This window comes from Thalassoglobus sp. JC818, from assembly GCF_040717535.1.
Classification (GTDB): domain Bacteria; phylum Planctomycetota; class Planctomycetia; order Planctomycetales; family Planctomycetaceae; genus Thalassoglobus.
In genome coordinates this window covers 115,344-172,225 of the sequence record NZ_JBFEFI010000008.1, presented here as the reverse complement: position 1 = coordinate 172,225, position 56,882 = coordinate 115,344, and the positions used below count along the sequence as shown (strand labels likewise).

The following is a 56,882-nucleotide window of genomic DNA, read 5'->3' as shown; positions in this document are numbered from 1 at the left end:
ACTTGGATTCACAGCGTTCCGCATACGAGGTTCGAATACCATGACACGAAGCAACTTTCGTGTCATTACCATCGAGTCCATGAAGATGGACTACGGTTGGCGCCGTCCTCGCCGGGTTCGTGAGACTCCAGCAACTGCTGACCCGATCAAGAGAAGTGCCAGACTACCAGGCTCAGGAACGGGAGTGACCGATGAAACGTCGATACTGTCGATCGCGAAGTAAGCTGGTGTGTTCATGCCGTAAGGTCCTGAATCGCTTGAACTCAAATTGAAAGCGATCGTTTGCGCACCAGCCAGACTGGACAGGTCCATCAATGTCCATTCGTCCACAATATAATCTTGTGTGTTATCGGTGAACCGATAGTCGGCCAGATAAAACTCAACTGTCGCGCCGAGCGCCTGACCGAATTCATCGATTCCGTATGCACTTAGTTTAAGCCAGTCGGCGTCGTTACCTGTGTCCCCGCCGAACTTCTTGGCGAATCCATCTCCATTTGTCATCGACAATGCTGCGTAAGTTGTGTTTGTGACGTAAGCGCTGGTGACAGCAACTCCAGTCGCGACGGTAAAGTGAGGCAACGCCAGCAGGTGAGCGGTGTTCGTTGGATCGAAGGCGATCGGATCAAGTTGGTTCGCATTGACATCATCGTATCCGAATCCGATTCCGAAGTTCGATCCGCTTTGCGCCGCTCCGGCAAAGGTGCTGAACTGGTTCGTGAATCCGGCGATTGAGGTGTTTGTTTCGTTGGAGTATGCGAAACCGCTCCAACTGCCATAAAAGTCTTCGTAGTTGTTTGCAAACTGTGCTGAACCGCTTGTGAAACTTCCGTTGTAAAGTGTCCCGCCGTACGGACCTGGGCTTTGTGCACCAGTGAGATCTGGACCGTTCCAGTGTGAATCTGGCGAGAGCGGCAGGTCGTCAAAGTCGACCATTTCAGCTTGAACGAGCTGGGGAATGAGCAGCGCAATTGCGCATGCGAATCTTAAAGCCATGAAAGTGCCTTCCAGAGGAGAACCCCAGACTTTCTCCGCGAAGTTACCTGTTGCGGGAGTAGGGGCGATCGAGATGAACTGCAGTTTCCGTTCTCACGCGGACACCTGCTGTCAAACGCTGGTAGGTCTTCTGGCTTCCAGGCCATTTTCGTTCACCCTTCTCACCTGTACAGGTAATGGGCAGTTGCACGACGAAAATGAATATGCCTGGTTACAGCGGCGTGGACCGCTCCAGTTTTTCACTGGATTCCCTGTTTGCTGATTTTTTTAAGATTAAAAATTCAGCCACCAACGTAACTGCGGAGCAGGCTAACTACGTGCTATGAACAATGTCAAGCTGGGTAAACTCAATTTAAGGCTTGATTGCAGAAGATGGGTCGGTTACAAGACCTCCCGTCAGTCGAGAGTTCGATCGACGAGAGTTTCGTCCTGAAATTGGCTTTCAGTCAGTCGGTGTTTACGGAAAACACTCGGTTTGCAGGATTTGAAATCATCTCGTGAACGATCGATCAGGAAGCCGGTGTGAATCCGGCACGGGACCGCCGCTGTGTGCGAGAAGGTCTCCAGACACGATGCCACTGTGAGTCTAATCTCATGGGAAGGCGTTTGGAGCCCGTTTGACTCGTGAGTCAGAATACAGCTCGACGTGACAACCATGTGATGCTTCGGCCCTAAGCATCCTGGATGGCATGATTGACAGGTTCGGTGTCGGCCTGGATGTCCGTCCGCGCGGTCGAAGCGTGCTTGATCGGATTCGTCGACGTGAACAAGCCTTCTTCGCTTTCTCTCCGCTTTCGCGCATTTACGCTCATCGAACTGCTCGTGGTGATTGCCATCATTGCGGTTCTCATCGCTCTCCTGCTGCCGGCAGTGCAGCAAGCTCGAGAAGCAGCTCGCCGCTTGCAATGTAAGAGCAATCTGAAGCAGATCGGAATTGCACTCCACAACTACCACGACGTCCATAATGCCTTTCCGAAGGGAGGTTTCGGGGGGGCGATGACCCCGGCGAACGTCGCCAATCCAGCGATGAAGCAGACTGCTCTGACATTGAGTTGGGGAGCGGCCATTCTGCCGGGTTTAGATCAGGCAAATCTGTTTCATCAGATCAATCAAAACGAGTGGTACGTTCACCCGGACAATGTCCCGGTCGGACAGACGATCCTGCCGGTCTATCTCTGTCCATCTGTTCCGGCACCTGAAATGCTGAAGCCGAATGGTGATCAGACATCGGCACCGGAAAGGTTTGCGCGGACCGACTACGGAGGAAACTGGGGCGAACGTGGGCTTCGCTGTTATCCTTCCACCAATTGTCAGAACAACTATGGTGGAACAGGATCGGATTCTTACCGTGGGATGTTTCCATTGCTGGGAGCGCCTGTGGCTCGCATTCGAGATGTCACTGATGGAACGACGAATACAGTCTTCGTGGGTGAGGCTCCCAACGGATTACATTCCATCTGGATCGGACATAAGAATGTGTTCGATCAAAGCTCGCCCATCAACGGTCGCTATGCATCTCCCGGGGATACGCAATGGCAGTCTTGTATTACGTTCGGTGGCACTGCCAATCCTCCGGGAAAACTGGGCTGCGACTTCGGCCAGGAGTTTCATAGCTTCCATACTGGAGGCTCACAATTCCTGTTAGTTGATGGCTCTGTGAGATTTATTTCGGATTCGATCGACATCGTCACCTTTGCAGCGACACTCTCAAGGAAGGGCAAAGAAATTGTCGGCGAATTTTAATTCAACCTTCTCGAGCACGGATTGGCCGTGATCGGGAAAATTTATCGTGACAGAATATTTTTAATCACCTGCTGGCGATGCTGTGTGTCTGACCAGCATGGGACGAAGGATTAAGGACAAATCGGATTTCTACATTCGACGGGGAAGCTGCAAGCGCATGCGGCTTCTTCTAAGGAAGCATCCTGAACTGCTCAAGTCAGACGAAGCGATGCTGATCTTCACAGCGATTTGGGAAAATCGTTCGATGCTTCGCTGGCTGCTTGAACGAGGTGTTTCCCCTGACTGCCGATTGGGAAAAGTCGGCAACACACCGCTGATGCAAGCAGCTGCAGAAGGCGATCTTGAGGCGATGGTGTTGCTGTTGGATTTCGGCGCAGATCCCAACGCTCTCAACGAGGAATCAGAAAATCCACTCGGTTTTGCGGTTGCCTGGAAACAACTCGAACCGATCCGAGTCCTTGTCGCTGCAGGCGCTGATATCAACGACACAGCCGATTCTGGGCCTGAACGGACTCAACTCGATATCGCTGAGTTCTCCGGCTGGACCGAGGTCGCCGCACTCTTGCGATCCCTTGGAGCGAAACGTTTCAGTGAGTTGTGAGTTCTGAACTTTCTTTGAGTTTAATTGCTCCGGTTGTCGCATTGATCCCAGTGGAGATCGAAGAATGGGATGTGAGTCAGACCGAGATTCTCCATCTTACCGCAACCGCATTTGAAGAGAGTCAATTCGGCAGACAATGCCGATGAACTCGGGCGGACTGGCGACTGATGTGAATCTTGAGCTGATGATCTCACTGGAGGGCTCAGATCGGGGTATCATGCGTTTCGATTCGCACCGAATCGTCTCTAACAGCCGGTGCGACGATGGACAGACGACCAGCTAAGTTCGTCCACTAAACATCTCTTTTAAGTGGTTCAACGCATGATGCCGCGACTCATTCTTTCTCCAGTGGTTGCACTTCTCTTTTTCACTCTGGCAGATACCGCAAATGCCGACTTCATCCTCTTCTCGGTCCCGCATCCGAGGTGGGATGCAGACGAGTCGGAGCCTGTTGAGCATCCGTTGTTGCGTCCCGATTTGCGTGAGCTGAGTTTCGAGACTTCTCAAGGGGGCTCTTCGCGAGCAAAGAAATCCTCCAATTCGGGTTCCCTGAAGAGCTACTTGCAATCACTTTTTGCGGGGCTCGCATTACCGGAGCCGGTTCTGCCCGGAACCAATCCGGATGGATCTCCCCGCTACGTTCCGTATATCACGGTGGAAGATTTTCGCGAACGACTCGGAGACAATCGATACGCCAAGCGGTTGCTAAATCGTTTCGTGAAATCGGACAGGTTGCTGTTCTTCCCTGGACGAAGTCATGTCGATCCAGAACCCGTTCCAGAGCCTACTTCGATTGTTCTCTGGGGGATCGCTCTGATGGTGATGGTCACAGGACATCGCCTGCGAACTCGGATGGCTTAACAACACGGTGTCATCGCTCATCTATGTCACTCAAATAAAACAGGCTCGACGACGAAGTGTTGCCGGGCCTGTTTCGAAGACTGTAATTCGCTCCTGAACTCGTCTCATAGTCCTGGCAGAATGATACATTCAGAGAATTGAAACGAGTCAGATGCTTTGGGAATACATATCTAAAGTAAACCTTCGCCCCATGGACCAGTGATGGCGAATGTAATTCCGGGGCTTTGCGAGTTCACGAACAGCCATTTGCCGTCGCTGCTGAAAGTGGCTCCGGCCCATTCTGAGCCGCGGAAGTCGCCGGTCCAGTTATTGCGTTCCCCGCGGAGCTGCACGTTGTTTTTAGCGAAAGTGAAGAGTTCTCCGTCGACTGTTAAACCGTGGAGTCGTTGGGGAGCGAGGTCTCCATCTTCGCAGAGAATAATTCCTCCACGTGGGCTGACAGCGAGGTTGTCAGGGGAGTCAAGAACTTCGTTCGATGGGGATGAGAAGAGAAGTGTCAGGGTTTCGGCCCGAGGGTCATACTTCCAGATCTGGCCAGCCCCGGCTGAGCCTCCACTCGTTGCGTCGAAGTAAACTGCGTCGTTGCCGAACCAGCAACCTTCAAGCCGGGCGAATGTGGTCGCTCCCTGAGCTTTCCCCTGAGAGAAGCATCCATGTTTGTCACCTTCTTGTTCTCCGACAGGACCTTGGTCGTGAGGTTTGTGAGGATCTTCGATCGAGACCCAGCGACAATCATAAGTCTTGCTAACCTGATCAGTCGTTCGCAGGTCTAATTCCCCGACGACCTTCAACATCTCGAGTCGACCGCCGTTGGCGAGATTCCCGGGTTTGTTCGGAATGAAGCGATAGAAGCCGGCGGTTCCGTTGTCTTCGGTCTGATAGACGAAACCCGTTTCCGGATCGACAGCCACAGCTTCGTGAACGAATCGACCCATATCTTTGATCGGGTTTGCAGTCGCGGATTCACCGACGGGAACTTCGAAGACCCATCCATGCGACTCGCGAAAATCCATCTGCTCGCCGTCATCGTAATCTCCAGGCCCGAGAACTGTCTCTTCGCATGACAGCCAGCTTCCCCAGGGAGTTGGTCCCCCAGCACAGTTCTTGACCGTTCCGGACAGACTCGGAGTTGCTGACAGCCACTCGCTTTTCTTTGCATCGAACTTGAGTGTTGAGCATCCGCCAGCTGCGTTGGAATCGTAGGTGATTCCTTCTTTCCCGAACGCCGGGAGAGCACTGGAGAGTTCGTGATTTCGGCACAGGGTAATAACGCCGTCTTCATCTTCCGAGATGACAGCCATTCCGTCGTGTGCGCCCGGGACGACTGTTCCGTCACTCATGTGGTCGCCGGTCCAACTGAATGACCAGTAAGTGAATCCCTCAGGAAGTTGAAGCAGCGGCAAGCCGGTCGATTGATCGATGGTTGGCGCCAAAGCTCCATAGCTGCGGGTAGAGCGTCGATAAGGCTCGCTGGCAATCAGGCTTTGAAAAGCGGTTCCGAGTGAATGACAACCGAGGCTGAAGGCGCTGGCTTTCAAGAAGAGTCGACGAGGAACCTGTTGAGAAGATGACATACAAAGAACTCCGGGAAATGAACTTGAGCAGCACCGAAAGCAACGGCGTTGACTCTCTGATGAACGAGACCTCGATGCTCACTCTGCTGTGGTGGTCGCTGTTTCTCAAGCTTCCGAAGGTCGGCTTCACATCGAATTCACGAGCTTGATTCAAAGTTCACAGCGGGCAATTCCAATGCGTTAGTTTCTCCGATGGATTGCAATGATCGGTCGACCTGTTAGATGCTTGTTCAGCCAGACTGGCGATTCAATTTCTGCGTTCAATTGGTGACGGAGTTTCGAAGTGCAACCAAGAATCAGCATGATCACGCTCGGCGTCCGAGACTTGCAACGGTCCATTGAGTTTTACGGGAAGGGACTGGGCTTCCCGAAAATTGATTCACCGCCGACAGTCGCGTTCTTCAATCTCTCCGGAACGTGGCTCGGTCTTTATGGTCGAGAGGCCCTTGCGGAAGATGCTCAAGTTTCAGCGGACGGTCACGGGTTTCCTGGATTCTCGCTCGCTCACAATGTTTCCTCTGAGGAGGAAGTGGATGCCGTTTTAGAAGAAGCTGTGCGTGTCGGTGCGAAACTCGTAAAGCCGGGGCAGAAGGTTTTTTGGGGCGGCTACTCGGGGTACTTTGAAGATCCGGATGGCTATCTGTGGGAAGTCGCTCACAATCCGTTCGAGTGGATCGGGCCTCCGGATCTCAATCAGTCCAATCCATCGGATGGTTAGATTGTAGAAGGTTTTACGGAGTTGATTCAGTTTTCATTTTGGCGATCGTTGGCTGGCTTCAAGCGGTCGTTTTTCGTGATGATTTGGCAGCGACAGAGCATGCTGAATCACGATTGCATCTTGACGAAAGCCTCAGAATACATTTCAATAGTTGTTGATGGGACTGCTGTTTCGTTCGTGTTGTGAGAATACCCGCTCTCTTAACTGGAGGGTGCTGATGAGTTCTCGAGTGGCGAATGTGGTTCATAGGAAAACTTTGAATCAGTCGGCAGTCCTTCTGTTGACTCTTAGCCGTGGCAATCGGTGCGACTTCGATAGATATCGAGTGTCGCACATGCAACAGGATCGCCTCTTTTCGATTTTGTACCCGTCCCTTCCTATGGATGAGGACTGGTCTCGAATGGCCCGATGGCGATTGCTCCACTCTCACGGTGTCGCTTTCCCCGGTCACGTTTTCGAAATCGGAGCGATCTCATGAATCTCGTCGAAGTGATTCAAAGCCAAATGACTTCTGTGTTGACCAGCAAGCTTTCGGCAATGCTCGATGTCGATGAAAAGAAGGCCGAAGCTGCGTCAAAGGCGGCGATTCCGGCGTTGTTTTCCGTTTTCTCCGGGTTCGTGTCGCACCGGTCAGGAGCAGAATTGCTGACTGATAAGCTGAACCAGTTTGAACGTGACGACCGTGAACGAGTCGCAGGATTCATGGACAGTCGTCCAACGGAAGCTGCGCGTTGTGGTTATCAGTTTCTCGTTGATCTGCTCGGTCAGAGCACTGTTACCTCTCTGACCTGCGCTCTCGTTCGTTATCTGGGAAGCAGTACCGACGCTGTCAAAAAGCTTGTCGGGTATCTCGCACCCGTCATCTTAGGGCAGGTGTCCAAACAATTTCATGGGGAGGAGATCACCACTCAGGGATTGGCAAACCTCTTTGAGAATCAGAGGTCTCACGTCGCTCATGCACTGCCGAAAGGGCTCTCGCTGGACGAAATTCCGGGTCCATCGTCTCTCGGTCGTTCACGTCGAAAGTCTGACGACGTCAGACAGGACGTCGAGCCGTCTCCAGTTCGCACCTGGGCACCGGTCGCTGCACTCGTCCTTCTGGCACTGCTGGCGTGGAATTTCTTTCAGGCGCCTCAATTGGCTGATTCGGACGTCGTCAGCCAAAAATCGCTCGCCGGTCCCGTCCAGTATGAAGCCATGAAACCGGTATCCCCGGTGGAAGAGAGTGATTCCCCAGCAAGTTTGACTCAATTCTCTGACGAACTTGAGCAAGTCATGGCGACGTTACGAGATCAGTTGAGCAGCATTTCAAACGTGGAAGAGGCCGAGGAGGCACTGCCGAAGTTTAGGGAAATCAGCGAACAGCTTGGCGACCTGGTCGAACGCAGGTCGGAGCTGCCGAAACCTGAGTTGAACTCAGCGGTCGGCCAGGCGCGAACTGAACTTGAGTCGGTGAGTGAGCCGATTGCCACTTTGGAGGCCAACTCGGAAGTCAAGAACGTGCTTGAAGACGTGTTGAGTGAGATCCAGGAAAAGCTTAGAACGCTCGGGAATTGAATCTGGGTTGTTACATTCATCTCCAACTGGTCTGATCGGTACTTTCCGGATTCATATCACGCCGCTTCTGCGACTCGAGGTGCGCTTGGCGAGAACGATTTCTGGCTGTTCGAGAGTGCGAATCGGCTGTTGAGCACTCAGGAAATCGCAAAACCGTGTTGCGAAAAAGCATCAGCGCGCTCTGAAACGTTGCGTACTCGCACCACCGCTGTTTTGGGCATTTTGAGGTCCGCAGATTCTGCGGGATTGTGTCTTTCGTTGTAATTGGCTCGCTTTCAATAACTTAGGACGGATGGGCGTGCGAGTTTCGGGGGATTCCGACGTTCTCCCGAAAACTTTGGCACCTGACCTGCAAAGAATTCGTTTAACGCAACGAATGCTCTCACAGTCTCTCTCACTAAGACTCTCACAAAATTGGTTGCGTTCTCTCTCACACAGGCGACGCTCGAAATCGAGCGTCGCCTGTCTTCGTTGGGACTTTGCAAAGTTTCTGCTACATTGGAAGGCTCGACTCATTCACTCTGAATCACGAGTTTTGAAGCTTCTATGTTCGAATCGATAACACAAAACCTCACTGAAGCACTCGGAAATTTCACGCGCGGAAAGTTGTCGGAAGGCAATATCCGCGACGGAATGGCGCAAGTTCGGAAAGCGCTCCTCGAAGCTGACGTAAACTATGATGTCGCAAAGTCTTTCTGTGACAACGTCACCCAACAAGCGGTCGGTGACCAGGTTCTGAAGTCGTTGAAGCCCGGCGAACAGATCGTCGGGATCGTGTACAACGAACTCGTCAACCTGATGGGGCCAGTTGACCACTCGATTGCCATCCGCCGCGGTGAAATGGCCATCATCATGATGTGTGGTCTTCAGGGGGCGGGAAAAACGACCACATGCGGAAAACTGGCGACAATGCTGAAAGAGCAGGGGAACACTCCCATGCTCGTCGCTGCCGACCTTCAACGACCCGCCGCCATCGAGCAGCTGCGGGTGATTGGTGAACAGGTCGGCGTACCGGTTTACTGGGAAGAAGCTGGTTCGAGTACGCCCGTCAAAGTCTGTCAGAACGCTCAGAAAGCGGCCAAGAAAGAGGGATGCAATGTCCTGATTCTGGATACAGCTGGACGTTTGCACATTGACGATTCCTTGATGAAGGAACTCATCCAGATCGATAACAAACTGATGCCTCATCAGGCTTTGTTGGTTTGCGATGCGATGACCGGGCAGGACGCCGTTAACAGTGCGAAAGCGTTTAATGAGGCTCTCGAACTCGATGGAGTGATCCTCACAAAGCTGGACGGTGACACTCGCGGTGGAGCTGCGTTGTCGGTGAAAGCGGTGACCGGCGTTCCGATCAAGTTCATCGGGGTCGGCGAGCAACTCGACAAGCTCGAGCCATTTCATCCCGAGCGAATGGCGCAGCGAATTCTGGGGCAGGGGGACGTCGCGACCCTCCTCGAGACAGCTCAGCGCGTCCTTGACGCTGAGGAGATGGAGAACCAGCAGCAGAAGATGCTGGAAGGGAAGTTCACGCTCGATGACTTCCTGAAAGCGATGTCCCAGATTCAGCGGATGGGCTCGATGAAGTCCCTGATGAAGCTGATTCCGGGAATGGGGCAAATGGCTCAAGCCATGGATGCGATGGATGGCATGGACCCCGACAAGGATGTGAAACGCGTCAAAGCGATGATTTCCTCGATGACGGTCGAGGAACGGAGACATCCCGATCGAATCGATCGTTCTCGGCGAAATCGGATCGCGATTGGTAGCGGGACCGACCCTGCTGAAGTCAACGACCTCCTCAAGCAGTTCAAGGGGATGTCCGGGATGATGCAGCAGATGGCCGGCATGAGCATGGGAGATCGCATGAAAGCCGTTCGGGAACTTCAATCAGAAGCGATGAATCCGAACAGTCGAGGAGTCACCCAGGGCAAGCAGCGCAGTAAACGAGGCGATTTGACCAAAGACGCGTTGCGAGAAAAGAAAAAGAAGGAACGGCAACGTCAAAAGAAGGCCAGAAAACGGAAGAAGTAGTCTCTCAGATTCACAGAAATGCCAAGCATCTGAGAGTGAAAGTTGGGAGGTCGAAGACGCAATTTTGGCCCTGTTGACGTGACAGTACGCGTCAAATTGTGTATGAAACCACGTTCCCCAAAGTTCCGTCAGAGGTTCAGGTGCACGCATTTTGCTGTAACTGTAGACTCTTTCTATGGTTAAGCCTTGATGGGAACGGGTGCGGAGCTGAAAGCTGTATTGTCGTTCATCGGATATTGGTCCGATTATTGATGAGAAACCATTTTTCAGCACTCACTTATCAGCACTTTGTGGAATTGCAGAATTCGCATCGTGGGTCAGCGACTCATCACGAAAGTGAGTGCTGCCGGACGTGTCAACGAACAGGTTGTTGTGGCACGAAGTTGTAGAAACATGATTTGAGCTGATTTCAGCTGGTCTGAATTGGCAAACGTTTGAGTCTCAGAGGAGACAAGTGTGGCGGTTCGTATTCGAATGAAGCGGATGGGGCGAACACATCGCCCGTTTTATCGCATCTGTGTCATGGATGCTCGGCGTCCCCGTGACGGTGCAGCGATTGAAGAAGTCGGTACCTACGATCCAATGAAGACTGAAAAGTCGGATCGAGTGACTTTGAAGATTGATCGTGTCGAACACTGGCTTTCTGTTGGCGCTCAGCCGACTGAAAAAGTTGCAGTGCTGATTCGAAAGTTCAAAGAGAACGATTGGGGAACTGCGAAGACTCCGCCTCCGACGGCTGCTCCTCAGGTCAAACAAGCTCCTGCAGCAGAAGAAGCTTCCGCCGATGCTCCGGCTGAAGAAGGAGCCGAAGCTGCTGAGTCCACTGAAGGCTAAAGCATTTCGAATGCTTTTCCGGACCGTAGATGACGATCTGTCGAGACATCACCTAATTGTCTCCGGGGCAGGTGGTCGAACGGTTGCGGGATTGAACCAATCATAGTGGTTGTTGCCATTGTGATTGGTGGATCGCCCAGCGAGTATTACGAAAACCACTCGAATCTTCGTTCGTGAGATCACCTCAGGAGCGGATCGGGTGGTTTAAAATTGGTAGACGGATGCGTTTCGACGTTCTCACCCTGTTTCCAGGACTTTTTGAGGGGTTCTTGCAACAGAGCCTGCTCAAAAAGGCGATCGACGCGCAACTGATCGATGTCGCATTGTGGAACTTCCGCGACTGGACAACTGATCGTCACCAATCGGTTGACGATACTCCGTACGGCGGAGGTCCAGGGATGTTGATTCGTTGTGAACCAGTTTTCGAGTGCGTCGAAGCAGTTCAGGCGGAGTGTGAACAGCCAGGACGTTTGGTGATGTTGACGCCCCAAGGGCGGCGGCTCGATCAGAGACTGGTTGAAGAGTTGGCTGAAGAGCAACGACTCCTCCTTCTCTGCGGGCGGTATGAAGGATTCGACGAGCGAATCAGCGAAGGCCTTCGTCCTCTCGAAGTTTCCATTGGAGATTTCGTCTGCAATGGAGGCGAAGTCCCGGCGATGCTGATCATTGAGAGTGTGATGCGGCTCATCCCGGGAGTTCTCGGCGACGAAGCGAGTGCGAAGCTCGATTCGTTTTCCGAATTAGGACATTTGGAATACCCTCAATACACACGACCACGAGAGTTTCGCGGGATGTCAGTCCCCGAAATCCTCTTGAGCGGAAATCATCAGGCGATCGCCGAGTGGCGGTCGGCTCAAAGTCAGGCCCGCACAGAAGAGCGACGCCAAGACCTTTTTAGCGGCGACGGTAGAGAAGATTAATCTTACTCATCGAACTCGCTGCGTCGTCAGGTACGGACGATTCAGACAATACGATGTTCCTCGTCCCTCGTCAGGAACCGCTCGTGACAATCAGGAATTTCAGAAATGCGACACAAACTTCTCGATCTCGCAGAGCAGTCGAGCCTGCGTGAGAACAAGCTGAACTTCGCGGTGGGTGACACTGTCGACGTTCACACCCGAATTCTGGAAGGTAACAAAGAGCGAATCCAGATTTTCGGCGGTGTTGTGATTGCCAAACGCGGCCAAGGCATGAACGAAAACTTCACTGTTCGCAGAATTGTTGCCGGAGAAGGTGTCGAGCGAACATTCCCAGTGAACTCCCCCAAAGTCGCTGACGTCGTTGTGAAGCGACATGCTCGCGTTCGCCGCGCGAAACTGTTCTACCTCCGCGATCGCGTCGGAAAAGCAACCCGACTCCGAGAGCGTCGAGCTCGAGCAGGCGAAGCAGAAACCAACACATAATGCTGCTTTGTCGTTCCTCTGCCGCCGTCTGAAATTGCCGCACTCAATGAATGCTGCTTTGACGATGCGGATCGCCGTCTGATTCAGCGAACGGCAGAGTGGCTGCAGAGTATCGATGAAAATGAAAAACGACGTGACCGAGTTGTTCAGTCACGTCGTTCTTTTTTGGATGCTCTTAATCAGCAGCTTGCGAGCCTGTTCCACTCTTCGACAGGTGAGAGCTGCGTCGAGGCTCTCTATCGGAAAATGACAGGTTGACCGTCTCGCGGGTCGATCAGCTTTCGAAACTCAGCTGGGTCCAAGGATTTCGAAATATCTGCAATCGATCCATCGCATAGGAGAGCGATGAACGTCTCACCGACGTTTCCGAGTGGGGCGAATGGGTCGTCTTCGTTGTATTCCAGTCCGCCAGGTTTGGTCCAGATTTCAGCGGTGTCGTCCCCCGCTCGAACGGCGAGGATCGTGTTGGAGCTTCCGTCAGTGATGTTTCTTAGCCCCGGTCCAGGCTCGCCTTCCTGGAAGAGTCCTTTCTCTCCTGTGAAGACATGAATCGAGGTCTTGCCTTCAGGATTCGTTCCAAAGACCTCAGGCATCTCCTCAATCAGCGCTTTATTGGTCTCGCTGTCCCATGGTTCGTCGAGGTTAAACTGCTCGTACAGAGGTGCTTGTTCGAGAAACGGCAGCAGGTGGACTCGCCAGCTGAGCCCTTTTCCCTGTAGTTTTTCTGCGACACCGTTTGAGTCTGCAGCCGGGAACGACTTGTATACGTCGTGATAGTTGTGAAAGGCCAGACCGATCTGCTTCATGTTGTTGCGCGGGACGTAAATCTCCTGGGCTTTCTTACGCTCCATTTCAGCGACCTGCTGAATGACGTCCGGAAGATTTTCAAAGCCCTCGGGGCGCGGAACGTTGACGGTGATCAGATTTCCTTCTGTGGAGATTGCAGCATTGTTCACCAGAGCGCTCACAAGTGTTCGGAATTCATCGTGTTCTGGCATTTGCGATTTGGATTTCTCGAACTGCTGCTTTCCCATTGCGAGATAGCTGTTGAGCATCGATTGAAGACCCTGGGCGGAGTCTGGATTCGTTGCGTCAATTTTGGCCTGCAAGAGCTGCGTGTCTTCAAGGTCGCTGGCGATCGACGCTGTTCGCACCTGCTGCAAGAAAGTCATCGCCAATCCGATCATCGGGTTGGGTTGGTCCCCCTGCAGTTGACCGATGATTTTGGTGACAGCCTGCATGTCGAGAGCGATTCCGATGTCCTGTTTTTCCATGCGGGTCAAGGCTGCCGAAATCGGTCCAGTCCCTGCGTCGGTGGGGACGGTTTCCAGGTCGATTTGCGGTCCGAAGATGAGCTGTGAATCGCTGAGTGGCAGAACAACGCCATCGGCAGTCTTCACGCCTTTTCCGGTTTGCAGGTCAATTGGTTCTCCGTTGGGAATCGATTGCAGAATGTTTTGGACATCAATCTCTGGGACGAGTTGAACGAGAATGACTGGAGGCGGAGGAGTCTGTGGCGGTTCGAATCCAGGTTGAAAAGCGACAGGTGTCAGCTCGTTAGAGGTCGCTGGATGAATGTCAACTTGTCCGTTTGCAGCGACTGCGAATTCTTCAACTGGAAATGCCGGATCGAGCTGACCCATCCCCGGTCCCATTCCCATCTGCAGAAACATCATGCCCATCGCGCCAGCGGCGGTGAGGATTTCTCCGTCAAAGCAGATAAGGATCTGTTCCACGCTTTCAGGCTTCACACCAACGTTCTTTTCGAAGTCGGACAATGATTCTTCGGCGTTGACTTGTGGGTTGGAATCTTCGATCAGCTTCAGGATTGCGGGGAACATTGGATTGTTCATCGCTTTGGAGGGGCGAATCGAGATGATCGCAGCTGTGTCAGCCGGAACGCGGTCGAAGATGGTGCCTGTTGATGGGGCATTCGCTGCCGGAGTTTCTGTTGAGTGCGGGGAAGCCTCTTCAGCTCCCTGCGAAGGAGCCGGAGTACCGGTTGGCTCGATGGTCTCCGGTTTGTCCGGACTTTCGTTTTCTACGACGGCGTTGTCACCACCTCCACAACCGTGGACGAGGAACATCATCAATAACATCAACAGCGTTGCGCGTCTCATTGCTTTGTCTCGCTTCAACAGTAGGGAACTTTCTGTTGGATCGTCGGAGATTCAGAGAGATTTCGCAACTGAGTGAAGTCGCACTCACGGCGACAAACCGATCTCTTCTCTTGAATTTCTCGCGTCACGTCACAGTCAAGAAATACTGCCTCGCGGTGACGATCCTCACAGCTTCTTTACGCTCAACTTAGGCCAGGTCTTTGAGTGTATTCAGAACTTGACGATGCAAAACCGCGAAAAGTTGTGATCTGATTGCCATCGTAGCGTTGGATGCTGGGAGGAGGCTTAGAGGAGATTTGCGAAAGGATGTGTGCGCGTTTGAAGCGGGAGTTCAACGAGTGAGCCGGTGCGGTGAGACTCGAATGTCGCGCAGATTAACTCGACAACTTGTCGGGCCTGATACATGTTGCAGAGTGGGTTTCGGTCCTTCTGAATCGCGTCGATTAAATCTTCGGCTGCGATTTGATTCCGCGATTGATAACGCTTGCCGGTGAGCGGTTCCGGAGCCCCGATCCCGGCACTTGAAACCTGTTGCCAGCGAGAATCCGTTTGACCTGTGGACCAGTTGGAATCGAGCAGGACGAAAGTCGGAGCCAAGGTCCCTTCGTAGATGTCCATGACACCTTTCGAACCGCAAATTCTCATCCCGTAGCGTGAAGGATTGCCTGCACAGTTCTGGACGGATCGGAAGTGGGAAGCAATTCCCGACTTCAGGGCATACTCGGCTCTCAACGAATTCCCGAGCAGCGGACCCAGACCTTCGTTGCCGTCATACACTTCGCTGAGGGGAGCACGGGAACCGGATTGCAAAATCGTGGCGAAACACGACTGTGGTTCGAATCCGAGAGTGAGGAGGAGGTCGAGCATATGGGACCCGAGAACCCACAGATCTTCAGGTCCGCCTCGTCGATCTTCTTTGCCTTGAAGACGAACTTCCACGATCTGCCCGAGGGTGTCATCTTCAATCAGCGACTTAATGACCGGAATACGCGGGCTGTAAGTCGTTGGATGGGCGATGGCGAGTTTGATGTGTCGCATCTCGCATGCTTGAACGATTTCGTCAGCCTCTTGTGGAGAGCGGCAGAACGGCTTCTCCATGAAAATGTGGACGCCGTGCTCGGCAGCTGCGATCGCGACGTCGCGATGTTGATCGATCCAACGAGGGCAGATGGCAATGATGTCCAGCTGCGCCTCAGCGAGCATTTTCCGATAGTCGGAATAGAGTTGGGTCGTTCGCAGCTTCTTGCCGGCTTTGGCTCGTCCCTCGGCGTCTTCATCGCAGACCGCGACGATTTCTGTTTCGGGCATGTCGAGCCAGACAGTATCGAGTCCGTGTCCGTAGTTGCCTCGGCCAGTTCTTCCGAAAACTCCGACTCTCAACTGTCCTGCCACATCGCTCTCCGTCGCTGCCAATTCTTCGGGAAGCAGAGGGGGAGCGGTTGCTTCCCCTCGTTGACGCTCATGTCCTAGAACATTTTCTGATTCTGAGTGCACAGGAAAGAGCAACTTGCTCTAACTTAGGCGATTGTCCCCTGCGTTTTCGTCTTGATGAATCGTGACAGGCCATCCGGGGAACTGGTTCGATGGGTTGCCGTCGGTGATGTCGATCAGGAAACGAAACGACTCGATGAGGTAGGTTTTCTTTTCAGTGTCGATTGTCACCAGTCCGAGTCCGCTTCCCTTTTGATGGGCACGGTCGTATCGATTCGGAGCCGTGCCAACTTCCGGATTTCCGACGGCGTAGACATAAACGAGATTGCCGAGACCGTCGACGAATTCGCCTGTGTTCGCCAAGCCGTGTTCCGGTCGATTCTCGTGCGGCATATCGATTTCATCCGGACGCCACCAGCGTGGATAACCGACAGCGATGGCCGGTGAGCAGAAGGACCAAAAGCTGTCGCGCTGTTGATCGACACCGTATTGAGCGAGCGTCGTGAGATGTTGATCTCCGTTGATGTGCAATGCCTTCGACTTGCGAGCAATGTCGATAGCACGATTGCGAGCGGTTTGTGGCCATCCGCCGCAGTCGAGATCGGCTTTCAGGTATCCGTCAAATCCTCCGTGATGTGTCGCCACACCGGCGAAGACCGTTTGGCTGAGCAACACTTTCATGGAGTGCCCACGCCAGTCTTCTGACCAGTTTCGAAGGAATTCTTCCTGTCGTTCTCCCAAGAGAACCAAGCCTGGTTTGTCGAGTTTTGAAGTATCGAAGTCGGGGTCTTGAACATGGTCTGCGCGGCCGCTTCCGGTGTCGACTCGCTCGGGACCGCTCTTCCATTGGCGGTCTGCGACGATCGCGAAACTGACGTCCCCGTACACCATGTCGCCGTAGTAAACGCTGATGTCCTGTTTGACGGGAGTTGGATCAGCGAAATCAGGATGGTGTGCGACACAGGTCGTGTGGACCACATTGACCATGCGGGCAGGTTCGCGGTATCCCCCTTTCGAGGATGCGCCCTGGTCCAGGCCGGTCATCGCTGCTCCGCCTTCACCCCAGATATTTCCCTGGAAGACGTCGTGATCGTCCGGAATGCAGAGCGTCGGGCGGTCTCGCATTGCTTCGCGGAATGACCATCCGAACTGGTAGTACTTTCTCAGGTAATTGAGAATCGCTGGCCCGGCAGGATCGCGGATAATTCCGTAGCCACCGTGTGACTCGTAAATTTGATCGCCCGAGAAGTAGATCAGGTCCGGGTCGAGTTTCAGCAGGTTGTTCACGACAGGTTCGTAAGGGAACGCGTAATCGTTCTGGCAGGTCAGGGCTCCGAATCGAAGCGGTCGTCCCGTCGGATTTTTCTGGATGGTTCCAGTCCACTCAGATTCGGTTTCTGTACCGTCGGTGTGACGTTCTCGATAAACGAGTTTGTACGGCGTTGGTGTTTTTTCGTCCCAGTTAGGAACTCGGAACGTTGCGACCCAGGCATCTTGGTCCAATGCTGCAGTCCCGAGGTCTTTCCATTCCCCGTTCTGTTGAATGTAAAGCTCAACGTCCTGATTGTCCTCTTCACCCAGGGGACCGGTCAGGGCGCTGATCTTCATCACGAATCCCTCATCAGAACGGGAATCGCTGAGCGAGTACATCGACCACAAGATCGGCCCGAACTTGCGATCTTCGGCGACGGTGAAGGCCTCTCCGTCGACAATCCAGTTGGAGAAGCGGTAGCGCGACTTCCCACCGTTTGCCTGTTGGTTGTTGCGGCGTCGCTGAGGTTGATAGTTGTTGACGAGTGAAATGTTTCCGAGCAGTTGATCGCTGGGAACCGTTGTCGTCACCGAATCAATAACGTCTCCGGAGAGTGACTGGGCAGTCAACGTTAACTTGCATTGCTTGCCCATCGGAGTGCTGGCGAGATGCAGTCGAAATCCCTTGACGTCCAGCGGATTTTTGAGCGGTTGCTTGGATTTGCCGAGAACAAGTTCTCCATTGACCAGCCCTGCATCAATTCCGTTGTTGGCGAAAACGTTGCTGCGGTATTCGTTGATGTCGCTTCGCGTTCCGACTCGAAATCCTGCGCCGGCGTCCTGGTCGTTGACCTCAACTTGTGCGAGATCGACCGACATCGCGAATGGCTGTTGAGGATCGGTCAACTGATGAGTGATCAGGTGAATGTTGCGATCATTCCCGAGCGACTGGCACTCCGCTGCGCCATCGACGATTCGCCAGTCTTCCATGGGGTTGGCCCAGAACTGACTTCCCAGCCAGACTCGGTTGTGAGTCGTGCCCCAGCTGTCGATCGGCTCGCCCGATGTTTGTGGAGGAGTTTGAGCGGAGGCTTTGCTCTTGAGTCCAATCAGTGCAGCGCCGCCAGCGATTGTTTTCAAGACCAGTCTGCGGGAGAAGTGGTTCATCGATTTTGATTCCTTGTCGTGCATCAATTCGGAATGATCGGTTTAGATCATTCGTGTTGCTGCGTGCAAGTGTTCAGCACGAAATTCGATTCGAGTCCGAATTGTGTCGGTTCGACCGCACAGCCTCGATTCATTGCAACTCACGGGTTAAGCTCTCGTGTGGCACTGGCGGCGAGAACAGGTCTGTGGAGCGGACGCCTGCGAGAGACGTAGTGATCGTTTCTTCGCTGTTGGGTACTGGATTCACGATCACGCTGTAAGAATCGACACACCGCGAGAATTGGCTCAACTTCAGCTTTGGAGAATTCAAGCTTATGTGGTCTTATCTTCATTCGACTCTGGTTCTTGGCTTCGTTGTTCTAAGCAATCACTTCTTGATGACGACGGAGCTATTCGCCCAGTCAGCAGAACGACCGAATGTAATCGTGATTTTCATTGATGACATGGGTTATGGTGACGTTGGGTTCAATGGAGCAACCGGTCCGCGGACGCCGCATCTCGATCAAATGGCTGCCGAAGGAATGAAGTTCACGGACTTCTACGTTGGCTGTGCTGTTTGCAGTGGGTCCCGAACGGCGTTGATGACCGGATGTCACTATCAGCGGGTCAGCATGAAAGCTGTGCTCTTTCCGAACGCGCAGAACGGGCTGCATCCAGACGAAGTCACAGTCGCTGAAGTTCTGGGAGACGCTGGGTACGCAACCACCTGTATTGGCAAATGGCACTTGGGGCACTTGCCTCCCTGTTTGCCTACTCTGCAGGGTTTCGACTCGTACTACGGGATTCCCTACAGCAACGATATGTGGATCGATCCGGCCAATAAGATCTCAGACGATATTGTGTTGCGAGAAGGTGTTACGCACGCTGATTTGAAGGCGGGCAAGAAGATCAAAAATGGCGTCCCGCTGATGCGGAATGATGAAGTGATTGAGTATCCGGCGGATCAGGCGACACTGACCAAACGATACACCGAAGAGGCGATTCAATTCATCGATGATCACAAAGAGGACCCCTTCTTTTTGTATCTTCCGCACACCATGGTGCATTTGCCGCTGGCGGTTTCGGAGGAGTTTGCCGGGCGAACGGATCATCTCATTTGGGATGCCATCGAAGAGGTTGACTGGTCGGTCGGTCAGATTCTGGATGCTCTTAAGGATCGCGGGATCGACGAAAAGACACTTGTGATTTTTACCAGCGACAACGGAGCTGCTGTCGGTTCGTCATTGCCGCTGCGAGGTCGCAAAGCGAGTGTTTACGACGGGGGAATTCGAGAACCGACGTTGATGTGGTGGCCAGGAACGATTCCAGCTGGATCGGTCTGTTCGGAAGTCGCAGCGACGATTGATGTCTTACCGACCGTGACAGAATTGGCGGGAGGCAAACTTCCCGAACGCAAAATCGATGGCAAGAACATCCTGCCTCTTATGACAGCACAACCGGGCGCCAAGAGTCCGCATGACACCTATTGTTTGATGCACGGTCCCGGTGCTGTTCGGAGTGGTAAGTGGAAGTACTATCCATGGGCAGAGGGAACTAAGGGGCAGCGTAATGCCGACATCGCCGGACAGGAACCGTCAGAGCAACCTGTGCAGCTTTATGACACTGTGGCAGACATCGGTGAGACGACCAACGTCGCTTCCACTCACCCCGAAGTCGTCGCACGACTTCAGGCGAGTTGGGAAGCCCATCAGGCTGAGATTGAAGAGAATCGACGACCGGTCGCCCCGCTGATTCGTCCCCGGGGCGCTAAGTCGGCAGAAAGACCTCCGCGGCAACCACAGAAGCAGTCTGCTGAGAAGAAGTAGACTTCGGCGTTCGGCAGTCCCGCAATGCTTCGTTGCAACGTGCGGAATGCGTTTGATTGATTGGATCGGTGCGATTTCGAAAAACATCGTGCGCTCATCTGGATCAATGCGAACCATCTGATGATTCGTCCGTCTGACACTCGGAGCGTCCTTGTGTTTGGTTCTGTATGGTCGACACGAGCAGCGAAGTCTTCGTCGAAAGTGGCCTGCCCGTTGTGTGCAGAGTGAAAATGTGAATGTCCACAACGTCATAAGTGTGCTGCTTGAAGTTGTTGAAGAGGGGAATTCCGTTGCCAAGCGAATGGCTCAGTGAAGAGCACACGACTGCGTATCTCGAAATCAAAGATGAAGTTCCCCAACGGGCAGCTGGAGAATCGACGTTGTTGGCGGAACTGCCGACGACGTCGAAGCGGATTCTCGATCTTGGTTGTGGAGATGGCCACTTGCTGAATTTGGTTCTTCAGCATTGCCCAAACGCAGTTGGTGTCGGCCTCGATTTTTCGCCAGCGATGTTGCGTCGCGCGAGAGAGCTATGGGACGGGAACGAACGCGTTCAGTTCGTTGAGCATGACTTGGGACAACCTTTGGGTGAGCTGGGAACGTTCGACGCGGTCGTTTCAAGCTTTGCGATTCACCACTGTTCACATCGACGGAAACGTGAACTTTATCAGGAAGTCTTCGAACATCTCGATCCGGGTGGTGTGTTCTGTAACCTTGAGCATGTTGCGTCTCCCAACGACAACGTGCATGCAGCTTTCATGAAAGCCATCAGTGCCATCGAGACCGGGGAAGATCCGTCGAATCAGCTACTCGATGTGGAAACACAATTGCAGTGGTTGAGAAATATTGGGTTTGAAGATGTGGATTGCTATTGGAAGTGGCGCGAACTGGCATTGCTGATTGGACGACGGCCGAAGTCGCAAGCAGAGCACGACTCACCTGCAGATGCTCCTGTTAAGCAGGTCATTGTGATGCGGCATGATCTGAAAATGAGGAGAGGCAAACAGATCGCGCAGGGAGCCCACGCTTCAATGTCGTTTCTCGCAAATCCGCTCCGTCAGAAAGAAGCAGTTTCGCTCAACGAGTTGACGAACGACCAGCAAGGGTGGTTAAAGTCTCGCTTCGCCAAGATCTGTTGTCGCGTCAACAGCGAAGAAGAATTGATGGAAATCCACGACGCAGCTGTTGAAGCTGGCTTGGAAGTTCACTTGATCGTTGATAGCGGAAAGACCGAGTTTCACGGTCAACCGACGAAAACCTGCCTCGCAATTGGCCCGGATCGGTCCGACAAAATCGACGCAATCACCGGGCATCTGGAACTGCTCTAAATGTGAGAGTTTTAGAAAGCTGTAGCGAGACCTTGTTATGAGTTCTTCTTGCGAGCTTGTTTCTTCTTGTAACGGTCCATTTCGCGCTCGGAGAGAAAGCGAATCGAACAACCGATCGGCACTGTTTCGACGACTTCCTGACGATCACCTTTCAAAGCTGCTTCGATCGCGTCTTTGACGTAGTGCTTCGATGTCTGATCTGCATTGGTGTCATCGTCGAAGGCGCCCATGTAGACGATCTGCCGGTCTTTGTTCAGGACGAAGAATTCTGGAGTGCGGGAAGCTCCATAGGCTCTGGCAATCTGCTGTGTTTCATCGAACAGGTAGGGAAACGGAAAGCTCTTTTCTTTCGCGCGAACTTTCATCGCGTCGAGCAGATCGGCGTCGACCAGATTAACGTTGATCGCGACGACCTGTACATTTTTGTCCGATGCTTTGTAGTGCTCGGTCAGGTGAATCAGGCGATCTTCGTAGTCGACTGCGTAAGGACAACTGTTGCATGTGAAAGCGACGACAAGAACGTTGGCGTCTTTGAAGTCCGAGAAGGCGAGCGGATCACCGTTGGCATTCGGGAGTGATTCCCATTCAGGAGCGGGATCGAGATAGCTTTTGACTTCGTTAAACTCTCCGGCGATCGATTGCGATTCGATCCCACTTGTCAGCCAGAAACAGAGCAGGGCAGCGATCAAAAGTCCGTATCTCATGATTGAGTTTTCTCACTGATGTTGAAGAGGATCCGACGCTCGACGAGCTTTGGCTCGAATTCTCGGCATGCCGACGATCTGAATTCGATGATTCTTACAGGTGTGAATGATCTCGAATTCTAATCTCGCTCGCAATGAATGTTCGATTGTCGTGCTTGAAGTTCTCTCATTGTGTGCATGCGAGTCGGGAAATCAACGACAATATTCTTCGCAGACTCGAGTCAATCGGTTGGATCTGCGTGAGATGAATCGACACCTGTTGCCTCGAACGTCCGTCGCATTGCGAGAGAAACGCGCCTGTTGCTGTGAATCAGGCAGCCGAACGAATATCTTCGCGTTAAGAGTCACTCGAAATTCGATTCCGACTCCTGTTCTTTTTACTCACTTGTTCCCACCCGAGGTCGTTCTATGTTCAGAGTTCATTCCGGCCGATCGAACTGGTTCACAGGTCTGAAGCTTGTGGCTGTTTTGATGTCCGTTGCTTCGGTGACGAGTATTGGTGTTGTTGGTACAGCGGAAGATTCAGCGACGGCTTCCTCTCTTCCGAGAAGCACTCCGGAATCTCAGGGGGTCTCTTCGAAAGGTGTTTTGGAGTTCATCGAAACGGCCGACCGGGAAGTCGACTCGATGCACAGCTTCATGCTTGTCCGCAATGGGTATGTTGTTGCTGAAGCATGGTGGGCACCGGAGTCGCCAGACAAACCGCACGTTTTGTGGTCACTCAGCAAGAGTTTCACTTCGACGGCAATCGGTCTCGCGGTCGAGGAAGGAAGACTGTCAATCAACGATCCGGTGCTTGATTTCTTTCCCGAGTCAGCGCCTGAGGAGCCGTCTTCGAACTTGAAAGCGATGCGGGTTCGAGATCTATTGTCCATGTCGGCGGGGCATCAGGACGAAGTCAACCTTCGCAACGAATCTGACTGGATCAAAGCATTCCTCGCCCATCCTGTCCCACATAAGCCGGGAACACACTTTCGGTACAATACACCGGCCACGTTTATGTTGTCTGCCATTCTGCAGAAAGTGACTGGCGAGACTGTTGTTGAGTATCTGCGGCCTCGGTTGTTTGAGCCACTGGGAATTCAATTCCCTCAGTGGGATGCCAATCCGCAAGGCATTTCCATTGGGGGTTACGGGCTGTACCTTCGGACGGAAGACATTGCCAAGTTCGGACAACTCTATCTGCAGCGCGGAAAGTGGAACGGCGAACAATTGATTCCGGAAGAGTGGATCGCGGAAGCAACTTCGAAACAGGTTTCTAATGGCAGCAATCCCGCCAGCGACTGGGATCAGGGATATGGGTTTCAGTTCTGGAGATGTCGAAACGATGCCTTTCGAGGCGACGGAAAAGATGGTCAGTTTTGTATCGTCATTCCTGAGTACAACGCGGTAGTTGCCATCACGGCCAATACTCGCAACATGCAGTCTGAACTCAACATCGTGTGGGACAAGCTTCTGCCTGCGATGTCGAATTCTCCATTGGCGGCAGATGAAGCAGCACTCGATGAACTCAACGAGACGATCTCTTCGTTGAAAGCCAAACGTTAGAGCAACTTGCTCTTTCCTGTGCACTCGCTCGCCCTGTCTCATAAGTGAAAAGGCTGTGCTTGCTCGTGCGAGATCGTGCACACAAAATCATAAAATGCTGGATAACGAATTGCTGTTGAGTGAAGTTTCAACAGGGCGAGTGTCACACAGCACTCGTCCTGTTTTCTTGTGCGGATCAACTCTTGAGGTGTGACTATTCTTGAATTCTTTACGGAAGGTTCACAAATGAGACCTAGTCTGATCGAACTGTAGTTTCTAATCTCGAAACGAATTCGATCGGCGAGCCAGAAAAATGAATCAAGACGGTTCCGAGCAACCAGAACCGATACGCCGCAAGAAGCGCAAGAAAAAGAAGCGATCGAGGAAACAAGCTGGGACATTCGAGCTGATCGTCGCAGATTTCTTCGCGAAGTTTTCGTTCCTGCTGAAACCGTTAGCAGTCGCAGCCTTCGCAGCCCTTTTCATCTTTTGCATCATGCTTGTAATGCAAGTCGGGTTTCAACCGTTCGCTTGGCGAAGCCAGGTCCAGTACGAAGGTCGGACGACTCGCAAGTGGCTGGAGTTGGAACGAGAAGGGAAAGCACGCAAGGCCGAAGTGCTCTTCGACGGAAAACGTTACATCTCACCGGACAGAGTGATTGGGCTCGACTGGGAAGCTGTTCCGGACATTTTTGACGGCATCACCGACGATCGGACGCGAACGCTTTCGCTCGCCATTCTCAAAGTTTACAAGTCCGCACCCGGGGCTCCGGTCACCTCTGACTTGTTGAACGGTTACAAGAGTGAAGATGCTCGTGTTCGGCTGTGGGCTGTCAAGCTGTCGGAACGCATCGAGGATGCTTCGGACATCTCACGAGCAACCTCGCGACTGGAGGACTTGAAAAAAGATCCCGACGAGGATGTTCAACTGGCTGTTGAAGAGACACTTCAAATTCTGGCTGCGAAAACGCAGTAACTCTTCATTAGCATTTGACGAAGTGCTACAGGGGCAAAGTGTTATTGCTCTTTTGGGTTGTGCCAAATGGAATTCAGTTCCCAGATTTGCAGCGACACGAGGCGTGCGGTTCCTTCTTTGGAATAGAGAGTGACGCCGTCGCTTGCTTCGCTTGGGAAGATGCGATCGGTGATTGTGATCTCTCCGTCATTCGCGAAAAGTTCGACTGATGATGTGTCAACGAAAATGTGAAGTTGAACGCGGCCGTTTTTGATCGAGATGGGGGCAGCGTGCCGACCGGGAAACGCAGGATGGAATTCGACTTCTCCGCTCTGTGTTCGATCAACGAAAACCTCCGACGCTTGTGGACGAACTCCGATCACGGTCCGTTCATCAGGCCCTTCGCAGACACGAAGTCCAAACTCTTCTGCATCGCCCACTTCGAATTCCGCGATGATTTCCCTTTGTCGACTGTTGAGAGAGTCGAGCGGAACTGCTTGATCTCCGTTAATGGCCACGTTGGTCAATTGCTTTTCTTGGCCGCGGAGTTTCTCGAGTTCTTGCACTGGACGCTGAATGAGCCGAAGAGAGCCGTCGACTTCGCGAAGTGACAGTGCTCGTGGAATCGACATGCTGCTTCGCCAGGGGCTCGTCGGGACGAGGGCGGTTTCCCAGTTGTTCATCCAACCGATCCAGATTCTTCGGCCGTCTTCGGAAGGAATATTGTCCCACGAAATGGGGGCGTAAAAGTCTCTGCCGAAGTCAACCCATTGCGACTCTTTCGAATCCGCCTGAAATGTTGTGCCGTCGAATTCGCCGACGAAGTATTCGCCTCCCGACCCGCCTGCGATGGAACCGCCTCCGATGTCTGCTTCCAGTACCCAGCCTGTTTCTCCGGGCTTACCTTCGATGGGGAGTTCAAACACGTCCGGACATTCCCAGTTCGGTTTGGTGTCGACGCCTGCAGGACCGAACTCACTTAGCAGCGTCCAGTCTTTCAGATTCGGAGATCCGTAGAACTGAATAATTTTCTTAGCAGCTAACGAGACAACCATGACCCAGCGATTGGTCGGTGAGTGCCAGAAAACCTTGGGGTCTCTGAAGTGAGCCTCGTCGAGATCGAGAACCGGGTTTTTAGAATACTTGGTCCAATGGCGTCCGTTGTCGAGGCTGTAAGCGAGATCTTGAGTCTGTTTCCCGTGGCCGTTACCTGTGTAGATGGCAACCATTGGCGGGTTCTCGAGTGTTCCGAATCCGCTGGTGTTGTTGGAGTCGACGACAGCGCTGCCGGAGAAAATCATCGTCCCGTATTCTTCGTGAAGGGCGATCGGAAGATGCTCCCAGTGACACAAGTCGCGACTGACAGCATGCCCCCAACTCATGTGTCCCCAGCCGTTTCCGTGTGGATTGTGCTGATAGAACAAATGGTATTCGCCGTCGTGATAGACGAGCCCGTTGGGGTCGTTCATCCAGTTGAGTTCGGGAGTGAAGTGAAACTGTGGACGGAATTGTTCGCGGTAGTACCAGGGAGTGCGGCGGTACTGGTCGAGTCGAACTTGACCGGGATTGATGCGTGGCTGGCTGGTCAAGAGGACGTGATCGAGGTTGATGTGTCCCCAGTCTCCTGTGGCTTGGTCGAAGATGCGAAGCTTTGCTTTCTTCCCTTTCAGCTCTGAGACATCCCAGGTTCGCCACTCCATGACTCCAGAATGATTGCCAGTCGCCGAGCGGACTGCTTCATCGTCGATGATCAGTTCCGCTCCGGTTTTTCCCGGATGTCGCCCACCTGAAATCAGGAACACGATGAACTGGTCTGAGATGACGAATTCTGGAGAGATCAACTCACCTTGTGCTGGGTCTCCTCCGTGGAACGAGTTGAGAAATCGCCGTCCCTTGTATCCTTCAACACTGAGTGTTTTACCGACGACTGGTGTTTCGCCAAAGGCAGCGCCTTCCACGGACCACGCACCGAATCCGTCACCTTCGAAGTCGAAGAGGGTTTCGGCTGCCAGCAGATTTGACTGACCCAAAACAATGAAGAGCAAGAGGGCGGGTGCGAGCAAGTTCAGAAACGATCTCATTCGGTAAGATTCCTGCAAAGCTGTTGTGACGCAAATGACTGAAGGCGAAGCCTGCTTAGTCAATCAGTGCAAACGTATCAGTTCATGACAGATACGTCACTCGTTCAGTCGCGGGAAACCTCTGAATGGAAGTTGTGACCGGCAATCGAAGTGGCAACTTCAGGGAGGTCGGAGTCGGGACATTGAGTCCTTCGTTCTGCCATGAGGAATTTCCGCTGAGCTCGTCGGAAGTTGGCCGGGTTGGTGTCTTCGTCGCTGGTTGCGAACGATTTGTCTGGGATGTATTCTTCGACTCAAGACTGTACCGATAAAGATCGAGTGAAAAACACTCAACAAATTCTTCGGACAACGTCATCACGCGATGATTTTGTTCCGAATTGCGAAATTGTTCTCATCGGGTTTGTGACCGTATCTGGATAAAGGGAGACGAAATGGACCACATCAATGGTTCGCTGGGGCGAAAACTGAATATGGCTCTCGTCGGTGGAGGACAAGGTTCTTTCATCGGACGTGTTCACAACGTGGCCGCCATTCTCGATAACCGTGCTCAACTCGTCGCAGGTGCACTTTCGTCGAATCCTGAGCGAGCCAAGTCCTCGGCTCCGTTTTACGATATCGATCCGTCACGTGCGTACGGTTCGTATCAGGAACTGGTCGACACTGAAGCTGGGCTGCCGGATGGAGAGCGAATCGATTTCGTCACTGTGGCAACTCCGAATCACACGCACTTTGAGATCGCGAAAGCAGCGGTCGAAAAGGGTTTCAATGTGGTTTGCGATAAGCCGATGACATTCGATCTCGAACAGGCGGAGGAACTCGTCAAGCTTGTTGAGAAGTCCGGAGTCGTCTTCGCGCTGACACACAATTACACCGGGTATCCGCTCGTTCGACAGGCTCGGGAAATGATTCTCGCCGGAGAGCTGGGAGACATTCAGGCGATTCGCAGCAACTACATTCAAGGTTGGTTGCGAACACGTCTCGAGAACGAAGATCAGAAACAGGCATCGTGGCGTTCGGACCCTGCCAAGTCAGGGGCGGCTGGTGGTTTCGGAGATATCGGAACCCATGCTTACAACCTCGCACGATACATGACCGGATTGCTTCCGGAAGAAGTTTCGTGTCACCTGAAGTCCTTCGAAGAAGGGCGAGTTCTCGATGACTACGGACACGCTGTGATTCGCATGGAGAATGGTGGACTCGGGACTGTGACTGCCAGCCAGATTTCACACGGCCGCGAGAACGATCTGTTCATCGAAATCGACGGAACCAAAGGGGCGCTGTCGTGGCGACAAGAAGACCCGAACCAGATGATGGTGCGTCGCAACGGCGAACCGTGGCAGATTTACACTCGCAACCCGAACGCTCCTTTCATCGGAGAACTGGCTGCGGCATCGTGTCGTCTTCCCGGTGGGCATCCTGAAGCCTTCTTCGAAGCCTTCGCCAACGTCTATCGCTTCGCTTATGACGACATGATCAAGCGAGCGGCTGGGGACTCCTTCGAAACAAAAGACACCATCTACCCGAACGTTTACGACGGTGTTGAAGGAATGTATTTCATTCAACAGTGTGTCCAGAGCAGCAAAGAAAATGGAGCCTGGTTGCCGCTGAAGCATCCGCTCGCTCGACGTTAAGTCGTCAACGTTTTTCTTCAGGAATTGTACGGTTTGGTTCAGCGATTCGTTGAGCCAAACCGACTCGGCGAGTTGTCGGGAACGAGCAACGTGCTCAAAAAATGGATTGAAAGTCAACGCCTCAGGTGAAGGAGAAATACCATGGCCGAGTCCTCACAAACGTCCACCGAGCAGTCTTCGTCTTCAGAGACTGGACAGCAGCAGGTTCGCATCGAGCTGGACGACACAAACGTTGAAGCCCTGTACGCGAATCTCTGTCGCGTTTCGAGCACTCCGGAAGAAGTGATTCTCGATTTGGCTGTGAATCCAAATCCGATGGCGACCGGCAGCCAGAAACTGAAAGTCACTCAGCGCGTTATTCTGAACCACTACACAGCGAAGCGATTGGCTGCTTTGTTGACTGCGACGGTTCAACGCCATGAACAAGCTTTCGGACGACTCGAAGTCGACGTACGCAAGCGACTTGTCTCCGCTGAGACCACTTAGACATCGAAGACGCACACCCGAAATCGTGTTCGTGCGACTTCAGACGAAGTGAGTGTTCGGAGAGACAAGCCGTATCGCCGGTTTCAGAGATCACATCTGTAAGTATTCGAGTTCATGGAACCCGGACGCCTTTTTCGTGATTGACGAAACCGATGGACGGCATTTTGAGGACGTTGCGAGAGGAATGAGGTCATCCCATGGATGCCAATGGAGGTTCTCCTCCAGATGATGAGGAGTCAGAACGAGATCGATCGGATGAGAAGGATTCCGGCAGGAATCCTTCCGATCCTCTTCCAGACCCGGCTTCTTTTCCCCAGCCAATTCAGGCTCAGGTTCAACATCAGAATCTGAGCGCACGCGTTCCCAGTCGGGTCGGAGAAGGGGTTTTCGCAAACGGAGTGATGGTTCTTACGGGGCAGACTGAGGTTGTTCTCGATTTCGTGTTGAGAATGGGAGAGCAACAGCGAATCGTCTCACGATGTGTACTTCCGTATCTGGTTGCTCGTCAGTTTTTGATGGCGCTCCGAAGCAACGTCGAAAACTATGAGCAGCGGTTTGGCGAACTTCCCCAGCTTCCGGTTCCAAAGTCCGATCCTTCAACCGGTCCCGTCTCTGAAGAGAGAGAGGCTGAAGGCTCGCAGGCCGGTGGCGGCAACAATCCACCGCATTCCGGTTTGGGGAGCCCAGGGCATCCGGAAAATGGAAATCAAAGTCCCGCAGTCCCGCGAATCGAAGATGTTTATGACGAGTTGAAGGCTGATGATCAGGTCTATGCTGGCCATTACTCCAACGCGGTCTTGATCCGACACACTGGAACAGAATTCTGCCTCGATTTCATTACCAATTTGTTCCCTCGCTCAACGGTGACATCTCGAATTTTTCTGGCAGCACCTCACATTCGACCTCTCGTGGGATCGTTGCAGCGTGCTTTGCAACTTCCGGGAAGCAGTGAGGAGATGACATAATGTGTTGTCGGGAAGCATGAGTATTTGTCGTCGAATGAGCATGAGACCGCGCCGGAATCTTGCTCAGTGATGGCTGTGTAATTTTGACCACAAGTGACAACCTATGCACGCAGTGATTCTTGGTGCCGGTACGGTCGGAAGATCGATCGCGGATTTGCTTGTTCAGCAGGATGTAAACGTTTGCATCGTTGATGAACAACGCGACGTGCTGAATCGTGTTGAAGAACAGCTTGATGTTCAAACTGTGCTGGGGTCCGCGTGCGAGTCGATTCCGTTGTTTCAGGCGGGGGTTCAGAACGCCGAGATTTGTCTGGCAGTGACGAGCCGCGACGAAGTGAATCTTGTCGGGGCGAGCTTGTCCAAAGTGATGGGGGCGAAGACGACCGTCGCTCGCGTCTTCAACCCTGCATATCGTGATTTCAGTACCTTCGATTATCAGCGGCATTTCGGAATCGATCGGCTTCTCAGTCTCGAAAAACTGACTGCTCTGGAACTTGCGAAGGGCTTGCGAGCACCGGGATTGTTTGCAGTCGAAAGTTTCGCACGTGGTGGAGTGGAAGTGTTGGAGGTCGGAGTTGATCAGCGGTCTGCCGCGGTTGGACGATCGATTCGGGATTTGAATCTGCCAGCGACAGTTCGCATTGGATTGCTCGTCGGTAACAAGGGGCCTTCAGTTCCGACAGCTGATGAGGTCATTCAGCCGGGTGACCGTGTGACGCTGATCGGCAAGTCGACGGCGCTCGAAGATGTGAAGAGTCAATTCGAGGCGCGGACTCATCGAACGATGTCGGTGATTATCGCCGGGGGTGGAGAGATCGGTTTTCATCTGGCGAAGCTCCTCGACAGTCGACGCTATCGCGTGGTCGTCCTCGAAGCGGATCAGGAACGCTGTCAGTTGTTAGGAAGTCGACTCGAGTCGGTGACGGTTCTGGCGGGAGATGCGACGAATCAGAATGAACTCGAAGAAGCACGAGTCAGTTCGGTCGATGTTTTCGTGGCTGCAATGGGGCGAGACGAAGACAATATCATTTGTGGGGCAGAAGCGAAAGAGCTGGGAGCATCACGCATCATCAGCATTGTGCGCCGACCGGATTATGTGAACGTGCTTGAGAAGATCGGGATCGATCTCGCTGTCAGCCCAAGAGAAGTGATGGCCGGCGAGATCGTCGGAATGATCCAGACGGGGCCAATTGCGAGGCAAAGTTCGATCGCTGGCGGAGCGGCTCAGGTTTGGGAAGTTGAAGTGCGAGAAGGAGCACCGTGCACGGCGGGGGCACTTCGCGACTTGCAGATCAAAGATTGCCTGATCGCAGCGATCGTCCGCGAAGAGTACGTTGAGGTGGCTTCCGGGGATGATCAGTTGCGGGTCGGTGACTCGGTCGTCGTGATTGTTCAGAAAGGTCAAGAAGCTGCAGCGCTAAAATGGTTTGCAGCGAATGGCCAAGGCTCGCGAAGCTAAGCACACTCGTCGGCATATTGGTTTTGAGCAAACTGAAAGCGATAGAGCTTTATGGTGATGGAGTGCCGGCGTTTTTGGACTCTTTCCAGAGTGCAATTTCCCTCTCGATGTTCACTGGTAGAACGACGATGGGAGGGCTTGGCGATGGAGATTGAATGGCTTGAAGGACTCGCTGGTTGAGCTTTTCGAGTTCGGTTCGGACGAAATCTTCATTGGCCAGCGATTTGATTTCGTTCAAGGTCTGTTCGATGTCACGTCGAGCTTCAATCAGTGGGGGAACAATGCTGAGCTGTTCCCGCTTGAGTTTGTCTTTCAGCCACCAGTCCGAGTCGAGAGCCTTTTCGATACCCGGAATCGGTTTTCCCTGTCCGTGGAGGTTGTCGAATTCGCCTTCGTTCTGGGCGTCTTGAATTCGTTGTTCGATAAACCCTTCCCACGACTCATGAGCAGATTTGCGTTCTCCCATTGTTCTTCTCCGTCCAACAGGGTGCTGTGTCCATTGAGCGATTCGGGAATAGCTCTCAATCGATGATCGTGTGACGTCCACAACTTCGAAAGTGATCACACGATGAGCTGCCAATTGTTACTCAGAATACTTCTCTAAGTACTCGGACATCTTGAGCTTCTTTTGGGTGCTTTCGCTGGTCATGTAGCGAATCTTCCCGAAGATGGGACGCTCCGGACCCCACGCGCGATCGTATCTTCCCAACACCCAGAAAATCCCTGAATAGCTGTTGGGGTTGCGCCCATCGACCGCGTATTTGTTGTTGAGTTCGATCATGACTTTCAAAGCGTCTTGCGGCGTCGTCGACCATTGAAAGATTTTCTTGCCCCACAGCATGCGTAGATAGTTGTGCAGTCTACCGTCACGGACGAGTTGTCGCTGGGCAGCGTTCCAGATTTCGTCGTGAGTTTCAGCCCGTTCAAATTCTTCGAGACTATAGGTGTGAGGGCGGTCGTCCTCAGCATGTTCTTCGATCGTTTCTTTCGCCCAGTCAGGGAGCGATTCGTACTGATCGTAATCGCTGCGATGTGCACACATGTTGTACCCGAGTTCTCTCCATGTGATCAGTTCGTCGAGGAAGCTCTCTGACGAGGAAGACATTCCCCACCAGCCCTCGCGCGAGCCTGAAGTCTTTTTTGAGAGTTGATCGGTCGACCAGTCTTCGTGGTCCGCAATTCTTTGGAAGACTGTGTGAGACGAAATGTGACCGAAGTGGATATACGGAGAGAGGCCGCTGCTGGCGTCTTCGTCGGGATGGTTTCGGCCATCGCCGTATCGATCCAGTCGATCCTTCATGAACTGGTCGAGGACATCGTCTGCTGCATTGCGACCGCCATCGAAAGCGGCCGGACCGACTGAGTGGTCGATTGGAAGATCGGACAATGCTTTGCTTGTTGCTTTTAAAAGATCTGCCGAAGCAGCGGGCCACTTCTTTAAAATCTTCTTCGGGACGGGAACGGAATCCGGAAGGCCATTAGTTTTAATGGAATCGACTTCGGGAAACTCGTCCAGGTGAGGTCGTAACGACTTTTGCAGGAAGCGGCGAAACGAATGAGCCGTTTTGAAGACTTCGTTCGTGGACCTCATGGGGAAGAGTCCATTGGAGTCGACCGCTTCGAGCTTCACCTCGAGTTTGCGAGAAACGAGTCGCAGCATGGTCGGGATGAAAAATGACGGAAAGTCATCCGTCACGACAACCGCAGAATTTTCGGCGAGTGTTGTCAGCAGGTGTCGTCCGTCGTTTTGCGTCGGTTCGACATACGGGTAATACGTGACGCCAGCGTCTTCGAAGTCCTTCTTTTGATCAGCCATGCCCTGAAGAACGAAACGATGAATCCTGTCGCTGGCCCAGCGATAATTGACTCGAAGCGCCTCGAAGACGATCAAAGGTTTGTCGAGCAAATTCGCCCATTCGACGGCACGTTGGAGAGAGAAGTTCGACTTTGATCTCCGGTTGGCAATCATCCAGTAGAGAACATAGTCACCCTTTTCTCGAACCTCTTCTTCATTCAGTGTTCGGATTCGAGCTGTCGGAACATCACTCATGAGACGACGTTTGTTTCGTGAAAGTGTTGAGCAAGGACATCCTGCCGGAATTGGAAGATTCGCCGCAGATCACTGTTGACCAGTCTTTCATGCAAGAATCGAGGTCCCGGAACTTGATAGTACACGATATCCGAAACTTGTGTTCCACCATCTTTGGAGATGAACGTGTGTTCGTGGACCCATTTTCGATAGGGGCCGCGAAGCTGTTCGTCGACGAACGAGTACGGAGGGTTCCATTCCGCGATTCTCGTTCGCCAGCGAATCGGAATCCTTCGCAAAGCAAGTCGATAGTCGATCAGCGCACCCTCTCGCATCTGAATTGGTCGAGGCGTCACAATGCGGAAATTCAACCAGGGAGGGGTGATCGCTTCCAGATTCTCTGCGTCCGAAAAGAACTGAAACACGTCTTCGATTGGAGCGTCGATGAACTGCTCGCAGGAGAGTTGCCAATCTGATCCGTCGAAATTGATGTCGATGCGATCTGCCATGGGATTCAAACTGATTTCATGTTATGAGAATGTCGAACTGAAACCGGAGATCAGTCCAACCTGCAACATGTTAGACGCGTGAGCGATTCCGTCGAACTCACATTTGAAACCTGCCTGAGCAGCAGCTGACAATGCGAGGAGGTCACTTCGCAAACAGAAAACTGAGATTGCAGAAATGAGAACAGCGGCGGCGAGATGACTCGCCGCCGCTGTCTTGATTTTCGAGGTTGTCTCAACAACTCAGTCTTGATGGGCTATTCGTGACGCATCGCAGCTGATGCCTTAAGGTTGACACTCGTCAGATAGCGGAAGAAGTAGCCGACGTCGGTGTAGGGGACACTGACTCCAACAACGATGAGATCTCGTGTTGAGGCATTCAAGCATTCGTTGTTCGGATTTGGATTCCCTGTGTAAGGTGTAATTGTCACAGTGACCTGATTGGTTGTCAGAGTCGCTCCAACCGTGTTGCGGACTTGGTCAATCACCGCAGTTTTCACATCGGCGGTCGACACTCCCTTGATGATCGCTTGACGACTTCCTTCACGTGCAGCATTCGTAATCAGGTTGGAGACCATGAAGGCACGACCGAACTCGATCACCCCGAAAGTGACGCTGAGCAGGATCGGCATCATGACCGCAGTTTCGACAATTGCGGCTCCCAACCGAGATTTTTTCTGATTGCTGTTTCGAAGTTGACGTCGCATGAGATCACTCGAGGTTAGATGTGAGGGGATCGTTGAAGGTGATCAGAACGTTGAGGGGTTCTGTTGATCAGTGAATGAGTCCAGCCGGAGCGAGGACGGAGTCTTCCAGAATGACGGTATCTCCGCCGACTACGCTGGGGTCGGTGTAAACCGCAGGTTGAATGACAACGGTCTTTCCGCTCGGCTTACCGGTCAATTTGACGTACATGATTCGAATCGGAACAAACTTGACGATGGTGTAGTTCGCATTGTTTCCGTTACCTGAAACCTGCGAGAAAATCGGAATCATCCGCGGCTCGCCTTTAATCGCCTCAAGCTCATCTTTGATTCCGGCGCTCAAGCCGGTGTCTCCATTCAAAATCATCGGCAATGCATTCAGGTCGAGCTGCCCGCCGAAGTACGACAGGTCAGAATCATTCAGTCCGTGGAGGATCTGTCGTGAGATATCTGCGGTGCTGTTTCCCTGATGTCCGAAGTCGACTGTTCCACGGTTTCCAGGCGGCAATGCTTGGTTTCCGTAAGGGTACAAGCTGACTTCAAGGATGCCGTCACTGCCGCTGGTGATCGTTTTCGTATCATCGTTCCAGTGGTAGTTGTCTGAGCCAGCTCCATTCAGGACGAGGTTATCCCAAGTTGGCTCATCAAGCGTGATTGGCAAGATGCCAGCCTTGATGTTTGGGACATTGCGAATCGTGACCCCGGGTTGAATGGCTGCAGTTGCCTTCACTGTGGTCGTCGCGTTTCGAGAACCGATAACTGGTGCGAACCAGAGATCGAGCGGTCCATCGCCGAGGTTGCTTCCGGGATTGTTGCGACGGGCCGTCACTTCAACAGCGTTGTAAGGAGCTTGTCCCCACTGGATTGACCATTGACCGGCGGCCGGATCCCATTGCCGATATCCAAAGCGAATGTCATTCGCACTATCGATGTAGGTTCCACTTCGACCCGCTGCTTCATTCGCTGCCGCAACCGCGACTGCGGCCGTTCGTGCTGCTGCTGCTCCTTGAGCGTTGGTCTTCGACGCTCCAACGCCCCACGACTTGTAGAGTTCGATGTTGGCAGCGAGCGCCGCTGCATCGGCACTTCGCTGGAGCTCAGCTCGCGAAAGCGAGATGTAACCCATGTCGAGCGCGAGTGCTGTGAACGCGAAGAGAATGACCAGTAGTCCAATTCCCATCACCAGAACGGCCCCCTTGCGGTCGTTCTGGAAGCTCGATCGAAATCGTGTTCGTTGCAGGGTTTTCATCACCGGCTGCCTCACCATGGATTGTTCGGTAAAGATTCAAGAGTTGGGGGCAAGATGTGAGAAATGGTCTCATCACCTGCGGATGGTTGGGTTGCTAAAGAAGTTCTTTGGTTCGAAACAGCTTTGTGGCACGTCCGAGACCAGGTTGGTTTCGCCTATTCATTCGCACCGTCGAAAAACACTTTGGGGTTTTTCGAGAATCGGATGTTAGTCTGCTGCGAGTCGGTGAACGTAACGGTCGGTCAGGTCCTGAGCGTACAGGTCTCCGTCTTCGTCGTAGAAGCGAATCGCAGATCGCTTGAAGTAGTCGACTCGGTTGGCTCCGAATGTCACCTTTGAGTGTTCGATGGAATTTCCAGGGTGATAAGGATTGAGGTCGTCACGATTGGTGAACAGCCAAACTTTGAGGGCGTTGCTTTCCCCGAACGATCCGAATGTTGTCGAACTTCCGTTAAAAACAGACATGGTGAGATGACCGCCTTCGATCGCCGTGGCGGTGGTGTAAGTGATTCGTTCGTTGGAAGTTGACAATTCAGCTGGTGCTCGCTGTCTCTGGTAGCCAATCAAATAATCACCAAACCACACCTGCAGTTGCATTCCTCCTTCACCGAAACTCGGAAGAGTTCCATGGTTGAGTTCGAAGAGCGTATGGGTGTCGAATCTCGCGTCGGTTGGCCCGAAAACTGTGGCAATTTGTGGGCAATCTGCGTTTGGATCGGGGTTGTTGACAACCAGTTCCCAATCTTCTTCGACTCGGTGAATTGGAGGAGCATTCGCGACAATGTCTTCGAAGGTCACTTCTTGTGAAGTCGTGCCATCACCTGTCTGGGCTAAGACAGCATTGCTCCCCTGGAACATGAGAGCAACTGCCGAAAGGCAAGCGAAAGATTTCAGTGCATGCATAGTGGGAGCCTCTCAATCGATTGAATAGAGTCGAAGTTTGGGCAGAAAAATTCTCCAGCGTCTTCCGATTGGTGGAGAGAGCACCGACAAAGAGGGGGAATCGTGCTTCGGGGACACTTTCAGGTGTGACGAAAACATATTTCAGGATTCCGCCGCCGTTGCCCGAAATTGAGAAAATTCAAAGAATTTTCGATATTTGCGTGATCCAATCGATCGTTCCAGTTGAATTCAACGGACGCCTGTGTGGATGTTCCGCAACAGTGAGTGAGAACCTGAAGCTTTTGCCATTCAGGGGAGTCCATCGCTACGCCTGTCGATGCGGATTTACTACGATTCGAAAAACTGGATTTCCGAGAGTGGTTTCCATTTCGTCTCGAGTTCGATCGACGATTTTGGTGTCGAGGCGATGCACGAATTTCGGGGGCCCTCAGCAAAAACCGAGTGGACGTTTTGGATGCGATCAGGCCGGCTGATTTCGCGTTCATAACGTGACTCGCTGAGCTTCGTGGGAATCCGGTTCCAAGAGAATTTTGAAATCCGCCCCTACCTGCCAACCTCAAGACGACCATGCTCTGGGAAATCGAGATCAGTTCGAAAAGTGGACCCGACCGCGAAGCGGAACATGCTTTGGCGGAAGCCCGAATGCGTCGCCTCGACAGCCTGGCAACTGTTCGATCAGCGCGATCGTATTTGATCGAGGGAAGCCTTGATGACAATCGGTTACAGCAGGCGGCTGACGTGCTTGCCGATCGAGTGGTCGAGCAGGTGACGGTGCGTTCTCTTCCAGATAGTTCACAGGCGGACCAGACCGAACGTTTACTCAATGTCCTCTTCAAACCGGGAGTGACGGATAACGTCGGAGCGACAGCGACGAAAGCACTTCAGGAGTTGGGATTTCAAGTCGAGCGTGTTTCGACGTGCCGCAAATACTGGGTGAATGCCGATTCTAACGAGAGCGAAGTCGAGCGATTCGCTTCCCGAGTTCTCTCGAACGATTCCATTGACCGCGTCTTGGTCGGTCCACTGCAGTTGACCAGCCTGGCAGTCGGGAGCGAACAGGAATTCGAACTGAAGCATGTCGCCATTCGCGAAATGGGCGACGAGGAACTGAAGACGCTGAGTCAAACAGGTCAGCTCTACTTGAGTCTGACAGAGATGCAGACCATTCGAGACTACTTCCGGGAAATGGAGCGAGACCCGACAGATATCGAACTCGAAACGGTCGCCCAAACCTGGAGTGAGCACTGTTCTCACAAGACTCTCGCTGGTCGAATTGCCTACCGTGATGAGAACGGTGAACGACACTTCGAGAACATGCTCAAAGAGACCGTTTTCGCAGCTACTCAAACGATTCGAAAAAACCTCGGTGATGCGGACTGGTGTGTCAGTGTGTTCAAAGATAACGCCGGAATCGTTCGCTTCGACGACAAGCAGGATGTGTGCATTAAAGTTGAAACGCACAATCATCCCTCAGCTTTAGAGCCTTACGGTGGAGCGAATACCGGCTTGGGTGGAGTGATTCGTGATCCGCTTGGAACCGGCATGGGAGCGCGACCGGTCTGCAACACAGACGTCTTCTGTTTCGCTTCTCCCGAAACCGGGTTCGACAGCTTGCCGCCGGGAGTTCTTCATCCTCGAACGGTGATGCGGGGAGTTGTTTCGGGAGTCCGTGACTACGGAAACCGTATGGGAATTCCAACGGTCAACGGAGCTGTCTACTTCGACGATCGATATCTCGGAAATCCGCTCGTCTATTGCGGGAACGTCGCGATGATCCCGCGTGGGATGAGCGAGAAGCAAGTTCATCCCGGTGATTACATTGTGGCTGTCGGGGGGAAAACGGGACGAGACGGGATTCACGGTGCGACATTTTCATCTGCCGAATTGACTCACGAGAGCGAAGAGCTTTCGGGTGGAGCAGTGCAGATCGGGAATCCAATCACCGAGAAAATGGTTCACGATGTCATTCTCGAAGCTCGTGACAGACAACTTTTTAACGCCATCACCGACTGCGGAGCGGGTGGCTTCAGTAGTGCCGTCGGTGAAATGGGAGAAGAGACAGGAGCCGAAGTCTGGCTTGAAAAAGCTCCTCTCAAATATCAGGGGCTGACTTATACCGAAATCTGGATCAGTGAAGCTCAGGAGCGAATGGTGCTCTCGGTTTCTCCCGAACAGTGGGAGGAATTCGAAGCGCTCTGTCAGTCTGAAGGAGTCGAAGCGACCGTCATTGGGAAGTTCACCGACTCGAAAATGCTCGAGTTGAAGTATCAGGGTGAGTCCGTCGGATCGCTGGCGATGTCGTTCTTGCATGACGGACGTCCTCCAGTCATTCGTGAAGCGGTCTATTCTCCTCCGCAAGAGCGTGAAGTCTCGCTTGAATCAGAGGTGATCGATCACAGCGACGTGCTGAGAAAAATTCTCGGTTCGCTGAACGTCTGCTCCAAAGAGTCAATCATCCGGCAATACGATCACGAAGTTCAGGCGGGAAGCGTCGTGAAGCCGCTCGTCGGAATCGCAAATGATGGGCCCTCTGATGCGGCCATCGTTCGACCGGACCTGAAAGGAAAGCGCGGACTCGTTATTGCCTGCGGAATGAATCCTCACCTCGGAGACGCCGATCCGTATTGGATGGCTGCCTCCGCGATTGATGAAGCTGTCAGAAATTGCGTTGCCGTCGGTGCAGATCCAGAGCGCATCGCGATTCTCGACAACTTCTGTTGGGGGAACACCGAACGGGCTGAGACACTCGGATCGCTGGTGCGAGCGGCGCTGGGATGTCAGGAAACCGCCATCGCCTACGGTACTCCGTTCGTCAGCGGAAAAGATTCGCTCAATAACGAGTTTTCTTATGTGGATGGCGATCAGTCGCGAACGATCAGTATTCCTTCATCGCTTCTGATTACTGCACTCGGTCAGATTGGTGACATCGAAAAAGCGGTCACGATGGACCTGAAATCGGCCGGCAATGTTCTTCTTCTCATCGGTGAAACTCATAACGAATTGGGTGGGAGCCATTTCAACCTCGTGACTGGTCGAGAGGGAGGAGTTGTGCCTCGCGTCGACTTTGAGACAGCTCCGCAGCTGTTCACCGCGGTTCATCAACTGATTGACCGCGGTTTGGTTCGCAGCTGTCACGACCTCAGTGAGGGTGGGCTCGCGGTCGCACTCGCAGAGATGGCATTTGCTGGCGGACTTGGCGCTGATGTTCAGCTTCAACAGTCGGGAGCCGATGCCACAATGCAACTCTTCTCCGAGAGTAACACGCGATTTGTGATCGAAGTTCCACCAGAACATGTTGACGAAACGTTGAACGTCCTTCAGCAAGGCAATTTGCCTGCTGCAGTTCAACTCGGCCAGGTTAACGAAAGCAGTGAACTGGTCGTACGCGGAAGTGACGGAACCGTTCTGATTCAGGGTTCACTCACAGAATTGAAGAAGTGCTGGCAAGAGCCGTTGGCCAGTTTTTAGCCCGGTTTGACAGTCTCCTTGCAGCGGTGTCCCTGATTCTTTCGGGTGAGGAATTGTTTCCGAGGTGACCGGGTTCAGTTGAGCGGATCATTGATTCCCAGAAGCGAAGGCGACTCGGTCAACGAATTCGCTGTTGCGATAACGGGTGAGAATGTGTCATAACTCGCTGGTTGAAGCGCTGCGATTCTCCCTCAAAATCAGGAGTCCCGTGATCGGGAGTTCAGTCTGGCATGGAGCCACCATCGGAACAACTTGTCGCTGATCTCGAGAGTTTGCAACTGGCTTCGCGACGTGACATTGCAGCTTGTCGAACTGCTGTTCGGCGTGCTGCTCGCGGCTTACCAGCGTTCGATTCCGTCTGGATTCACTGTCTTGTCGCCGCCGGGAAGCTCACTCCATTTCAGGCAGCCCGACTGGAGAATCAGACGACGGACGAACTGAAAGTCGGTTCGTCTTATATTCTGGCAGACCAGATTCACTTCGATGCGGTGCTGCCTGTCTTTCGTGCGACAGAGACAGCTTCCGGTCGCTCTGTATTTGTCACGCGAATGAAAGTTGATCGCGAAGACTTGAAGGAAGTGAAGTCCCGTTTCGAACGTCGATTTGCTGAGTACCGCAAGTTCACTCATCAGAATCCCAGCCTCCCGACGGAATACTTTATCAATGCTGATCGAGGCGAGGTGGATGTCGTTTCGCCTGGGCTTGATGGGCAGCCGATGACGCAATTCTTGATTCGCCGCGGTCGCGTGCCGGAAGATGTAGTGCGGTGTATTGCCGCTCAGGTGGCTCTTCAAATGCGGGCGTTTCCTGAAGGATTTTTTCATGGTGATCTCCGTCTGGCCAACCTTTGGTTGGACCGGAAGGGACGAGTTCATCTCGCGAATCCCGGAGTCTATGCGTGTCTTCATCCGTTCCCGACGATCCATTCACTCGCGCCCAAAGACGCTTACGACACGATGGCACCGGAGCGGATTTCCGAGCGGAGCATTCCCGATCTTCGTTCCGAAGCGTATTCGCTGGGATGCCTTCTCTGGCAGATGCTGACTGGTCGCCCGCCGCATCTCGTCGCGGATCCGCTCGCCAAACTTGCAGAGCATCAACGTTCAGAAATTGTTGACGTTCGAGAGTTCGCTACCGATGTTTCCGAGGATCTGGCTCGACGCATCCGCATGATGACTCGACCGGACCCGGCACTGCGGAAGCTGAAAATTGATGAACTGGTTCTCGTCGCTGAAAGAGGTCGCCAATCGAAGTTGGAACGTCGGCTGAAACGCTTCGTGCAAACATTCGAAACGGCTGCACCTCGCATGTTGGGAGAACGGCAGGCTCCTTCCCGAAAGAAGGCTGTCGTCGCTGCTGTCTTATTGACCGTGATCGCATGTGTCGTCGCGTGGAACCGGCAGCATCTCGGGTTCGGTCAGCTCGAGCAGTTGAAAGCATCGACGATTCCAGCCGAGCTCTCTCCAGGACCATTGGAATTGAATGAACAAATTGCTGCCGAGACCGAGGAACCAGAACTGGACGAACACGATCCAAACGCAGGAACTCCAACGGTTGCTGCAGAAGAATTCCCTGAACACGTCGCTTCAACTGAAGATTCCAATTCCGAGTCGATCCCCGTGCTTCCGACGCCGGACTCCGACGGTCTCGTCCGACTGACGAGCATCGGACCGTATCGGATGTCCGAACTCACCGGCGGGAGTCCGATTCGAATCGTTGGGCTAACGAATGCGCGTTCGCAGATTGTTGTTGATCAGAACTCGGGGCCGATCGTGACACCGCATCTAGTTCTGCAGAACGTTGAATTCATCGTTCGTGATGAGTCATCAAGCAGGAGTCAGTCAGCTGGGATTACAATTCGATCGGATCAGCTGACGTGTTCGAGTTGTCTATTCCGTGACGAATCCGGGGATTCTCGACAGCCATTAATTCGACTGAGTGCTGAGGACCGTTCGAATTTGAATGCTGGGCGACTCCTGCTGACGGACTGCGTCTTTTTGACCACCAAGCCAGCGATTTCGTTTGAGTCTCCACTGACGACCGCCCGTTTCGAGAATGTGTTCGCAAATACTCCTGCATCATTTCTGACGCTGTCCGCCGGTGTCGTTTCTGGGTTTCGGGTTCCGCTGATTGTTGAACAGTCCTCGTTTTCGGGGGGCGGGGCACTCGTTGAGATTCGGGCCGCGGAAGGAATGCCAGCGTACGGTTTGCTATCGATTCAAGGCAACGACAGCGTCATCGATGTGCATCCTGAGCGTGCGATCGTGGAGTTCATCGCTCCGCCGGATTCGCTCGACGCTGAGAAAATTGCGAAACAGGTCGAGTTTTCGGGAACGGGTTTGATCATTCGGGCTGACCGCGACCTCGTTGGGGTGCGAAGTAACGGGACACTTGCTGAGGAAGGCGATTTCGAGTCGAAATTGACCGTCAATGGAGTGCTTAGTGGTGAGTTTCGATTCGAGAAAATCGACGAAGCAGCAGCCTGTTTTCCGGGTGAGGAGCGGGCAGTTTTCGAGACGCTTCCGGTCCGTGATGTGTTGACCGCTCCCGGGTTTGATTCTGCACGCTTTTGCAGTTCGAATTCCGAGTTGTAACTTCTTTTGTCTCAATAGTTTGGGAAGCTCCGGAATGTCGTCTGGGTCCGTTGTTGTTCGGTTCCCATTCAGCTATAATTTGAACGACCCGGAACAGATGTTGCTGATCGCTGAAAACTCTTTTTCAGTAAAGGGTTAGGGAGCTTTTGGGAGTTCCTGAACGGTGAGCAGGCTTCGATCTGCCGCCAACAAGCTGTTGACTGTTGAGAATTGAACTGAACGCAGGAGCGCACTGCTTTGTCGAATGATCTGACCCCTCCTGAAGACCCGAATCAAGATGACTCGAATTCTAATTCCGGTGAGCTGAGCCAAGGCCGCATTGAGGCTCTCGATATTCGAGAAGAAATGCGGCAGAGTTACCTCACTTACGCGATGTCGGTCATTGTCAGTCGTGCACTGCCTGATGTTCGTGATGGCTTGAAGCCCGCCCAGCGACGAATTCTTGTCGCCATGAACGATTTGAATCTCGGGCCGAGTTCCGGACGTGTGAAGTGTGCGAAAATCTCCGGGGATACGTCGGGTAACTATCACCCGCACGGGGAAAGTGTGATTTATCCAACTCTGGTCCGTATGGGGCAGGACTGGGTGATGAGAGAAATTCTCATCGACAAGCAGGGAAACTTCGGTTCCATCGCCGGGCTCGGCCCAGCTGCGATGCGATATACGGAAGCACGATTGTCGTCGGCAGCTGCGGAGATGCTCGACGACCTCGATCACGATACCGTCGATTATGTACCGACTTACGATCAACGCGGTGAAGAGCCAGTTGTTCTGCCGTCTCGATTTCCCGGGCTGCTCGTCAATGGATCGCAGGGAATTGCGGTCGGGATGGCGACGAGTATTCCTCCTCACAATCTGGGTGAGGTCGCTGACGCTGTGCAGTTGTTGATCGATAATCCCGAAGCATCAATCGATGAGATTATCAGCGTTCTGCCCGGTCCTGACTTCCCAACCGGCGGCGTGATCTGCGGACGTTATGGTATTCGCCAGGGATACTTGACCGGTCGATCGACACTCACTCTTCGCGCGAAAGTTGAATTCGACACCGAAAAGAACACGGACGTGATTGTGGTTCGTGAGATTCCTTACCTTGATACGAGGGATCGTCTGAAATCGAAGCTGGAAGCGTTGATCAAAGAAGATCGCGTCAAAGGAATTTCGAGAGTAGTCGACTATACCGACCGCAAGACCCCCAGCTGGCAGGTTCGGCTACACATCTATCTCAAACGTGACGCGGATCGGGAAGTCGTCCTGAACCAGCTTTACAAGTACTCCCCGCTTCAAACGACCGTGTCGGTGATTTTGCTCGCGCTCGTGGGAAGTCGACCGCAAACGCTGAATATTAAAGAGCTTCTTCAAGAGTTCATCCGGCATCGTGTGACGGTGATTCGCCGCCGAACGGAGTTCTTGCTCAATGAAGCGCGACGCAGAAAGCACACCATCGAAGGTTTGTTGATCGCCCAGATTGACATCGACAAAGTCATTCAGACCATTCGGAATTCTCCGAGCCGAGCAGAAGCGAAGATTCGCCTGCGTGAAATCGAAGTCCCGGCGGAGATGGTCGCACGAGCCCTGGGCCAAGACGGTTTCGAAATGCTGGTTCTGGAAATTGGCGAACGCGAAAACTACTCGCTGTCGGCCAACCAGACTGAGGCGATCGTCAGCATGCAGCTTGGTTCGCTGGCTAATCTCGAACGTGAAAACTTGCAGGGAGAACACAAGCAGCTTCTCGAAAACATTGCTGAGTATCTCCGTCTTCTTTCCGACGAGAACAACATCCGTGCTGTCATTCGAGAGGACATGGATACGCTGAAAGGCAAGTTCTCGAATACGCGACGGACCGAGATCAGCGATGAAGAATTGGGCGACGTCGACAAAGACGAGTTGATCACCGAAGAACCGATGGTGGTCACGATTTCGCAGCGAGGGTACGTCAAGCGGACTCCGCTTTCGATCTATAAAGCTCAAAACCGTGGTGGAAAAGGCGTGAAAGGGGCCAAATCGGACGAAGAGGACCCGATCGAACATCTCTTTGTCAGCAGCACTCACAGCTATCTGCTGTTCTTCACCAACTTGGGGAAAGTCTACTGGCAGAAAGTTTACGACCTTCCGCTGCAAGCTCGAACGGCAAAGGGACGCGCCCTCGTGAACCTTTTGCGTCTAGCAGATGGCGAACGTGTACAGGACTGTATTGATGTCCGTGAATTTGACGACGAGCGAAGTCTGTTGATGGCGACACGCAAAGGTTACATCAAAAAGACTCTCCTCTCAGCGTACAGTCGCCCCATGAAGGGCGGAATCATCGCGATTAAACTCGAGGAAGATGACAGCCTGATTGATGTCGTCAAAGTTTCTCCCGGTGAGAATGTTGTTTTGAGCACCTCGACCGGGATGGCGATTCGGTTCTCCGAAGAAGATGCCCGCGCGATGGGGCGAAATTCGCGAGGCGTTAAAGGTGTCTCGCTTTCGACTGGCGATGAAGTCGTTGGAATGGTTGTCGCCAGTTCGGATCTCTCGCTTCTGACTGTCTGCCGGAATGGATATGGAAAGCGTACTCCATTCGGTGCCGGAGCCGTGGAAGCTGAAGAGGATGACGATTCATCACCAAACAGCAACATGCGGTACCGTCTTCAGCGACGAGGTGGAAAAGGTCTTCGCGATATTAAAACGACCAATCGCAATGGTCCGGTCATCGGAACACTGGCTGTTGCGGATGGCGACGATGTGCTGCTGATGTCGATTCAAGGAAAGATTCAGCGAATCCGAGCTGCCGACATTAGCACTATCGGGCGAAATACTCAGGGAGTGACCATCATGAAAATGGATGGAGGAGACACTCTCGCATCAATCGCTCGAATTCCGGAAGAAGTCGTCGAAGTCGAAGAGGAAGCTGTCACGCTTCCGGGTTCCGAAGAAGGGGAAGGTCTCCCCGCAGACGGAGCCGTTCTCGATGGCGACGCGAGTCCTTCAGCGAGTGACGACGAACCGTCAGAGGGTGACTCTTCAGAAGATCCGAAAAGCAACTAGAGCGAGTTGCTATTTCCGGTGCACTCGCTCGCACGTTCTCACTCATTAAAAGCTGAGTTTGCTCGTGTGAATCAGTGTAAGCCAAATCTGAACATGTTCAGGAAACTTGCATTTCAGCGAGTCTCTGTTGCACACTTGCAAGCCCATGATTCCCCACAGAGTTGAGTTCTGGTGAGTGCAAAGTCACGATGTGAATGTTCTCAACCGGTTGAGTTTTCACCAAAACTTTTCCTGAATCGATATGTCGACTGCTGAGCGCTTCGGTCTTCAGTCAATCGGCTGTTTCGGGATCACTTCGAGAAAGCGAGGCGACGATGCAGCGGTGTTCCGTGGGGGCTTCTGAGAGACGAAGTGTTCAAGAGATCAACGTCACTTCGCCAAGTGCGATCTCGATGTTGGTCTGCACGATTGTTTTGGTGTTTCAATTTGGCTTTGCAAGTTGCCTTCCGGCTGAATCGACAGCCACCCCCAATGTCATTCTGATCATGGCAGATGACATGGGGTTTGAGTGTGTCGGAGCCAACGGCGGAGCGAGCTATCAGACGCCGACTCTCGATCAACTCGCTGCCAGCGGAATGCGTTTTGAGAACTGCTTCAGCCAGCCGATTTGTACTCCGTCGCGGGTACAAATTATGTCGGGGATTTATAACAGCCGAAATTATGTAGAGTTCGGATTGCTTGATCCAAGTATTTATACGTTCGGAAACCTTCTTCAGGACAGCGGCTATCGAACTTGTGTCGTTGGGAAGTGGCAGTTGGGAGGAGGATTCGAAGGGCCGAACCACTTTGGTTTCGACGAATACTGTCTCTGGCAAGTCACGCGTCGACCCAACCGCTATCCGAACCCGGGCCTCGAAATCAATCACGAAGAGAAAGACTTCAAAGAAGGGCAGTACGGCCCCGATATCGTCAGTGATTACGCATGTGATTTTATTCGTCGCCAAGTGGCTGAAGATCAGAAGTTCTTCGTTTATTACCCCATGATTCTTCCGCATTGGCCATTCGAGCCAACCCCGGATTCGGAGGAGTGGGATCCGAAGGCTCGCGTTGACGATGTTTCGGAAACCGGAGCTCCGAAGAAGTCTCAGAAGTTCTTCGGAGACATGGTGACCTATGCGGACAAAATGGTCGGCAAGATTGTGGCCACTCTCGACGAACTCGACGTGCGTGATGAAACGCTGATCCTGTTTACCGGAGACAATGGGACATATGAGTCCATCGTCTCTGAACTGCGGGGCAAGGATTGGCGGGGCGGCAAGAGTTACATGACCGATCACGGGACGCACGTTCCGTTGATCGTTAACTGGCCGGGGCGGGTTGAAGCTGGAACCGTGAATACGGATCTCATCGACTTCTCAGATTTCCTGCCGACTCTAGCGGACGCAACCTCGGCTGCGGTGCCTGAGAATCTAATGCTTGATGGTCAAAGCTTCTGGCCTCAGCTTCAAGGTGAAGTTGGCAATCCACGTTCCTGGGTCTATTGCTGGTACTTCAGAAATGGTGTCCCGGCCGACGGAGGGAAGAAGCATTCCGCCGGAGAGACAGCTCGAACTCATGAGTACAAGCTGTATCGCACGGGGAATTTTTATAGCACGATTGAGGATGACGAAGAACAGTCTCCATTGTCGATGAAGTCGTTGAGCGCAGAGCAGAAATCGATCCGCCAGAAGCTGGAGAAAGTGATCGAGTTCAACACTCGCGAAGGTTATTACGAGGCTGCCGACAAGCCGAAGGGGAAGAAGGCATCCGAAGAGTAATCCTTCTTGGATCATTGAAGTAGGTGACGGTCAGAACGTTTCCTAAGGATCTTCGGAATCAGAAGTTCTGAAAGTTTCCTCGTATGGTCGATCCTGACGCGCTACACTTGTAGGTGTTGGGATCAGTGAAGAGTCACTCGTTGTCGACATGGTGATCGGCGGCGGAGACTTGCGCTCCATCTTTTCAGGGCTTCTCGTCATATGCTTATGCGCTCAACTGCTTCGGAATTTCGAAGAATGGTACGCTCGCAAAGGTGTCATCACATCGCAGCGATCGTCGGGATTCTGTTCTTCACTTTCGGAGGACGACTCGATGCGAGTGACGCCGTCGAGAATCGTCCCAACATCATCGTCATTCTGTCAGATGATCACGGATACGCCGACCTCTCCTGTCAGAAAATGGTCACTGATGTCCGGACTCCGCATATCGATTCGCTCGCTCAGAACGGTGCACGGTTTACAGCAGCCTATGTGACAGCCCCGCAATGTAGTCCGTCACGGGCTGCGATTCTGACCGGGAAGTACCAGCAGCGTTTTGGTCTCGATGAAATCTCAATGTGTCCGCTTCCATTGGAAGAAATCACTCTTGCGGAACGACTGCAGGAACTTGGTTATCGAACAGGCATGGTTGGGAAGTGGCACCTCTCTCCCAATGCCGTTTCTCTTGATTGGGCTCGCGAGAACCTTCCGGGGATTCAGGTTGGAAGAAATGGTCGAGTCAATATTCCGGTTGAAAGAGCGTTGGAGTTCTATCCTGACAAACAGGGATTCGGACAATACTTCGCCGGAGAAATCCAGCAGTACTTCGTGAACTTCGAGTTCGATCAAGGGGCACTTTCGAATGAGGGAAGATGGAAGTACGTTCCCGGGCATCGCATCGACATTCAAACTCAGGCTGCAGTCCAGTTCATTAAGAATAACTATGAGGAGCCATTCTTTCTGTATGTGGGCTACTACGGTCCTCATGTTCCGCTGCAGGCGACTCCGGATCGCTTGGCAAGATTCCCTGATGCGCCTAATGAGCGGCGACGGTATGGCTTGTCGATGATTGCAGCCATTGATGATGGGGTTGGCGAGATTGTCCGCTCACTCTCGTCGTTCGGCTTACTTGAGAACTCAATGATTTTCTTTACGAGCGACAACGGTGCTCCATTGAAACTGACGAAGCCGGATGATCCGATCGGGCAGGGAGGGCCGGTCTGGGATGGATCTCTGAACGATCCCTGGTTGGGTGAGAAGGGGATGCTGGCCGAAGGAGGGATTCGAGTTCCGTTTGTTTTTCAGTGGCCCAAACGGGTTCCGAAAGGGACTGTCGTCGGTGAGCCAGTGTCGACTCTCGACATCGCAGCGACGTCGTTGTCGGCCGTCGGGGTGGAGGATGCTCAAGGGCTTGATGGGGTCGATTTGCTCGATTACGTCACCGGACCCAACGAGAATCTTCCTCAAAGACAACTCTTTTGGACATTCTGGAATCAATCAGCGGTTCGGTCTGGCGACTGGAAATATCTCAGGCTCGGTGACGCTCGCGAATTCTTGTTGAATCTGAATTCAGACCCAGAAGAGTCGTCAAATCTAATTGATAAACACCCTGAAATCGCACAGCAGTTGGAAGATCAATTGGTCGAATGGGCTGAGGGAATGGAGCCTGCAGGGGTTCCAGGTGGTCGCCCGAACAGCCAGGAGAAAGCCTGGTATGGTCACTACTTCGATCAGAAGTGAATCGCCAGAAGTGTTCAATTGTTCCTCGTTCCTCAGATCAACAAGATCATGAGTGCAGCGTGGAGGGTTTTGGCTTTCTCTGAAATGTTGCCTTCCTGAAGAAAATTCTGTTTTTGACATCGCTGGGGTTTGTTAGTCTCAATTGTGTCTTTTCTCGACGCGTTGGTCGTGATTCGTTTGAAAACATTGTGGAGTTTGAAATGAAGCACTTTAGTATTGCCGTCATCGGAATCCTCGGGCTGTTGATTGGGACTGTCTTTTTAGAGGCAGATGAGAAGAAAGAAGCTAAGCCAGTCTGTCCGGTTTCAGGGAAAGACATTGACAAAACACACTCACTGAAGCATTCGGAAGCAACAGTCTTCTTCTGTTGCCCCAACTGTCCGAAAGCGTTCGAAGCGAACACTGAAAAGTTTGCACCGAAAGCGAATCACCAGATTGTCGTTACCAAGCAGGCCAAGCAGGTGAAGTGTCCGATTTCTGGTCAGCCACTCAATCCTGAAATGATGACAGCGGTTTCAGATGTCAAAGTGGAATTCTGCTGCGACAAGTGTCTTGCCAAAGTGAAAGGTGCTGAAGGCGAGAAACAACTTCAACTCGTTTTCTCTGATGCTGCGTTTCAGAAAGGGTTTGAAGTCAAAAAGGAAGAGTAAGAGATTCGTCCGATCTTTAGGTGGTTGGACTGGATCGCTCCACTTGGAATCTCTCCTGGTGGCATGAGCGAAGCCGCGAATAGCAGTTCAAGAAACGCTCGAAAAAAAACAAAACACCTGTCGGAATCATTCGGCAGGTGTTTTTTCGTTGTGATTGAATTCGCTGCTTGCAGTCAACAATGAAAGCTCGAAATACAGATGCTCTCAAAACAGCGAATTGACCGATCTCGGCGGATTGCTTAACTTTCCATGAAATTTGCCATACTCGTGAAGGCGTACGGAGGCATTGATGCCGTCGGATTTTGACAATGACGATCCTGTTTCCCCAATCACAGCCCGGGGACGTGACTGGCCCTGCCTCAGGCAATTCTGCGTCTTCATGGAAAACCGGGTCGGCAAGCTGCATTCGTTGTTGAAGCAGATTGAGCATCATGATCTTCGAATCTTGGCTCTCAGCGTCGTGGATACGGTCGATTTCGCCGTCGCTCGAATCATGGTCGACGAAACCGACCGGGCCCGAGAAATCTTCGAACTCTCTGGTTTGAATTTTATCGAGAATGATATTCTCGGCGTTCAGCTTCCCGACGATGACAAACCATTCGTCTCAATTTTTCTGGCACTCGTCGCAGCTGAGATCAACATCAGCTACACCTATCCGCTTCTGTTTCGGCGCGGGGGAAAAGGCGCAATCGCGGTCTATGTTGATGACGTCGATCAGGCGGGAAGCATTCTCAAAGACCAGGGGCACCGACTGCTCGCTGAGAAAGATCTGTTGAGCGACGACGAATACTTTTAGAGCAAGTTGCGGCAGTTTGGCTGTCAGACCGATTGCGTGCTTTAAACTGACAGTGAGAAGAGTGTCCGATGAGTTATGCTGACTCAAAGGGAAACGCGATCACATCTTGAACGGATGTCAGTCCGAGGCACAGCATCGCGAGTCGGTCAAAACCGAGTGCGACTCCGGCACATTCTGGAAGACTACTTTCCATCGCTTTGATCAGGTGCGTTTCCGTTTCGAATTGGCGCAATCCTCTTTTTGCCCGCAGCTCGTTCTGATGCTTCATTCTCTGGCGAAGTTCTACCGGATCAGTCAGTTCCTGATACCCGTTGCAAAGCTCGATGCCGTTAACGTACAGCTCAAACCGTTCGGAGACTGGCGGTTGATCGTTGCGAACTTGGGCGAGAGCAGATTGACTGGCGGGGTAATCGTACAGAAAAACTGAGCCCAGTTTTTCGAGTTCGGGTTCGACGCGTGTTGCCAGCAGATAGTTGAGCACGTCATCTCGCAGGGGGGCATTTTTACTCGAAGATGTCATTCCCGAATCGATCGCTTGCTGGATGAGATCATCGTCTGTCGCTGTGAGCGCGGAGATGTTGGCGAATTCGACGAATGCGGATTCGTAGGAGATTCTGTGAAACTGCTTCGGTTTCTGGTCTGGTGCGATCCAGGCGTTCTGTATTGAGAAGTCGAGGGCAGATCGCAGAAGGTCTTCTACGAAGTCCATTTGGGCATGATAGTTATCGCCGACACGATACCACTCAACGAGTGTGAACTCGCAGTTGTGATTCACTCCTGATTCGTGACCACGAAAAGCTTTGCAAATCTGATAGATTGACTCGGCTCCGCTGGCGACGAGTCGCTTCATTGCAAATTCGGGAGATGTCTGGAGGTAACGCACCTGGTCCGCAGCGTGGCACTCCATCGGCTCGATCCATTGATCGATGCAAGTTTCCTGAGACAAGAGTGGAGTCTCGACCTCCCAATATCCCTGTCGGTGGAATTCTTTCCGAACGTGGTTCAGGAGGGCGGCGCGTTTCCTCAAATTCTGAATGACATTTTGCGGTCGAAGTGAGCCGTCTTTCACGATTGACGTGTTCACGTTGTCGACTCGACCGGGTCCTGAATTGCGTTGCGTAGATCTCTGAGTCGAATCGGCTGAGTCAAGACTTTGCCGCGATTGTCGATCTCAGCTAGCCCATTCTGCAGCGACGACTGACTTCCCGACAGAACGAGCACAGCGACGAGATCCTGCCCGGCGGTCGACTTGATGCACTGTTTGAAGTCGTCCACGACTCGATCGCCGACAACGTCTCCGAAGAAAATAATCCCCTGCGGCGGGTCTTTTTGAATCCGGTTCAAAGCACGGTCGACATCTCCCATGAGCAGCAGTCGGAATCCGTGTTTCGAGAAGTATTCCCTCAGAACGTCTTGTCTCTTCGGGCGATTTTCCACGCACAGAATCGTCTTCGTTGAAGAGGAGGCTTCTTGAACGGGAGCTTTGACTGCCTGGGTCGGAGTATGTCCGAGTTGCTCAAGAAGGCGCTCGAGATCTTCGGCGAGTTCGGTCGGGGATTGATAACGCTGACCGGGATTGATTTGAATGAGTCGATCGACGACGGAAACGATGTCCCATTCGAGTGACGGCATCATCCCAGCGAGTGGACGGATATCGCGATACCGGTTGAAGCGGCGGCGTTCTTCGAGGTCTCGAGTTCTGGGGTAAGGGGGCTCTCCGGAAAGAAGTTCGTAGAGAATGGTTCCGAGGAAGAAGAGGTCACTGCGCGGATCATTGGCAGGTGCGTTCGTCCCGCGTTCGAGAGTGGAGTACTCGATCGCTTGTGCCAGGTCGGGGCTGCCGGGGCGATTGAAAAATGAGTCGTCAGCTGCCAGTCCGAAGTCGATGAGTTTTGCGACTCCCTGAATGCTCAACAACACGTTTGTTGTTTTCATGTCCCGGTGAGTGATTCCCTGCGTCAGGGCGTATTCCAGACCGCGAGCAATATCGAGGGCATATCGCAAAGCTTCGACGGGCTTGAGCTGTTTGCGAATCTTCATGAAGTCGCGAAGATTTCCACCTTCGACGAATTCCATGGTGATGAAATGGAATTTTCCTTCACTGCCGACATCGTAGATTGGAACGATGTTGGGGTGTTTGAGCCGCTTGCCGACTTGTCCTTCGTGTCGAAAGAGTTGAATGCTCGCGGGATCGTTGGCCCATCGATCGCGAAGAACTTTCATTCCGAGCATTTGACCATCGCTGATACGGCTGGCGCGGAAGACTCTTGCGAAGCTGCCTGATGCGTTTCGATACAGCAATTTGCAGCCACCGAGCACCAGGCCTTCTGTTTCTCCTTTGCGAACACGACCAGACTGATAGGTGGTCAGAAGTTGCTTGCGTTCGAGTAGTTGGAGATAGCCATCAACATCGAGTCCGCCATGGACTTCGGAACGCAATTGTGAAAGGTCGCTGACTGTGATCAGCTGAAGTTGGATCAGTAAATCCTCAAGCTCTGGGATCGTTCGCGGCACCATGCTCTTGCTTTATTTTATTTGCCTGATCGGGCGAGACCGGCCTGTTGCTTTTCAGTTTCAGCGTGCTCGTCGTGATCAAAAACAATGGCCAGGAGGCAACAATCTCACAGTGACAAGCTCATACAATTATCGACTTGAGAGACTCAAGTATTGAAGTTCGTTGAAGTCAACTCCCGTGCTGCAAATTCAGTGCCTGCAACGTGCGGACATTCTGATGTGTCAGGAGTGCTCCAATCTCAGATCCTACCATTGTGAACTAACGCGTCAAATCATTCTCATGTGTTGACTTGTACCATTGCCGGAAAGTATCAACGTCACTGCATGACTTGTCATTTGAGAGTGTGGAAAACAATCGCACGAGTGATTCTTTTTTGTACTTTCGACATGATTTGCTGATCACATTCCTGTGTCAGTTTTTGAAGTGTTGACCTGATGCTGACTGCTGTCCTGGATGGTTTTTCCTCGCTGTCGTGACATCACCAGCTTGGGGATTTACACTGTTCAGACAAAGTGACACCACGCGATCAGAATTCGCGACCCACAATTGACGACCCACCCAACTTCCTCAAAGGCCCGCCAACTATGTCACGACTTTCTGTTTTGACTTTTCTCTTCCTGTCGACGGTTGCTTCCATCGGATTGACCTTCTGGGATGCAAACGATCCTGGCAATGGGATGACAGCTTCCGCAGAAAAGTTCATTAAGCTTTTGGATGCTGATCAGAAGAAGACCGCGGTTTTCGAATACGGAAGTCCAGAACGCTTGGGGTGGCACTTCATTCCGAAAGATGAACGCAAAGGTCTGCAAGTCAAGCACATGACAGAAGCGCAACAGAAAGCAGCATTTGCGCTTCTAAAAAATGCTCTCAGCGAAACGGGATATCAGAAAACACGACAGATTATGGAACTCGAAAAAGTGCTCAATGAGTTCGAAGAAGGAAAAGGACGTTGGGCGCGAGATTTCGAACGTTATTACTTCACCTTCTTCGGAAACCCCGGATCTGATGAGCGTTGGGGACTTTCCGTCGAGGGGCACCACTTGTCGTTGAACTTTGTGGTCAACGATCAGCAATTGATCGGAACGACTCCGCAGTTTTTTGCATCGAACCCTGCCATAGTCAAGAACGAAAACAGTGTCGGCGTAAAGGTTGGAACTCGCGTGCTGGATATCGAAGAGACGGCAGCTTTTGAGTTGGTTCAGTCTTTGTCACCGGAACAAAAGGGGCAGGCGATCATTGCTGAGGAAGCGCTGACTGAAATCCGGGCAGCAGGAGAGCCACAACCGCCTGTCACCGAGCCGGTTGGTATTCGCTACGAAGATTTAACGAGTGAGCAACGGGGGATGCTGTTGAAACTCGTCAATGAGTACATCAATGCCATGCCTGGACCAGTTGCCAAACAGCGCGATGATCAGCTTCATTTCGACGGATTGAACAAAATTCACTTCGCCTGGGCCGGAGCGACTGAACCGGGAATCGGACACTACTACCGCGTTCAATCACCATCATTCTTGATCGAATTCGTGAACACACAGCCGGATGCAGCAGGCAATCCGGCCAACCATATTCACTGTGTCTGGCGTGATCTTCGCGGGGACTTTGCAGTTGCGATTGAGGACTGAACTTGCAATTTCAGTTTTGTGAGTGCATGACCGAATCGGTATTGTGAGTCCCAGATGGGGCGGGTAGAATTTAACTGGACATTTGTGCGGTAGGAGTTCCGCTCCACCGAGAGGAGTGCTCGATGGCTGGTGAACAGATCGTTCTCATCGAAGATGACCGCGAGATTCAATCGACTTTGAAATCTGTTTTAGAGGGGATTGGATATCGGGTCTTTACGGCGACGAACGGTGTGGATGGTCAGAAAATCATTCAGGAACAAGAGCCTGACGTCGTGATTACGGACATGATGATGCCGCGGATGGGGGGATTTCCTGTTTTGGAATACCTCTCAACGCTCGATTCCCCTCCGGCGGTCATTATGATTACGGCCAACGAAGGTGGACGGCACAAAGCCTATGCAGAAATGTTGGGGGCTGTCGATTATCTTCGTAAGCCATTTGCGATGGATGTCATGATCGAATCCGTCCGCAATGCACTCGAAGGACGGAATTCCGGTCAACCCAAGAAGGGATCATCAAGTCCACTTGGGAATCGGGTGTCCCGCAAAAAGTCGAAAGATGAGTAAATCGAGAGCGGTTCACGACTCGGTTTTCTCTGTTCCTACTACCAAAGATTGCTCAGACGATTGATTTGCGAGCGGAGTCAACACAGACTCAGCGGAATCGCTCGCAATTCAACACGACACTGACTGAAGACAGCAGAAAATTCTATGAGTTCCATCGAAACGACCACTCAAATCCAATGGCATGAAGTTGCGCAACAGGTTTTGAGTGGAAATGCATTCACACGCGAGCAGGGTCTGGAACTCCTTCAGTCGAGTGACTCCGAACTTCTGGATCTTCTGGCAGCCACTTTCCTCGTCCGTCGCACATACTTCGGGCGGACTGTTCAGCTGTACTATTTGAAGAATGCCAAGAGCGGATTGTGTCCCGAAGATTGCGGGTATTGCTCGCAGTCGATCGTGTCGGATGCACCGATTGAAAAGTACACGATTGCGAATGAACGAGTGCTCATGGAAGGGGCTGCCAAGGCAGCTTCGAGTCAGGCACGAACATACTGCATCGTTGCTAGCGGCCGAGGACCAACCGATCGAGAAGTTGATCACGTTTGTCGCGTTGTCGCGAAGATCAAAGCCGATCACGGATTACATATTTGTGCCTGTCTTGGGCTTCTGAAACCTGATCAGGCTCAGCGACTCGCAGATGCAGGTGTCGACCGTATCAATCACAATCTGAACACATCACGTCGCTACTACGAAGAAATCTGCACCACTCACACGTATCAGGATCGAATTGATACGCTGGAAGTCGCGCAGAAAGCCGGCATGGAGTTGTGTAGCGGTTTGATTGTCGGGATGGGGGAAACTCACGATGACATCCTCGACACGGTCTTCGAACTGCAGGCGTTGAACGTCAAATCAATCCCGGTGAACTTCCTGCACTCGATCGATGGAACGCCTCTGGAGAAGCGTGAAGATCTTGACCCCCGGCAGTGCCTCCGTATTCTTTGCTTGTTGAGACTTGTCCATCCTGCGACCGAAATTCGCATCGCTGGCGGACGAGAAGTGAATTTGAGATCGATGCAAGCCATGGGGCTGTATGCTGCCAATTCGATTTTTGTGAGTGATTATCTCACTACGAAGGGGCAGTCAGCAGAAGACGATTTTTCGATGATCGAAGACCTCGGCTTTGAAGTCATCATTGGTGGACATGAAATGGCGTCTTAACTTCCGGCGCTGGTTTCTCGTCGAACATCAAGACCTGAAAATCGATCGGTGATGCACTCTCGAACGAGGGAAGTCTCGCGAAGGTGCGAGTCAGCGAAACGCGGAGTCATCGAGATTCGTCAGAATCTCTTTCCCGTGCTGCATCGCTCCGACAATGGAATCGGTGACGGAGAACTGATGCCGTGATTGTCACGGGAGACGGACTTCGTAAGAACAGTTGGCAAATGTGCTCTGTTCGAAATGTGACGATCACCGATTCCGCGATTTGATCCGGAATTCGATTTCAGGGAGTCACCGATGCAGCAGCGAAGACTTTGGGAGGAAGACGCTCTCTCTCAATTTCATCCGGTGATTCAGGATTGGTTCCGCTCTCGTTTCGCAGGTCCTACAG

General features: G+C 52.6%; 44 protein-coding genes and 2 riboswitches (1 of these 46 only partly in view). Of the genes, 29 read left to right on the top strand and 15 right to left on the bottom strand.

The features are described 5' to 3' along the window. Positions 1 to 90: 90 nt before the first annotated feature. Positions 91 to 993: a DUF4465 domain-containing protein gene (locus tag AB1L42_RS20180; protein ID WP_367060509.1), complete on the bottom strand. Its 903-nt coding sequence runs from the start codon at positions 991 to 993 to the stop codon at positions 91 to 93. Positions 994 to 1,095: 102 nt separating this feature from the next. After that, a riboswitch (cobalamin riboswitch) is annotated at positions 1,096 to 1,301 on the bottom strand. Between the two features lie 160 nt (positions 1,302 to 1,461). Next, positions 1,462 to 1,654, top strand: a riboswitch (cobalamin riboswitch). 56 nt (positions 1,655 to 1,710) lie between these two features. Between AB1L42_RS20180 and AB1L42_RS20175 the strand changes: the two genes are divergently transcribed. From AB1L42_RS20175 to AB1L42_RS20165, 3 genes are all read left to right on the top strand, one after another. Beyond that, complete coding sequence (locus AB1L42_RS20175; protein ID WP_367060506.1) at positions 1,711 to 2,736, top strand: DUF1559 domain-containing protein; 1,026 nt, start codon at positions 1,711 to 1,713, stop codon at positions 2,734 to 2,736. Positions 2,737 to 2,893: 157 nt separating this feature from the next. After that, the gene (locus AB1L42_RS20170; RefSeq protein WP_367060503.1) at positions 2,894 to 3,337 is read left to right on the top strand and encodes an ankyrin repeat domain-containing protein; all 444 of its coding nucleotides are present in this window, start codon (positions 2,894 to 2,896) and stop codon (positions 3,335 to 3,337) included. A 321-nt stretch (positions 3,338 to 3,658) separates the two neighbouring features. Beyond that, on the top strand, positions 3,659 to 4,198 hold the full coding sequence (locus AB1L42_RS20165) for a hypothetical protein (protein ID WP_367060500.1): 540 nt from the start codon (positions 3,659 to 3,661) through the stop codon (positions 4,196 to 4,198). A gap of 170 nt (positions 4,199 to 4,368) precedes the next feature. Here the strand turns inward: AB1L42_RS20165 and AB1L42_RS20160 are convergent, their stop codons facing one another. Then, positions 4,369 to 5,772: an alkaline phosphatase PhoX gene (locus AB1L42_RS20160; protein WP_367060497.1), complete on the bottom strand. Its 1,404-nt coding sequence runs from the start codon at positions 5,770 to 5,772 to the stop codon at positions 4,369 to 4,371. Between AB1L42_RS20160 and AB1L42_RS20155 the strand changes: the two genes are divergently transcribed. The 7 genes from AB1L42_RS20155 to rplS all read left to right on the top strand — a co-directional run bounded on the left by AB1L42_RS20155 (position 5,766) and on the right by rplS (position 12,315). After that, entirely contained in the window at positions 5,766 to 5,921 is a 156-nt protein-coding gene (locus AB1L42_RS20155) for a hypothetical protein (protein ID WP_367060494.1), read from the top strand. The two genes, AB1L42_RS20160 and AB1L42_RS20155, sit on opposite strands and share 7 nt — an antisense overlap. Positions 5,922 to 6,055: 134 nt before the next feature. Next, positions 6,056 to 6,490, top strand: a complete 435-nt coding sequence (locus AB1L42_RS20150) for a VOC family protein (protein ID WP_367060491.1) — start codon at positions 6,056 to 6,058, stop codon at positions 6,488 to 6,490. A gap of 474 nt (positions 6,491 to 6,964) precedes the next feature. Next, the gene (locus AB1L42_RS20145; RefSeq protein ID WP_367060489.1) at positions 6,965 to 8,047 is read left to right on the top strand and encodes a DUF937 domain-containing protein; all 1,083 of its coding nucleotides are present in this window, start codon (positions 6,965 to 6,967) and stop codon (positions 8,045 to 8,047) included. Between the two features lie 546 nt (positions 8,048 to 8,593). Further along, a complete protein-coding gene (ffh, locus tag AB1L42_RS20140; RefSeq protein ID WP_367060487.1) occupies positions 8,594 to 10,078 on the top strand; it encodes a signal recognition particle protein in 1,485 nt (494 codons plus the stop codon). Positions 10,079 to 10,534: 456 nt separating this feature from the next. Continuing rightward, positions 10,535 to 10,912, top strand: coding sequence for a 30S ribosomal protein S16 (gene rpsP, locus AB1L42_RS20135; RefSeq protein ID WP_367060485.1), 378 nt, complete (start codon positions 10,535 to 10,537; stop codon positions 10,910 to 10,912). A gap of 221 nt (positions 10,913 to 11,133) precedes the next feature. Beyond that, a complete protein-coding gene (gene trmD / locus AB1L42_RS20130; RefSeq protein ID WP_367060481.1) occupies positions 11,134 to 11,832 on the top strand; it encodes a tRNA (guanosine(37)-N1)-methyltransferase TrmD in 699 nt (232 codons plus the stop codon). A 105-nt stretch (positions 11,833 to 11,937) separates the two neighbouring features. After that, positions 11,938 to 12,315: a 50S ribosomal protein L19 gene (gene rplS / locus AB1L42_RS20125; RefSeq protein ID WP_367060478.1), complete on the top strand. Its 378-nt coding sequence runs from the start codon at positions 11,938 to 11,940 to the stop codon at positions 12,313 to 12,315. A gap of 236 nt (positions 12,316 to 12,551) precedes the next feature. Here the strand turns inward: rplS and AB1L42_RS20120 are convergent, their stop codons facing one another. From AB1L42_RS20120 to AB1L42_RS20110, 3 genes are all read right to left on the bottom strand, one after another. Beyond that, positions 12,552 to 14,435, bottom strand: a complete 1,884-nt coding sequence (locus AB1L42_RS20120) for a DUF1559 domain-containing protein (RefSeq protein ID WP_367060475.1) — start codon at positions 14,433 to 14,435, stop codon at positions 12,552 to 12,554. 285 nt (positions 14,436 to 14,720) lie between these two features. Next, positions 14,721 to 15,827 (bottom strand): Gfo/Idh/MocA family oxidoreductase, encoded by a 1,107-nt coding sequence (locus tag AB1L42_RS20115; RefSeq protein ID WP_367060472.1) that lies wholly within the window; start codon positions 15,825 to 15,827, stop codon positions 14,721 to 14,723. A gap of 120 nt (positions 15,828 to 15,947) precedes the next feature. Beyond that, positions 15,948 to 18,284, bottom strand: coding sequence for an alkaline phosphatase D family protein (locus AB1L42_RS20110; RefSeq protein WP_367060469.1), 2,337 nt, complete (start codon positions 18,282 to 18,284; stop codon positions 15,948 to 15,950). Positions 18,285 to 18,598: 314 nt separating this feature from the next. Here AB1L42_RS20110 and AB1L42_RS20105 point away from each other — a divergent pair, with 314 nt between their 5' ends. Then, positions 18,599 to 20,089, top strand: coding sequence for a sulfatase (locus AB1L42_RS20105; RefSeq protein ID WP_367060466.1), 1,491 nt, complete (start codon positions 18,599 to 18,601; stop codon positions 20,087 to 20,089). 290 nt (positions 20,090 to 20,379) lie between these two features. Beyond that, the gene (gene pth2 / locus AB1L42_RS20100; protein WP_367060463.1) at positions 20,380 to 21,417 is read left to right on the top strand and encodes an aminoacyl-tRNA hydrolase; all 1,038 of its coding nucleotides are present in this window, start codon (positions 20,380 to 20,382) and stop codon (positions 21,415 to 21,417) included. Positions 21,418 to 21,452: 35 nt separating this feature from the next. Here the strand turns inward: pth2 and AB1L42_RS20095 are convergent, their stop codons facing one another. Further along, positions 21,453 to 22,121 carry a thioredoxin family protein gene (locus tag AB1L42_RS20095; protein ID WP_367060460.1) on the bottom strand — a complete coding sequence of 223 codons (669 nt, stop codon included), beginning with the start codon at positions 22,119 to 22,121 and terminating at the stop codon, positions 21,453 to 21,455. A gap of 408 nt (positions 22,122 to 22,529) precedes the next feature. On the opposite strand from AB1L42_RS20095, the gene AB1L42_RS20090 reads away from it, so the two are divergent. Together AB1L42_RS20090 and AB1L42_RS20085 are read left to right on the top strand one after the other, a co-directional pair. Next, on the top strand, positions 22,530 to 23,669 hold the full coding sequence (locus tag AB1L42_RS20090; protein ID WP_367060457.1) for a serine hydrolase: 1,140 nt from the start codon (positions 22,530 to 22,532) through the stop codon (positions 23,667 to 23,669). Between the two features lie 292 nt (positions 23,670 to 23,961). After that, positions 23,962 to 24,624, top strand: a complete 663-nt coding sequence (locus AB1L42_RS20085) for a hypothetical protein (protein ID WP_367060454.1) — start codon at positions 23,962 to 23,964, stop codon at positions 24,622 to 24,624. A gap of 41 nt (positions 24,625 to 24,665) precedes the next feature. On the opposite strand, the gene AB1L42_RS20080 is transcribed toward AB1L42_RS20085, so the two are convergent. Further along, a complete protein-coding gene (locus tag AB1L42_RS20080) occupies positions 24,666 to 26,684 on the bottom strand; it encodes a glycoside hydrolase family 32 protein (protein ID WP_367060451.1) in 2,019 nt (672 codons plus the stop codon). Positions 26,685 to 27,115: 431 nt separating this feature from the next. On the opposite strand from AB1L42_RS20080, the gene AB1L42_RS20075 reads away from it, so the two are divergent. From AB1L42_RS20075 to trkA, 4 genes are all read left to right on the top strand, one after another. Beyond that, entirely contained in the window at positions 27,116 to 28,315 is a 1,200-nt protein-coding gene (locus AB1L42_RS20075) for a Gfo/Idh/MocA family oxidoreductase (RefSeq protein ID WP_367060448.1), read from the top strand. Positions 28,316 to 28,456: 141 nt separating this feature from the next. Continuing rightward, the gene (locus AB1L42_RS20070; protein WP_367060445.1) at positions 28,457 to 28,801 is read left to right on the top strand and encodes a DUF3467 domain-containing protein; all 345 of its coding nucleotides are present in this window, start codon (positions 28,457 to 28,459) and stop codon (positions 28,799 to 28,801) included. Between the two features lie 197 nt (positions 28,802 to 28,998). Then, a complete protein-coding gene (locus tag AB1L42_RS20065; protein ID WP_367060442.1) occupies positions 28,999 to 29,766 on the top strand; it encodes a DUF3467 domain-containing protein in 768 nt (255 codons plus the stop codon). 103 nt (positions 29,767 to 29,869) lie between these two features. After that, positions 29,870 to 31,225 carry a Trk system potassium transporter TrkA gene (gene trkA, locus AB1L42_RS20060; protein WP_367060439.1) on the top strand — a complete coding sequence of 452 codons (1,356 nt, stop codon included), beginning with the start codon at positions 29,870 to 29,872 and terminating at the stop codon, positions 31,223 to 31,225. A 49-nt stretch (positions 31,226 to 31,274) separates the two neighbouring features. Here trkA and AB1L42_RS20055 read toward each other — a convergent pair whose 3' ends face one another. The 6 genes from AB1L42_RS20055 to AB1L42_RS20030 all read right to left on the bottom strand — a co-directional run bounded on the left by AB1L42_RS20055 (position 31,275) and on the right by AB1L42_RS20030 (position 36,616). After that, the gene (locus AB1L42_RS20055) at positions 31,275 to 31,691 is read right to left on the bottom strand and encodes a DUF1992 domain-containing protein (protein WP_367060436.1); all 417 of its coding nucleotides are present in this window, start codon (positions 31,689 to 31,691) and stop codon (positions 31,275 to 31,277) included. A gap of 117 nt (positions 31,692 to 31,808) precedes the next feature. After that, entirely contained in the window at positions 31,809 to 33,275 is a 1,467-nt protein-coding gene (locus AB1L42_RS20050; RefSeq protein ID WP_367060433.1) for a deoxyribodipyrimidine photolyase, read from the bottom strand. Next, positions 33,272 to 33,763 carry an SRPBCC family protein gene (locus AB1L42_RS20045; protein ID WP_367060430.1) on the bottom strand — a complete coding sequence of 164 codons (492 nt, stop codon included), beginning with the start codon at positions 33,761 to 33,763 and terminating at the stop codon, positions 33,272 to 33,274. The genes AB1L42_RS20050 and AB1L42_RS20045 overlap by 4 nt, the downstream gene beginning before the upstream one ends. Before the next feature lie 254 nt (positions 33,764 to 34,017). Then, positions 34,018 to 34,467 carry a TadE/TadG family type IV pilus assembly protein gene (locus AB1L42_RS20040; protein WP_367060427.1) on the bottom strand — a complete coding sequence of 150 codons (450 nt, stop codon included), beginning with the start codon at positions 34,465 to 34,467 and terminating at the stop codon, positions 34,018 to 34,020. 67 nt (positions 34,468 to 34,534) lie between these two features. Further along, positions 34,535 to 35,713, bottom strand: a complete 1,179-nt coding sequence (locus AB1L42_RS20035; RefSeq protein ID WP_367060424.1) for a pilus assembly protein TadG-related protein — start codon at positions 35,711 to 35,713, stop codon at positions 34,535 to 34,537. 207 nt (positions 35,714 to 35,920) lie between these two features. Next, positions 35,921 to 36,616: a hypothetical protein gene (locus AB1L42_RS20030; protein WP_367060421.1), complete on the bottom strand. Its 696-nt coding sequence runs from the start codon at positions 36,614 to 36,616 to the stop codon at positions 35,921 to 35,923. A 567-nt stretch (positions 36,617 to 37,183) separates the two neighbouring features. Here AB1L42_RS20030 and purL point away from each other — a divergent pair. The 7 genes from purL to AB1L42_RS19995 all read left to right on the top strand — a co-directional run bounded on the left by purL (position 37,184) and on the right by AB1L42_RS19995 (position 50,627). Further along, entirely contained in the window at positions 37,184 to 40,084 is a 2,901-nt protein-coding gene (gene purL / locus AB1L42_RS20025; RefSeq protein ID WP_367060418.1) for a phosphoribosylformylglycinamidine synthase subunit PurL, read from the top strand. Between the two features lie 230 nt (positions 40,085 to 40,314). Next, on the top strand, positions 40,315 to 42,678 hold the full coding sequence (locus tag AB1L42_RS20020) for a hypothetical protein (protein WP_367060415.1): 2,364 nt from the start codon (positions 40,315 to 40,317) through the stop codon (positions 42,676 to 42,678). A gap of 303 nt (positions 42,679 to 42,981) precedes the next feature. Continuing rightward, a complete protein-coding gene (gene gyrA, locus AB1L42_RS20015; RefSeq protein WP_367060512.1) occupies positions 42,982 to 45,705 on the top strand; it encodes a DNA gyrase subunit A in 2,724 nt (907 codons plus the stop codon). 314 nt (positions 45,706 to 46,019) lie between these two features. Continuing rightward, positions 46,020 to 47,462, top strand: coding sequence for a sulfatase-like hydrolase/transferase (locus tag AB1L42_RS20010; RefSeq protein WP_367060412.1), 1,443 nt, complete (start codon positions 46,020 to 46,022; stop codon positions 47,460 to 47,462). A gap of 237 nt (positions 47,463 to 47,699) precedes the next feature. Then, entirely contained in the window at positions 47,700 to 49,181 is a 1,482-nt protein-coding gene (locus tag AB1L42_RS20005; RefSeq protein WP_367060408.1) for a sulfatase-like hydrolase/transferase, read from the top strand. Between the two features lie 200 nt (positions 49,182 to 49,381). Next, positions 49,382 to 49,831, top strand: coding sequence for a hypothetical protein (locus AB1L42_RS20000; protein WP_367060405.1), 450 nt, complete (start codon positions 49,382 to 49,384; stop codon positions 49,829 to 49,831). A gap of 289 nt (positions 49,832 to 50,120) precedes the next feature. Then, complete coding sequence (locus tag AB1L42_RS19995; RefSeq protein ID WP_367060402.1) at positions 50,121 to 50,627, top strand: acetolactate synthase; 507 nt, start codon at positions 50,121 to 50,123, stop codon at positions 50,625 to 50,627. A gap of 73 nt (positions 50,628 to 50,700) precedes the next feature. Here AB1L42_RS19995 and epmA read toward each other — a convergent pair whose 3' ends face one another. Beyond that, positions 50,701 to 51,711, bottom strand: coding sequence for an EF-P lysine aminoacylase EpmA (gene epmA, locus AB1L42_RS19990; RefSeq protein WP_367060399.1), 1,011 nt, complete (start codon positions 51,709 to 51,711; stop codon positions 50,701 to 50,703). Beyond that, positions 51,708 to 53,144, bottom strand: coding sequence for a serine/threonine-protein kinase (locus tag AB1L42_RS19985; RefSeq protein ID WP_367060396.1), 1,437 nt, complete (start codon positions 53,142 to 53,144; stop codon positions 51,708 to 51,710). The genes epmA and AB1L42_RS19985 overlap by 4 nt, the downstream gene beginning before the upstream one ends. A gap of 582 nt (positions 53,145 to 53,726) precedes the next feature. Here AB1L42_RS19985 and AB1L42_RS19980 point away from each other — a divergent pair. The 4 genes from AB1L42_RS19980 to AB1L42_RS19965 all read left to right on the top strand — a co-directional run. Then, positions 53,727 to 54,764: a DUF3500 domain-containing protein gene (locus AB1L42_RS19980; RefSeq protein ID WP_367060393.1), complete on the top strand. Its 1,038-nt coding sequence runs from the start codon at positions 53,727 to 53,729 to the stop codon at positions 54,762 to 54,764. Between the two features lie 122 nt (positions 54,765 to 54,886). Beyond that, a complete protein-coding gene (locus AB1L42_RS19975) occupies positions 54,887 to 55,330 on the top strand; it encodes a response regulator (protein WP_367060390.1) in 444 nt (147 codons plus the stop codon). Between the two features lie 144 nt (positions 55,331 to 55,474). Then, entirely contained in the window at positions 55,475 to 56,491 is a 1,017-nt protein-coding gene (gene bioB, locus AB1L42_RS19970; RefSeq protein ID WP_367060387.1) for a biotin synthase BioB, read from the top strand. Positions 56,492 to 56,788: 297 nt separating this feature from the next. Continuing rightward, positions 56,789 to 56,882: the start of a DEAD/DEAH box helicase gene (locus AB1L42_RS19965; protein ID WP_367060384.1), read on the top strand. The gene runs 4,499 nt beyond the window's last position; only the first 94 of its 4,593 coding nucleotides appear in the window; it begins with the start codon at positions 56,789 to 56,791; the stop codon falls past the right edge of the window.

Bases quoted from the DNA above. Each gene is read 5' to 3' on its own strand.
- AB1L42_RS20180 (WP_367060509.1), bottom strand. From the start codon at position 993: ATGGCTTTAAGATTCGCATGCGCAATTGCGCTGCTCATTCCCCAGCTC.
- AB1L42_RS20175 (WP_367060506.1), top strand. From the start codon at position 1,711: ATGTCCGTCCGCGCGGTCGAAGCGTGCTTGATCGGATTCGTCGACGTG.
- AB1L42_RS20170 (WP_367060503.1), top strand. From the start codon at position 2,894: ATGCGGCTTCTTCTAAGGAAGCATCCTGAACTGCTCAAGTCAGACGAA.
- AB1L42_RS20165 (WP_367060500.1), top strand. From the start codon at position 3,659: ATGATGCCGCGACTCATTCTTTCTCCAGTGGTTGCACTTCTCTTTTTC.
- AB1L42_RS20155 (WP_367060494.1), top strand. From the start codon at position 5,766: ATGACATACAAAGAACTCCGGGAAATGAACTTGAGCAGCACCGAAAGC.
- AB1L42_RS20160 (WP_367060497.1), bottom strand. From the start codon at position 5,772: ATGTCATCTTCTCAACAGGTTCCTCGTCGACTCTTCTTGAAAGCCAGC.
- AB1L42_RS20145 (WP_367060489.1), top strand. From the start codon at position 6,965: ATGAATCTCGTCGAAGTGATTCAAAGCCAAATGACTTCTGTGTTGACC.
- ffh (WP_367060487.1), top strand. From the start codon at position 8,594: ATGTTCGAATCGATAACACAAAACCTCACTGAAGCACTCGGAAATTTC.
- trmD (WP_367060481.1), top strand. From the start codon at position 11,134: ATGCGTTTCGACGTTCTCACCCTGTTTCCAGGACTTTTTGAGGGGTTC.
- rplS (WP_367060478.1), top strand. From the start codon at position 11,938: ATGCGACACAAACTTCTCGATCTCGCAGAGCAGTCGAGCCTGCGTGAG.
- AB1L42_RS20120 (WP_367060475.1), bottom strand. From the start codon at position 14,435: ATGAGACGCGCAACGCTGTTGATGTTATTGATGATGTTCCTCGTCCAC.
- AB1L42_RS20110 (WP_367060469.1), bottom strand. From the start codon at position 18,284: ATGAACCACTTCTCCCGCAGACTGGTCTTGAAAACAATCGCTGGCGGC.
- AB1L42_RS20105 (WP_367060466.1), top strand. From the start codon at position 18,599: ATGTGGTCTTATCTTCATTCGACTCTGGTTCTTGGCTTCGTTGTTCTA.
- AB1L42_RS20095 (WP_367060460.1), bottom strand. From the start codon at position 22,121: ATGAGATACGGACTTTTGATCGCTGCCCTGCTCTGTTTCTGGCTGACA.
- AB1L42_RS20090 (WP_367060457.1), top strand. From the start codon at position 22,530: ATGTTCAGAGTTCATTCCGGCCGATCGAACTGGTTCACAGGTCTGAAG.
- AB1L42_RS20085 (WP_367060454.1), top strand. From the start codon at position 23,962: ATGAATCAAGACGGTTCCGAGCAACCAGAACCGATACGCCGCAAGAAG.
- AB1L42_RS20080 (WP_367060451.1), bottom strand. From the start codon at position 26,684: ATGAGATCGTTTCTGAACTTGCTCGCACCCGCCCTCTTGCTCTTCATT.
- AB1L42_RS20075 (WP_367060448.1), top strand. From the start codon at position 27,116: ATGGACCACATCAATGGTTCGCTGGGGCGAAAACTGAATATGGCTCTC.
- AB1L42_RS20070 (WP_367060445.1), top strand. From the start codon at position 28,457: ATGGCCGAGTCCTCACAAACGTCCACCGAGCAGTCTTCGTCTTCAGAG.
- AB1L42_RS20065 (WP_367060442.1), top strand. From the start codon at position 28,999: ATGGATGCCAATGGAGGTTCTCCTCCAGATGATGAGGAGTCAGAACGA.
- trkA (WP_367060439.1), top strand. From the start codon at position 29,870: ATGCACGCAGTGATTCTTGGTGCCGGTACGGTCGGAAGATCGATCGCG.
- AB1L42_RS20055 (WP_367060436.1), bottom strand. From the start codon at position 31,691: ATGGGAGAACGCAAATCTGCTCATGAGTCGTGGGAAGGGTTTATCGAA.
- AB1L42_RS20050 (WP_367060433.1), bottom strand. From the start codon at position 33,275: ATGAGTGATGTTCCGACAGCTCGAATCCGAACACTGAATGAAGAAGAG.
- AB1L42_RS20045 (WP_367060430.1), bottom strand. From the start codon at position 33,763: ATGGCAGATCGCATCGACATCAATTTCGACGGATCAGATTGGCAACTC.
- AB1L42_RS20040 (WP_367060427.1), bottom strand. From the start codon at position 34,467: ATGCGACGTCAACTTCGAAACAGCAATCAGAAAAAATCTCGGTTGGGA.
- AB1L42_RS20035 (WP_367060424.1), bottom strand. From the start codon at position 35,713: ATGAAAACCCTGCAACGAACACGATTTCGATCGAGCTTCCAGAACGAC.
- AB1L42_RS20030 (WP_367060421.1), bottom strand. From the start codon at position 36,616: ATGCATGCACTGAAATCTTTCGCTTGCCTTTCGGCAGTTGCTCTCATG.
- purL (WP_367060418.1), top strand. From the start codon at position 37,184: ATGCTCTGGGAAATCGAGATCAGTTCGAAAAGTGGACCCGACCGCGAA.
- AB1L42_RS20020 (WP_367060415.1), top strand. From the start codon at position 40,315: ATGGAGCCACCATCGGAACAACTTGTCGCTGATCTCGAGAGTTTGCAA.
- AB1L42_RS20010 (WP_367060412.1), top strand. From the start codon at position 46,020: ATGCAGCGGTGTTCCGTGGGGGCTTCTGAGAGACGAAGTGTTCAAGAG.
- AB1L42_RS20005 (WP_367060408.1), top strand. From the start codon at position 47,700: ATGGTACGCTCGCAAAGGTGTCATCACATCGCAGCGATCGTCGGGATT.
- AB1L42_RS20000 (WP_367060405.1), top strand. From the start codon at position 49,382: ATGAAGCACTTTAGTATTGCCGTCATCGGAATCCTCGGGCTGTTGATT.
- AB1L42_RS19995 (WP_367060402.1), top strand. From the start codon at position 50,121: ATGCCGTCGGATTTTGACAATGACGATCCTGTTTCCCCAATCACAGCC.
- AB1L42_RS19985 (WP_367060396.1), bottom strand. From the start codon at position 53,144: ATGGTGCCGCGAACGATCCCAGAGCTTGAGGATTTACTGATCCAACTT.
- AB1L42_RS19980 (WP_367060393.1), top strand. From the start codon at position 53,727: ATGTCACGACTTTCTGTTTTGACTTTTCTCTTCCTGTCGACGGTTGCT.
- AB1L42_RS19975 (WP_367060390.1), top strand. From the start codon at position 54,887: ATGGCTGGTGAACAGATCGTTCTCATCGAAGATGACCGCGAGATTCAA.
- bioB (WP_367060387.1), top strand. From the start codon at position 55,475: ATGAGTTCCATCGAAACGACCACTCAAATCCAATGGCATGAAGTTGCG.